At 63.7% G+C, this 57,671-nt stretch carries 46 protein-coding genes (2 of these 46 running past the window's edge); 33 read left to right on the plus strand and 13 right to left on the minus strand.

The features are described from left to right. Nucleotides 1-2,806: the 5' portion of an SEL1-like repeat protein gene (locus EY713_RS20545; RefSeq protein ID WP_165491207.1), read on the minus strand. It extends 557 nt beyond the left edge of the window; the window shows 2,806 of its 3,363 coding nt (coding positions 1-2,806); it begins with the start codon at nucleotides 2,804-2,806; its stop codon lies beyond the left edge, outside the window. Between the two features lie 212 nt (nucleotides 2,807-3,018). Between EY713_RS20545 and EY713_RS20550 the strand changes: the two genes are divergently transcribed. The 5 genes from EY713_RS20550 to EY713_RS20570 all read left to right on the plus strand — a co-directional run bounded on the left by EY713_RS20550 (nucleotide 3,019) and on the right by EY713_RS20570 (nucleotide 9,440). Next, complete coding sequence (locus EY713_RS20550) at nucleotides 3,019-3,441, plus strand: MerR family transcriptional regulator (protein WP_131118705.1); 423 nt, start codon at nucleotides 3,019-3,021, stop codon at nucleotides 3,439-3,441. 272 nt (nucleotides 3,442-3,713) lie between these two features. Next, on the plus strand, nucleotides 3,714-5,507 hold the full coding sequence (locus EY713_RS20555; RefSeq protein WP_131118707.1) for an acyl-CoA dehydrogenase C-terminal domain-containing protein: 1,794 nt from the start codon (nucleotides 3,714-3,716) through the stop codon (nucleotides 5,505-5,507). A gap of 105 nt (nucleotides 5,508-5,612) precedes the next feature. Next, nucleotides 5,613-6,008, plus strand: a complete 396-nt coding sequence (locus EY713_RS20560) for a GFA family protein (RefSeq protein WP_210215289.1) — start codon at nucleotides 5,613-5,615, stop codon at nucleotides 6,006-6,008. A 17-nt stretch (nucleotides 6,009-6,025) separates the two neighbouring features. Next, nucleotides 6,026-7,234 carry an acetyl-CoA C-acetyltransferase gene (locus tag EY713_RS20565; RefSeq protein ID WP_131118711.1) on the plus strand — a complete coding sequence of 403 codons (1,209 nt, stop codon included), beginning with the start codon at nucleotides 6,026-6,028 and terminating at the stop codon, nucleotides 7,232-7,234. Between the two features lie 4 nt (nucleotides 7,235-7,238). Then, the gene (locus EY713_RS20570) at nucleotides 7,239-9,440 is read left to right on the plus strand and encodes an FAD-dependent oxidoreductase (RefSeq protein WP_131118713.1); all 2,202 of its coding nucleotides are present in this window, start codon (nucleotides 7,239-7,241) and stop codon (nucleotides 9,438-9,440) included. 13 nt (nucleotides 9,441-9,453) lie between these two features. Here the strand turns inward: EY713_RS20570 and EY713_RS20575 are convergent, their stop codons facing one another. Further along, complete coding sequence (locus EY713_RS20575; protein WP_165491208.1) at nucleotides 9,454-9,867, minus strand: PACE efflux transporter; 414 nt, start codon at nucleotides 9,865-9,867, stop codon at nucleotides 9,454-9,456. Between the two features lie 56 nt (nucleotides 9,868-9,923). On the opposite strand from EY713_RS20575, the gene EY713_RS20580 reads away from it, so the two are divergent. From EY713_RS20580 to truA, 4 genes are all read left to right on the plus strand, one after another. Then, a complete protein-coding gene (locus EY713_RS20580) occupies nucleotides 9,924-10,547 on the plus strand; it encodes a 2-hydroxychromene-2-carboxylate isomerase (RefSeq protein WP_131118717.1) in 624 nt (207 codons plus the stop codon). Between the two features lie 456 nt (nucleotides 10,548-11,003). After that, nucleotides 11,004-11,603: a peptide deformylase gene (gene def / locus EY713_RS20585; RefSeq protein WP_131118719.1), complete on the plus strand. Its 600-nt coding sequence runs from the start codon at nucleotides 11,004-11,006 to the stop codon at nucleotides 11,601-11,603. Between the two features lie 4 nt (nucleotides 11,604-11,607). After that, nucleotides 11,608-12,549 (plus strand): methionyl-tRNA formyltransferase, encoded by a 942-nt coding sequence (gene fmt, locus EY713_RS20590; RefSeq protein ID WP_131118721.1) that lies wholly within the window; start codon nucleotides 11,608-11,610, stop codon nucleotides 12,547-12,549. 2 nt (nucleotides 12,550-12,551) lie between these two features. After that, nucleotides 12,552-13,295 (plus strand): tRNA pseudouridine(38-40) synthase TruA, encoded by a 744-nt coding sequence (gene truA / locus EY713_RS20595; RefSeq protein ID WP_131118723.1) that lies wholly within the window; start codon nucleotides 12,552-12,554, stop codon nucleotides 13,293-13,295. A gap of 15 nt (nucleotides 13,296-13,310) precedes the next feature. Here truA and EY713_RS20600 read toward each other — a convergent pair whose 3' ends face one another. Both EY713_RS20600 and EY713_RS20605 read right to left on the minus strand, forming a co-directional pair. Then, entirely contained in the window at nucleotides 13,311-14,282 is a 972-nt protein-coding gene (locus EY713_RS20600) for a carbohydrate kinase family protein (protein WP_165491209.1), read from the minus strand. 98 nt (nucleotides 14,283-14,380) lie between these two features. Beyond that, nucleotides 14,381-15,553, minus strand: a complete 1,173-nt coding sequence (locus EY713_RS20605; protein WP_131120028.1) for a fumarylacetoacetate hydrolase family protein — start codon at nucleotides 15,551-15,553, stop codon at nucleotides 14,381-14,383. A gap of 80 nt (nucleotides 15,554-15,633) precedes the next feature. Here EY713_RS20605 and EY713_RS20610 point away from each other — a divergent pair, with 80 nt between their 5' ends. Next, the gene (locus EY713_RS20610) at nucleotides 15,634-16,437 is read left to right on the plus strand and encodes a GntR family transcriptional regulator (protein ID WP_131118727.1); all 804 of its coding nucleotides are present in this window, start codon (nucleotides 15,634-15,636) and stop codon (nucleotides 16,435-16,437) included. Further along, nucleotides 16,434-17,969, plus strand: a complete 1,536-nt coding sequence (locus EY713_RS20615) for a UxaA family hydrolase (protein WP_131118729.1) — start codon at nucleotides 16,434-16,436, stop codon at nucleotides 17,967-17,969. The genes EY713_RS20610 and EY713_RS20615 overlap by 4 nt, the downstream gene beginning before the upstream one ends. A gap of 31 nt (nucleotides 17,970-18,000) precedes the next feature. Here EY713_RS20615 and EY713_RS20620 read toward each other — a convergent pair whose 3' ends face one another. The 3 genes from EY713_RS20620 to hmuQ all read right to left on the minus strand — a co-directional run bounded on the left by EY713_RS20620 (nucleotide 18,001) and on the right by hmuQ (nucleotide 20,467). After that, the gene (locus tag EY713_RS20620) at nucleotides 18,001-19,098 is read right to left on the minus strand and encodes a hypothetical protein (RefSeq protein ID WP_131118731.1); all 1,098 of its coding nucleotides are present in this window, start codon (nucleotides 19,096-19,098) and stop codon (nucleotides 18,001-18,003) included. 27 nt (nucleotides 19,099-19,125) lie between these two features. Then, nucleotides 19,126-20,031: a glutamate racemase gene (gene murI / locus EY713_RS20625; protein ID WP_131118733.1), complete on the minus strand. Its 906-nt coding sequence runs from the start codon at nucleotides 20,029-20,031 to the stop codon at nucleotides 19,126-19,128. A gap of 91 nt (nucleotides 20,032-20,122) precedes the next feature. Continuing rightward, entirely contained in the window at nucleotides 20,123-20,467 is a 345-nt protein-coding gene (gene hmuQ, locus EY713_RS20630; RefSeq protein WP_131118735.1) for a heme-degrading protein HmuQ, read from the minus strand. A 357-nt stretch (nucleotides 20,468-20,824) separates the two neighbouring features. On the opposite strand from hmuQ, the gene rpsD reads away from it, so the two are divergent. The 5 genes from rpsD (at nucleotide 20,825) to EY713_RS20655 (ending at nucleotide 27,246) form a co-directional block, all read left to right on the plus strand. Then, entirely contained in the window at nucleotides 20,825-21,442 is a 618-nt protein-coding gene (gene rpsD / locus EY713_RS20635; RefSeq protein ID WP_131118737.1) for a 30S ribosomal protein S4, read from the plus strand. Between the two features lie 195 nt (nucleotides 21,443-21,637). Beyond that, entirely contained in the window at nucleotides 21,638-22,729 is a 1,092-nt protein-coding gene (gene recA, locus EY713_RS20640; RefSeq protein WP_131118739.1) for a recombinase RecA, read from the plus strand. Between the two features lie 288 nt (nucleotides 22,730-23,017). Beyond that, nucleotides 23,018-25,699, plus strand: coding sequence for an alanine--tRNA ligase (gene alaS / locus EY713_RS20645; RefSeq protein ID WP_131118741.1), 2,682 nt, complete (start codon nucleotides 23,018-23,020; stop codon nucleotides 25,697-25,699). Beyond that, nucleotides 25,696-26,889 (plus strand): cyclic nucleotide-gated ion channel, encoded by a 1,194-nt coding sequence (locus tag EY713_RS20650; RefSeq protein WP_131118743.1) that lies wholly within the window; start codon nucleotides 25,696-25,698, stop codon nucleotides 26,887-26,889. Before alaS ends, EY713_RS20650 begins: the two co-directional genes overlap by 4 nt. Before the next feature lie 174 nt (nucleotides 26,890-27,063). Continuing rightward, nucleotides 27,064-27,246: a DUF1328 domain-containing protein gene (locus EY713_RS20655; RefSeq protein WP_131120030.1), complete on the plus strand. Its 183-nt coding sequence runs from the start codon at nucleotides 27,064-27,066 to the stop codon at nucleotides 27,244-27,246. Nucleotides 27,247-27,325: 79 nt separating this feature from the next. On the opposite strand, the gene EY713_RS20660 is transcribed toward EY713_RS20655, so the two are convergent. Continuing rightward, a complete protein-coding gene (locus EY713_RS20660; protein WP_131118745.1) occupies nucleotides 27,326-28,540 on the minus strand; it encodes an NADP-dependent isocitrate dehydrogenase in 1,215 nt (404 codons plus the stop codon). Nucleotides 28,541-28,758: 218 nt separating this feature from the next. Here EY713_RS20660 and EY713_RS20665 point away from each other — a divergent pair, with 218 nt between their 5' ends. Continuing rightward, nucleotides 28,759-29,586 carry an RNA methyltransferase gene (locus EY713_RS20665; protein WP_131118746.1) on the plus strand — a complete coding sequence of 276 codons (828 nt, stop codon included), beginning with the start codon at nucleotides 28,759-28,761 and terminating at the stop codon, nucleotides 29,584-29,586. A 19-nt stretch (nucleotides 29,587-29,605) separates the two neighbouring features. Here the strand turns inward: EY713_RS20665 and EY713_RS20670 are convergent, their stop codons facing one another. Next, entirely contained in the window at nucleotides 29,606-29,935 is a 330-nt protein-coding gene (locus EY713_RS20670) for a hypothetical protein (RefSeq protein ID WP_131118747.1), read from the minus strand. 62 nt (nucleotides 29,936-29,997) lie between these two features. Between EY713_RS20670 and EY713_RS20675 the strand changes: the two genes are divergently transcribed. Further along, nucleotides 29,998-30,549, plus strand: coding sequence for an RBBP9/YdeN family alpha/beta hydrolase (locus EY713_RS20675; RefSeq protein ID WP_131118749.1), 552 nt, complete (start codon nucleotides 29,998-30,000; stop codon nucleotides 30,547-30,549). A gap of 12 nt (nucleotides 30,550-30,561) precedes the next feature. On the opposite strand, the gene cckA is transcribed toward EY713_RS20675, so the two are convergent. Beyond that, nucleotides 30,562-33,102: a cell cycle histidine kinase CckA gene (cckA, locus tag EY713_RS20680; RefSeq protein WP_131118751.1), complete on the minus strand. Its 2,541-nt coding sequence runs from the start codon at nucleotides 33,100-33,102 to the stop codon at nucleotides 30,562-30,564. A gap of 104 nt (nucleotides 33,103-33,206) precedes the next feature. Further along, nucleotides 33,207-33,491, minus strand: coding sequence for a hypothetical protein (locus tag EY713_RS23260; RefSeq protein ID WP_245572816.1), 285 nt, complete (start codon nucleotides 33,489-33,491; stop codon nucleotides 33,207-33,209). Between the two features lie 6 nt (nucleotides 33,492-33,497). Between EY713_RS23260 and EY713_RS20685 the strand changes: the two genes are divergently transcribed. Then, entirely contained in the window at nucleotides 33,498-34,553 is a 1,056-nt protein-coding gene (locus EY713_RS20685) for a hypothetical protein (protein WP_245572817.1), read from the plus strand. Nucleotides 34,554-34,571: 18 nt separating this feature from the next. Here EY713_RS20685 and EY713_RS20690 read toward each other — a convergent pair whose 3' ends face one another. Then, nucleotides 34,572-35,258: a hypothetical protein gene (locus EY713_RS20690; RefSeq protein WP_131118754.1), complete on the minus strand. Its 687-nt coding sequence runs from the start codon at nucleotides 35,256-35,258 to the stop codon at nucleotides 34,572-34,574. A 271-nt stretch (nucleotides 35,259-35,529) separates the two neighbouring features. Between EY713_RS20690 and EY713_RS20695 the strand changes: the two genes are divergently transcribed. The 4 genes from EY713_RS20695 (at nucleotide 35,530) to EY713_RS20710 (ending at nucleotide 40,408) form a co-directional block, all read left to right on the plus strand. Further along, complete coding sequence (locus tag EY713_RS20695; RefSeq protein WP_131118756.1) at nucleotides 35,530-36,684, plus strand: iron-containing alcohol dehydrogenase; 1,155 nt, start codon at nucleotides 35,530-35,532, stop codon at nucleotides 36,682-36,684. Nucleotides 36,685-36,757: 73 nt separating this feature from the next. Next, complete coding sequence (locus tag EY713_RS20700) at nucleotides 36,758-38,260, plus strand: aldehyde dehydrogenase (RefSeq protein WP_131118758.1); 1,503 nt, start codon at nucleotides 36,758-36,760, stop codon at nucleotides 38,258-38,260. 50 nt (nucleotides 38,261-38,310) lie between these two features. Further along, nucleotides 38,311-39,450, plus strand: coding sequence for a mandelate racemase/muconate lactonizing enzyme family protein (locus tag EY713_RS20705; protein ID WP_131118760.1), 1,140 nt, complete (start codon nucleotides 38,311-38,313; stop codon nucleotides 39,448-39,450). Between the two features lie 4 nt (nucleotides 39,451-39,454). Then, on the plus strand, nucleotides 39,455-40,408 hold the full coding sequence (locus tag EY713_RS20710) for a LysR substrate-binding domain-containing protein (protein ID WP_165491210.1): 954 nt from the start codon (nucleotides 39,455-39,457) through the stop codon (nucleotides 40,406-40,408). A gap of 10 nt (nucleotides 40,409-40,418) precedes the next feature. Here EY713_RS20710 and EY713_RS20715 read toward each other — a convergent pair whose 3' ends face one another. After that, a complete protein-coding gene (locus EY713_RS20715) occupies nucleotides 40,419-42,332 on the minus strand; it encodes a putative bifunctional diguanylate cyclase/phosphodiesterase (RefSeq protein WP_131118764.1) in 1,914 nt (637 codons plus the stop codon). A 303-nt stretch (nucleotides 42,333-42,635) separates the two neighbouring features. Between EY713_RS20715 and EY713_RS20720 the strand changes: the two genes are divergently transcribed. The 10 genes from EY713_RS20720 to EY713_RS20765 all read left to right on the plus strand — a co-directional run. Then, on the plus strand, nucleotides 42,636-45,050 hold the full coding sequence (locus EY713_RS20720; RefSeq protein ID WP_131118766.1) for a GcvT family protein: 2,415 nt from the start codon (nucleotides 42,636-42,638) through the stop codon (nucleotides 45,048-45,050). A gap of 147 nt (nucleotides 45,051-45,197) precedes the next feature. Then, nucleotides 45,198-46,076, plus strand: coding sequence for a class I SAM-dependent methyltransferase (locus EY713_RS20725; protein WP_131118768.1), 879 nt, complete (start codon nucleotides 45,198-45,200; stop codon nucleotides 46,074-46,076). Between the two features lie 290 nt (nucleotides 46,077-46,366). Continuing rightward, the gene (locus EY713_RS20730; RefSeq protein WP_131118770.1) at nucleotides 46,367-47,380 is read left to right on the plus strand and encodes an extracellular solute-binding protein; all 1,014 of its coding nucleotides are present in this window, start codon (nucleotides 46,367-46,369) and stop codon (nucleotides 47,378-47,380) included. 6 nt (nucleotides 47,381-47,386) lie between these two features. Further along, nucleotides 47,387-48,973: an ABC transporter permease gene (locus tag EY713_RS20735; RefSeq protein WP_131118773.1), complete on the plus strand. Its 1,587-nt coding sequence runs from the start codon at nucleotides 47,387-47,389 to the stop codon at nucleotides 48,971-48,973. Further along, nucleotides 48,970-50,028: an ABC transporter ATP-binding protein gene (locus tag EY713_RS20740; RefSeq protein ID WP_131118774.1), complete on the plus strand. Its 1,059-nt coding sequence runs from the start codon at nucleotides 48,970-48,972 to the stop codon at nucleotides 50,026-50,028. Before EY713_RS20735 ends, EY713_RS20740 begins: the two co-directional genes overlap by 4 nt. Nucleotides 50,029-50,088: 60 nt before the next feature. Then, the gene (locus EY713_RS20745; RefSeq protein ID WP_245572818.1) at nucleotides 50,089-50,715 is read left to right on the plus strand and encodes an ABC transporter ATP-binding protein; all 627 of its coding nucleotides are present in this window, start codon (nucleotides 50,089-50,091) and stop codon (nucleotides 50,713-50,715) included. After that, on the plus strand, nucleotides 50,712-51,563 hold the full coding sequence (locus tag EY713_RS20750) for an ABC transporter permease (RefSeq protein ID WP_131118776.1): 852 nt from the start codon (nucleotides 50,712-50,714) through the stop codon (nucleotides 51,561-51,563). The genes EY713_RS20745 and EY713_RS20750 overlap by 4 nt, the downstream gene beginning before the upstream one ends. A 99-nt stretch (nucleotides 51,564-51,662) precedes the next feature. Continuing rightward, a complete protein-coding gene (locus EY713_RS20755; RefSeq protein WP_165491211.1) occupies nucleotides 51,663-55,082 on the plus strand; it encodes a glycosyltransferase family 4 protein in 3,420 nt (1,139 codons plus the stop codon). Nucleotides 55,083-55,110: 28 nt separating this feature from the next. Then, nucleotides 55,111-56,688: a glycosyltransferase family protein gene (locus tag EY713_RS20760; RefSeq protein WP_131118780.1), complete on the plus strand. Its 1,578-nt coding sequence runs from the start codon at nucleotides 55,111-55,113 to the stop codon at nucleotides 56,686-56,688. Nucleotides 56,689-56,983: 295 nt separating this feature from the next. Further along, nucleotides 56,984-57,671, plus strand: the 5' portion of a protein-coding gene (locus EY713_RS20765; protein ID WP_131118782.1) for a tetratricopeptide repeat protein. It continues 209 nt past the right edge of the window; only the first 688 of its 897 coding nucleotides appear in the window; it begins with the start codon at nucleotides 56,984-56,986; its stop codon lies beyond the right edge, outside the window.

Here is a 57,671-nt window from a genome sequence, read left to right on the forward strand (position 1 = left end):
GCGGCACGCCGAGCCCCTTTTCGTAGAGCGAGCCGAGCCGATAGGCCGCCGGGGCGAGCCCCTGAGTCGCCGCCTTTTCGAGCCACTCGGCCGCTTGTTTCGGATCGCGCGGCAGACCTCGTCCATCGGCCAAACGTAAGCCGAGTTCGAATTGCGCCGCCGCATTGCCGCTGCTCGCAAGGTCGCGCAAGCCCGAAGCTGTCGGGCTGGGCTGGGGGCCGGAGAGGGGCGGACGGCCCATGGCAAGAGTTGGAAGCGACTTGGCCGGAGCGACAACGGCGGTTTTAGGTTGGTCCGCTACGGCAGGCGCAGGCGGCACCAGCGCCACAGTCGCGGCGGGCCCTCCGACTGCGGCATCACCGGCCGCGCCGGCAAGCGCCTCGCGCTTCACCGCGGGTATCGCGCCCGTCGACGACGGTTGCGGTTCAGCCACGTTCGCTGCCGTTGCAGACCCGACCGTCGATGCGCCATCGGCCGGCACGGCGCTCAGGCGCGCGACTTGGATCGCGCCAAGCAAAAGCACCAAGCCGGCAAGGCTAAGCAGCATGGGCCGCCGATGCTTTGCCGAGAAGTCCTTCACCCGATCCATCAGGGACGTCGACGAGCCGAGACGCTGAGCTTGATGATCGCCCCGACGGGTCGCGGCCGTCGCGGCGCATGCTGCCGTATCCTGCGCGGCCGCGAGAGCGGCACGGCGAGCAGCGGCGATAAATTGTGATGGATCGGCCTTGACGTCGGGGGCTCGCGCCGCGTCGGTCGAGGCCTCCGCCGGACGCGATAACATCCGGGGATTGCCAACCGATCCGGGTTCGATCGGAACATCGGCATCGAGCGACGCCAGAGCGGCGCGTGGACGCTCTCCTGCCTGACGCACGCCCGGAGGCGGCACGCGAGAGGCATCATCCGTCGTGGCGCCCTGCCCGGCTTTGCCGACCTGAGATGCGGCCGAGACGGAAGTCTCCGCAACCCCTGGAAGAGCCAGGCGGTCGACAACTTTTTCGAGCGTTTCATTCAGGGTCGCCAGCATCGCATGCAGGCGCTGATCCGAGGTCTCGCGCGTTGCGCGGAAGTCGGAGAGTTCCTGCGACACCTGCTCGACGGCTGCTTCGGCGTTCGCATGGCCTTTGCCAAACGGCAGGGCGGAATCCAGCATGGCGGCGCGCAGTGTATCGCGGGCGGCAGTCCGGGCCGCGCCCTCGGCAGCGTTGATGGCCGCCTCGCGCGTTTCTTCGAGTTGCGAAAACAACTCGCCGAGCGAGCGTTCGACCGACACGATCGCGGTCAATCCCGCGTCGCTCTTATCGATCCGCTCGGCTAATTTTCCGACCTGCGCCTGGAGGTCGCCGAACACCTGGGCATCGGCCTGTGGCTCGCGAGCATCATCGAGCTTCTGCGCGAGTTGCTGTAGCATGCCCTCCAGCGCCGCGACATCTGGCACAGGCTGACGCAAGGTCTCGATCCGGCCGATTAACCCTTCGATCATCTGCTCCATCGCCGGTTGATCGAGCGGCGGCAGGGCGGTGCGGGACAGCAGCCGATCGTCCAGCGATCCCTGAACATGATCGAGCCGCTTCGAGAGGGTTTCGATGACGCTTGGCTTCACCTGACCGGCAATCGCCATGTCGATCTTGGCCGCGAGTGCCTCGAGCCGGCGTTCGATGAGGTCGAGCGTCGACCCTTCGGTTGACGAGCCAGGAGATTGAGCCCCGGAGCCGGAAGGCTCAGCCCGGAGGCGAGACGCCGCCAATTTCTGGGTCGGCATGAGCTTGGCGCGTCTGTCGCTGGACTGGTCCTGTCTCGTCGAGAGCGTGACGTGAGGTTGCGCGTCGATCTTGCGATCCGCTTGCTCCTCAGCGCGCTGCGGGCTGACCGGGGGGGCTGTCGGCTCATCTGCGGTCACGGCCGCCTGCCGGTCCAACATGATTTGCCGCTCGGAGATTTCGGCGATCGCCTGCGCCAAGGTTCGAAACGGCGGCGCATCCGAGAGGATCGGCGCTGGCGTCGAATCGGCCATCTTTGCCGTCTCGACGGCGGCGGCAGCTCGCGTCGCTGCCGGGCGGCTTGGCGGCATTACGACATCGGTGCCCGACGGGTCCTGTTTGCGATCGAGAGCCCGGAAAAGTGCGGTGAGTTTTGCCTCGACCCGCCGCAACTCCTCGGCGCCCGACTGTTCCGCAGCAGCCGAAGACCCGTCGTCCGAAGCCGCCTGTGTCGCGACCGCCTGAACGTCGATCGGTCGAGGGGCCACGATGGGCGCGCGTGTCGGCGCGGAGGCGTCGAGGGTCGATCCGAGGCGTCCGTTCAGCGGGCCGAAGGGTCGGGCGGTCTCAGGCATCGATCGACCGCGCGTGGGTGCTGCAGTCTTCGTCGGGCTGGGCTTGGCTGGAGCCGTCGCGCCGCCATTTGCTCCGAACCAGTCTCGCATACGCGTGCCCGACGTCATTTTTTGTCTTTCGGAAGCTCGAGGTGAAGACGGCGGCAAGGACGATCGGCTTGGTTCGGATGAGTCGCGGGTCTCGGAGGCGCCACGTGTCTCCCCGCTCAGGCGGGCCAATCGTTCAGTGACGGCATAGACCCGCTCTTCGGCATCGAGCTTTGCAACATCGACACCCAACATCTCGGCGCGCTCTGCGATGATGGCATCGAGCCATTCACCGACCGACAGTCCCTCTCGCTTGGCCGCACGGCGAGCCGCCTCGCGAATATCGAGGTTGCTGTCACCGCTGCTCCAAGGAACCGCCTTGTTCATCGTCGCGCCAATCAGGCCATCGGCCCAGTTCCGGTCAGTCGCATCGCAGTCGTTCACAACGCAAATCGTTGGTGGTTTGTGAACGCTACCCTGCCGTCCCCGAGTTTCGTTCAGCAGGGTAAACAGGAGGTTAAGACAACCTCCGATGCTGAACAGGACACAACCCATTCCCACCGATAACAACTATGGGTTGTAATTAGTCTGACCTAACGTTAGATTTCGGGAAATCGAGGCGTCGCAAGCGTCGCCCCATCTCACGGAACCCAGTGATGAGCCTTGCGAAATCGCCGCAGCGACCCAGTCCGGCACGACCCCGTTCAGAGGACGTCAAAATCGAGCGGATCAGTATCGGAGAGATGGCGCGTGCCTTCGACGTCAGCCTGCGGACGCTCCGTTTCTATGAGGATCGTGGCCTGCTTGTGCCACGCCGAGACGGTATGACGCGACTTTACGCCAACAGCGATAAGGCTCGCCTCGACATGATCCTGCAAGCCAAGCAGCTTGGTTTCACGCTCACCGAAATCCGTGACATGTTGGCCGGCGCGGAGCCCCGTACCGAGACCAATAGGCTACATCTCAAAAGCGAGCAGATCGTAGCGCAGATTGCTCACCTTGAACGCCAACGCAATGAGATCGATGGCGCCATATCGGTTCTGCGCGACGCGCAGGCCGACATCGACGGCCGGCCCTAGACCCAAAATCGCTACGGCCTCAGCACTCGGTCAAATAAGCGAGTGCGTTGCCTATCGCCCGCTCCATCCCTGGTTGCGAGCGAGCGTCGCTGTTTGACCGCGGTCTCGCGCTCTGGCCCCACCGCCACCATGTCGCGACCACAAACCACACGCATCTTGGCTGGCCGACACGAGAGCACGCTCCACATTGGAGAGAGCTGGCCGAGCCGCATGGTTTGGCAAGCTTTGACCGTGATACTCTCGACCGCAGTGGCCTGCCGAACGGATGAGTGATGCCGACCTATAAAGCCCCGATCGACGAAGTCATGTTTTTGCTGAACGACGTGTTTCGGATTGAACGCCACAACAATCTGCCAGGCTTTTCCGACGCCACGCCCGACGTTGTCGAGGCGATCCTGACCGAAGGCGCGAAGCTCAGCGAAGGCGTGTTGCTTCCGCTGAACCAGAGTGGCGACCGGGATGGCTGTGTCCGCAACGCCGATGCGTCGGTCACGACCCCGCACGGGTTTCGGGAGGCCTATAAGCTTTATGCCGAAGGCGGCTGGGTCGGAATTTCAGGTGATCCGGCCTATGGCGGCCAAGGCTTGCCCCAGGCGATCGGCGCCATCATCAACGAGTTCTGCACCTCCGCCAATATGGCGTTTACGATGTATCCAGGCCTGACAAAAAGCGCGTTTTCGGCGCTCCTGGCTCATGGAAGCGACAAGCAGAAGCAGACCTATGTCCCGAAGCTGATCGCCGGCGAGTGGCTCGGCACGATGAACTTGACCGAACCGCAATGCGGGACCGATCTCGGGCTCCTCCGCACCAAAGCGGTTCCACAGCCGGATGGGGCCTATGCCATTACGGGTCAAAAGATCTTCATATCGGCGGGCGAGCACGATCTGACGCCCAACATCATCCATCTCGTCTTGGCGCGAATCGAGGGCGCGCCGGCGGGCACGAAAGGCATCTCGCTCTTCATCGTTCCCAAGATGATAGTGAACCCGGATGGGTCACTCGGCGCGCGCAATAAGGTCTCCTGCGGCTCCATCGAACGTAAGATGGGCATTCACGGGAACGCCACCTGCGTGATGAACTACGATGGAGCGACGGGCTGGCTGGTCGGGGAACCCAACAAGGGCCTCAACGCCATGTTCGTGATGATGAACGAGGCCCGGCTCGGCGTCGCCAACCAGGGACTCGCTCAATCCGAGGTCGCCTACCAAAACGCCGCAGCCTATGCGAAGGAGCGGCTGCAGGGACGCTCGATCTCCGGCCGCAAGGCTGAAGACAAAGTGGCCGACCCGATCATCGTGCATCCCGACGTCCGCCGCATGCTGTTGACGATCCGCGCCTTTAACGAGGCGGCCCGCGCGCTCCTCATGTCGACCGCGATCGAGGTCGATCTCGCCCATCAGGGGGGCGATAAGGCCCTGGCGCAACGGGCCGAGGATCGGCTCGGTCTGATGACGCCGATCCTCAAGGGCGTGTTCACCGACCTTGGCTTCGACAATTGCGTGCTGGCCCAACAGGTGCTCGGCGGCCACGGCTATGTGGCCGAATGGGGCATGGAGCAGTTCGTGCGCGATGCGCGTATCGCGATGATCTACGAGGGCGCAAACGGAATCCAGGCCCTCGATCTTGTCGGTCGCAAGCTGCCGAAGGATGGAGGCCGTGCTTTCATGTCGTTCATGAGCGAGGTCGCGCAGACGCTTGAAAGCGTTAAGGATGATGCGGAGTTAACGTTTGACGTGAAGGCCATGAAGCAGGGTCTCGATCGGCTGCAACAGGCCACCCTATGGTTCATGCAGAACGCCATGGCCAAGCCCGACAATGCGGGTGCTGGATCGACCGACTACATGCATTTGTTCGGCCTCGTGGCACTCGGGCATATGTGGCTGCTCATGTGTAAGGCCGCTTTGGTTGCAAAAGCCGAGGGGCGTGGCGACCCGGCCCGCTGGGCGAGCAAACTTGCGGTCGGCCGGTTTTTCATGGAACGGATGCTTCCCGAGACCGGCACTCGTTTGGCGCGGATCACAGCCGGAGCCGATGCCGTGATGGCAATGCCGGCCGAGGCGTTCTAAACTGCGCCATCGGGAGGCGCGGGAATGACGCCGGATGTCGACCACAGGGAGACGGGACACGCATCAGGGGGATGCCAGTGCGGTTCCGTCCGCTATCGGGCTTCGATGCCGGTCGAATCCGCCAAAGTCTGCCACTGCCGCATGTGCCAACAGGCTGGCGGAGCCCCGTTCATGGCCTTCGTCTCAATTCCGACAACCCAGGTGATGTGGACCCGCGGCGAGCCAACCTGGTTTGCAAGTTCGAGTATCGCCTCACGCGGCTTTTGCCGAGCCTGCGGGACGCCGCTTGCCTATCGTCAGTCGGCTGCAACGATCGAGCTGACGATTGGATCGTTCGACGATCCGACCCTGATCGCCCCCACCTCACGACTCGGGCTCGAGGCGGTCCTGCCCTGGAGTGAGACGATCGGAACCTTACCGATCGAAGCAACGTCAGCGTGGCTGGCCGGAACCGCCCATGAGCCCGTCATCAACCACCAGCACCCCGATCACGACACCTGATCGTCCAAGGATTTCTCATGCCTGACGCCTTTATCTACGATCATGTGCGAACGCCGCGCGGGCGCGGCAAGCCGGATGGTGCGCTGCACGAGGTCTCGACGCTCGGCCTCGCAACTGCGGTGCTCGATGCGCTGAAAACGCGCAACGCGCTGAACACGGCCCTGGTCGACGATGTGATCCTCGGTTGCGTCGATCCCGTCGGCGAGGCAGGCGGCGACATCGCCCGCGCGGCGGCGTTGACGGCCGATTATGGCGCGCATGTTCCCGGCGTGCAGATCAACCGCTTCTGCGCGTCAGGGCTCGATGCCGTGAATTTCGGTGCGGCCCAAATTATGGCCGGGCAGCACGACATGGTCGTGGGCGGAGGCGTCGAGTCGATGAGCCGCGTCGGCATCGGGGCATCGGGCGGCGCATGGCCGGTCGATCCGCAGATTGCGATCAAAAGCTATTTTATGCCGCAAGGCGTCTCGGCTGATTTGATCGCGACCAAATACGGGCTATCGCGCGACGATGTCGATGCCTTCGCGGTCGAAAGCCAGAAGCGCGCCGCGCGGTCTTGGACCGAAGGGCGCTTTGGCGGGGCCGTCGTGCCGGTGCGCGACATTAACGGATTGACGCTGCTGGCGACCGACGAACACATGCGGCCGCAGACCGACATGCAGTCCCTGGCGGCGCTGAAACCCTCCTTTGCCATGATGGGGGACCAGGGCGGGTTCGATGCCGTCGCGATCCAGGCTCATCCGGAAATCGAGGCCGTCAACCACGTCCACCACGCGGGCAATTCATCGGGCATCGTGGACGGCGCGGCGGTCGTGCTGATCGGATCGGCCGACGCGGGCGAGAAAGCTGGCCTCCGGCCGCGCGCCCGCGTCCGCGCTTTCGCCAATATCGGCTCGGACCCGGCGTTGATGCTGACCGGGCCGATCGATGTGACCAAAAAGGTGCTGGCCCGCGCCGGCATGACGGTGGACGACATCGACCTCTTCGAGGTCAACGAGGCTTTTGCGGCGGTGGTGCTGCGCTATCAGCAGGCGTTCGACCTGTCGCTCGACAAGATCAACGTCAACGGGGGCGCCATCGCGCTCGGTCATCCGCTCGGCGCGACCGGCGCCATGCTGCTCGGTACCGTGCTCGACGAACTCGAACGCACCGGGAAGAGCACCGCGCTCATCACGCTGTGCATCGGGGCCGGCATGGGGACCGCAACGATCATCGAACGGGTTTAAGATCATGACGCTGCACGATTTTCGATTTGACGTCGACGACGCCGGCATCGCGCTGCTGACCTGGGACATGCCCGGCCGATCCATGAACGTCATCACCGAACGCGTGATGGACGAACTCGATAGCGTCATCGATCAGGTGGCCTCGAGCGAACACATCAAAGGATGCGTCGTCACCTCCGGCAAGGAAAGCTTCTCGGGTGGTGCCGATCTCACCATGCTGCAAGCGCTCGGGCGGCAGTATGACGAGAACGCCAAGGCCGGCGACCCGGAGGCCGCGATGCAGGCTTTCTTCGATGGCTCGCGGCGCTTATCCGTGCTGTTCCGTAAGCTCGAGACCTGCGGCAAACCCTGGGTGGCCGCCATCAACGGCCTCTGCCTAGGTGGCGCGTTCGAGCTAGCTTTGGCCTGTCACTATCGCGTCCTGGCCGAGACCGACAAGGCGCGGGTCGGCTTGCCGGAGATCAAGGTCGGCCTCTTCCCTGGGGCCGGCGGTACCCAGCGTGTGCCGCGCCTGATGCAGACCGGCGACGCGCTGCAGATGCTGTTTCGCGGCGAGCAGATCCGCCCGCAGGCTGCAAAAAGCATGGGTCTCGTCCACGTGCTATCACCCCTCGCGGATCTCGTCGATACTGCCAAAGCCTGGATCGCGGCCGGTGGCAAAGGCGTCGCACCCTGGGACGAGAAGGGCTTCAAGCCGCCGTCCGGCAAGGTCTATTCGCCCGTTGGCATGATGACGTGGCCGCCCGCCAACGCGATCTACCGTCGCGAGACGCAGGACAACTATCCGGCCGCCAAGGCCATCCTGCAAAGCGTCTATGAAGGCCTGCAGATGCCGATCGACATCGGCCTGCGGATCGAAAGCCGGCAGTTTGCCAAGATCCTGCGCTCTCGCGAGGCGGCCGTGATGATCCGCTCGCTGTTTCTGTCCATGGGCGAGCTCAACAAAGGGGCGCGCCGCCCGAAGGACGTGCCGCTCACATCCATCAAGAAGATTGGGGTCATCGGCGCCGGCTTCATGGGGGCCGGTATCGCTTATGTGTCGGCCAATGCAGGGCTCGAGGTCGTGTTGATCGACCAGAGCCAGGAGGCCGCCGACACGGGCAAGGCGCATTCCCACAAACTGGTGACCGATCAGATCGGCAAAGGGCGGGCCAAAACGGCGGATCGGGACGCTTTGCTGGCCCGTATCACGACCAGCGCCGATTATGAGTCTCTCGTGGGTTGCGATCTCGTGATCGAGGCCGTGTTCGAGGACAGAGCCGTCAAAGCCGAGGCGACGCGCAAAGCGCAGGCGGTCCTTGGGCCCGACGTGATCTTCGCGTCCAATACCTCGACGCTGCCGATCACATCCTTGGCGGAGGTCGCGCTCCGGCCCGAAAATGTCATCGGGGTCCACTTCTTCTCGCCGGTCGAGAAGATGCTGCTGGTCGAGGTCATCAAAGGAGCGAAGACGGGCGACCGGGCTATCGCGGCAGCCTTCGACTTCGTGCGCCTCCTGAAGAAGACGCCGATCCTGGTCAACGATGCGCGCGGTTTCTACGCCAACCGCTGCGTCTTCGCCTACCTGCTGGAAGGCCACAAGATGCTGCTCGAGGGCCTGCCGCCCGCCATTATCGAGAATGCGGCCAAGCAGGCCGGCATGCCGGTCGGGCCGCTGTCACTGACCGACGAGGTTGCGATCGACCTCTGCCGCAAGGTGCTGGTGGCGGCGCGGCAGGACCTTGGGAACTCCGCAGTCGACCAAGCCCAGATGGATCTTCTCGACACCTTGGTGGTGACCGAGGGACGGCTCGGCCGCAAGAACCGCAAGGGGTTCTACGATTATCCCGAGAAAGGCCCGAAGACGCTTTGGCCTGGCCTCCAAGCCTTGCGCCCGACCCGTCTCGATCCCGACGCCATCGACGTGACTGAGTTGAAGCAGCGGTTCCTGGTGGCGCAGGCCATTGAGGCGGCACGGGCCATGGAGGAGGGCATCGTGACAGATCCGCGCGAAGCGGATGTCGGCTCCATCGTCGGCTTTGGTTTCGCGCCGTTTACCGGCGGAACGCTGTCCTACATCGATGGCATGGGCGTGTCGCAATTCGTGCTGCTCTGCGACAAGCTCGCCAAAGCGCATGGCCCCCGCTTCGATCCGCCGGGCTTGCTGCTCGACATGGCGAAGGACCACGAAACCTTCTACGGCCGGTTCAACGCCAAGGCGGCTTGAGACGACGACCGTGTCAGGCTGAGGATGCCTCGATCCTCAGCATGACGCGGTCGAACACCCAATTATAGGCCATGGCGTAAACGATGAAGAATCCGATGCTGCCGAAATCGAGGATGAAGGCCTGCAGCAGCGTCGCGCCAGCAAAAAAATAGAACAGCGGGACCGCAAACAGCGTGATGATGAATTCGAGCCCGATCGCCTGCGCGGCGCGGGTCAGGAAGTTCCGCTGGCGGGTCGGAAACATTCGGTCGAAGAAGATCGTCCAACAATAGTTGCAGATGGTGGCGACGACCGACAAGGCGAGACTGACGGCACTCGCCTCGGCCATGGATCGGCCGGTCATCCAGGCGATCGCCGGCGAGACGCTCGCGATGGCGCCGATCTCGAACAGCAGGGTATGGACGATACGTTCCTTGATGGATCTCATGCGTGGTCTATGACCGCGTCCAGACACCATTTGCAACGCGCAATCGAGAACCGGCCATGTCGAAACGGCGAACGATCGAGTATTTTTTCACGCTGCATAGCCCATGGGCGTTTCTTGGCCACGCGCGGCTGCTCGATCTGGCGCGTCGGCACGATGCGGCTCTCGCCTATCGCCCCATGTCGCTCGGCGAGGTCTTTCCAGCATCGGGTGGTCTCCCGTTGGCTCAGCGACATCCAAACCGGCAAGCCTATCGCTCTATCGAGTTGCAGCGCTGGAAGGCCCGACTCGGGCTGTCGTTCAACATCAAGCCGGCGTTCTGGCCGATCGATATCACCCATGCGGACCGTGCCGTGGTGGCGCTCGTGGCGCTCGGACATGAACCGGAGCCCTTCGTGTCGCGTGCCTTCGTGGCCTTGTGGCAAGAGGATCGAGACCTCGCCGACCATAAGGTCATCGCCGGTCTTCTGGTTGACTGCGGGCACGATGCGGCAGTGGTTTTGGCGCAAGCCGGATCGGCCGCCAGTGGCGAGCAGTATCGCGCCAATGGCAACGAGGCTCTCGCGGTCGGGGTTTTCGGCTCGCCGACCTATATGCTCGATGGCGAACCCTTTTGGGGTCAGGACCGGCTCGAGAGTTTAGACGAGGCCCTGACGAGCGGACGGGCACCGATCCGCCCCTGACGGGGGTCGATCGGGACGCGTCGTGCCGATCAGCAGATCCGGGCGGCAGCGGAGTTTGCAACGGCTGGATAGGCCGACCAGCCGGGGCGCGTCTCGTCGATGCGTCCGGTCGGCAGTCCCTGACGTATTTCGAAAGCTTCGACGCAGCGGATCGCGCAAAAAGACTTTCCCGAGCAGCCACGGCGTTTGAAGCTTCGGCCGGTCAGACGCGTGCCGCACAGGTCGCAATGCTCGATCATGCGGTTCGCCTCGCCCTCGCTGAGATCACTCTGCGCGAAGTGTCGGTGAGAACTGCCTGCGGAATTGTTACGTCGATCCGCGACTCACAGACCTCTGCATCTCCATGGTAAATGTTAAACACGGTCGTGGTTGGCGAAGTCCCGTTCTGTGGACAAGCAGATTTGACCCTGAGCCCGCACCTCCTTATCTCAACGAAACTCTTCATCAAGGTTCGTCATGGCCGTTCTGCCCGTCGTCACTCTGCCCGATTCGAAACTGCGCCAGCCGTCCGCTCTGGTCACCACCGTGGACGCGTCGGTGCGGGCTCTGCTCGATGATATGATCGAGACGATGTACGACGCCCCGGGCATCGGTCTCGCCGCGGTGCAGATCGGCGTGATGCAGCGTCTCGTGGTGATCGATACGGCCAAGGAGGATGAACCGCGTCAGCCGCTGTTCCTGGTCAACCCCGAGATTACATGGCGTTCGGAGGAAACCTCTTCCTACGAAGAGGGCTGCCTATCGATCCCTGACGATTATTACGAAGTGACCCGCCCCGAGCGGGTCCGCGTCACCTCTCTCGATCGCAACGGCGAGCCGCAGCACATCGAGGCGGACGGCATTCTGGCGACGGTCCTCCAGCATGAAATCGATCATCTCGATGGCGTGCTGTTCATCGATCATATTTCCAAATTGAAACGCGATCGCGTCATCAAGAAATTCGAGAAGGCCGCCCGGATCGCGCGGGAAAACGGACGGCCGTTCAACCCGCGCGAGGGAGATCGCCCGGAAGCGCCCGAGCGCACCCCACCCCGCCGCAGCATGAACGCGACCTGAGCCGATGCGCCTGATCTTCATGGGAACACCCGAGTTCGCGGTTCCCACCTTGAGCGAAATCGTCGGTCAGGGGCATGAGGTCGTCGCGGTCTACACACGCGCGCCAGCGCAGGGCGGCCGCGGCATGGATCTGCGTCTTTCGCCCGTCCATGTCATGGCCCAGCGTTTTGGCCTGCCGGTGCTGACGCCGGCCTCGTTGAAGGGCGATGCGGAGGCTGACGTTTTCGCGAGTTTCGGGGCCGATGCCGCCGTCGTGGTGGCTTATGGATTGTTGTTGCCGCAGCGCATTCTCGACGCCCCTGCCCTCGGCTGCTTGAACCTGCACGGATCGATGCTGCCGCGGTGGCGGGGCGCGGCCCCCATCCAGCGCGCCGTGATGGCGGGCGACAGCATGACGGGCGTGATGGTCATGCGGATGGAAGCCGGGCTGGACACAGGCCCGGTCGGCATGGCCGAAACGCTCCCGATCGGGCCCGACATGACGGCCGGCGACCTGCACGACCATATGGCGCCCATCGGAGCAGACCTGATGGGGCGCGCCGTCGGCGCGCTGGGCCGGGGCAGCCTGCAGTTCAAAGCGCAGTCACCCGACGGCGTGACCTATGCGCGCAAGATCGATAAGGCCGAATGCCGCATCGACTGGGACCATCCGGCTCAGGTGGTCCACGACACGATCCGGGGCCTGTCCCCCTTCCCCGGTGCGTTTTTCGAGGCCGATCTCGGCAGCGGCACCGAGCGCGTAAAGGTTTTGCGCGCACGTGTCTCGGACGGGAGCGGCCCGGCCGGCACGCTGATCGCGGGCGGTCTCACGGTCGCCTGCGCCGCAGGAGCCGTGACGCTGCTGCAGGTGCAGCGCGCCGGGAAAGCGCCGCTTGATGCCGACACGTTCCTGCGTGGCACCCGCCTCGCCCCCGGCCTGCGACTCGCACCCTCCAGCCCAAGCTAACGATGCCGCGGTTCAAGCTGACGGTGGAATATGACGGCACCGCCTTCGTCGGTTGGCAGCGGCAAGCCAACGGACCGTCGATCCAGGGTGAGATCGAGCGCGCCGCCGAGGCTTTGTCGGGCGCGCCTGTCATGGTCAAGGGTGCCGGGCGCACCGATGCGGGGGTGCATGCGACCGGGCAGGTCGCACACCTCGATCTCAGCAAAGCCTACCGGAGCGACAGTGTTCGCGACGCGCTCAATGCGCATCTGCGGCCTCACCCGATCTCCGTTCTGAAAGCCGAGGAAGTCGGACCCGACTTCGATGCCCGCTCCTCCGCGACGCGGCGGCACTATCTCTATCGCATCGTCAATCGGCGGCCCCCGCTCGCTCTAAGCCACGATCGCGCTTGGCTGGTAAAGCGGAGGCTCGATGCGGGCGCCATGCACGAAGCCGGGCAAGCGCTCATCGGCCGACACGATTTCACCACTTTCCGCGATGCCGATTGTCAGGCCATCAGCCCCATCCGCACGCTCGATCGTATCGAGGTCAGCCAGGAGGGCGACCGGATCGATATCCGGGTTACGGCTCGCTCGTTCCTGCATCGTCAGGTCCGATCGATAGTGGGATCGCTCGAATTCGTCGGCGCAGGCAAATGGAGCACCGACGACTTACGAGCCGCCCTCGAAGCCCGGGATCGATCCCGCTGCGGCACCGTGGCGCCTGCCGCTGGCCTTTATCTGGCTCGAGTCGATTACACAGGGTGAAGCGGCGGCCGCCGCTTATGCCGGCATGGATCCGACGCCAGCCGGCGTGATGGCCCGCATCTCGTCGCGTGTCGGCGGATTGGCGCCCTTGCGCGTGCAGGTGATCGCAGCCGCCGCAATCGCGAAGCTCACCCATCCCTCGACGGCGTTCGACCGATAAGCCTGGGTGTCGGCGATAGCGCGTCGCCCGATTGCACCATCGTCGAACATCGCGGCCAGGAGCGCCGCCATGAAGCTGTCACCGGCCCCGACCGTATCGACGACCGTGATGGTCGGCGCGAGGCGTTCGACTGAATCACCGTCGAAAAACGCGATGGCGCCGGCTCCCCCGCGAGTCAACACCACCAGTCGTGGCCCGAACGTGGCCCAGGTCGCAGCCACCTCATGCGGCTCGCGGTTGGGGTACAACCAGAGCAGGTCCTCATCGCTCACCTTGACGACGGTGGACAGGCGCACCCGCGCCTCGACCGCCACAACCGTCTGCTCCGGCGGCGCAATCACCAGCGGGCGGATGTTCGGATCGTAGCTCGTGGTCGCGACGCCGGCCGCCTGGGCAAAGGCCTGCAGCGATGCCTTGCCGAGCGAGCCTTCGGTCGCCGAGAACGAGCCGATATGCAAATGGCCGACATGGCCGGGCCACTTGTCCGGGAAAGGCGAGGGGCCGTCGTAAGCCGTCGACCCCAGATAAAAAGCATAACGCGCGCCGGTGGCTTCCGTACCGCGTGTCACGAAGGCCAGCGGCGAGGGCTGAGGCGCCCGTACGACGAAACCGAGATCGACCGAACTGGCATTGAGACGCTCGACGATCGCCTCGCCCATCGAGTCGGTCGACACCCGCCCGGCATAGCCGGTCGACACGCCGAGCCGGCCGAGGCCGATCGCAGTGTTGAAGGGGGATCCGCCGAGCACCGCCTCGTAGCTCGATCCGGTCAGCGGGATGAGATCGACGAGCGCTTCGCCCGCCACGAGGATCAGATCGTCGCCCATTGGTGGTTCCTCTTGCTTGACGCGCATCGGCGGCGGTCGACCCGACGCCAATGAACCTCGCTTAAATCGAGTTGCGTCATGTCGCGCAAGAGCAGCGTCTAGATCAGCCCGCGCTTGGCGAGATGACGCATCAAATGGCTCGCCCCATAGGTCCAGGGCGCGCATTCGTGGCTATAGCGGATCCGGTTGGTCAAGCGTCCGAGCGCCGGGGTCGCGACCGTGACGACATCACCCACCTTGTGCGTAAAGCCCTTGCCCGGCTCCTCCCGGTCTTCGATCGGGGCGAAGAGCGTACCGAGAAACAGCACGGCCCCGTCCGGATATTGGTGATGCGGCCCGATCATCTGCTCGGCAAGATCGGCCGGATCGCGGCTGATCTTGTCCATCGAACTCGATCCTTCGAGCGTGTAGCCGTCGACGCCTTCGACCCGCAGCGTCACATACATCGACCGCACCGTATCGAGCGAAAAGCCACCGTCGAAGAAGCGGAGGAACGGGCCAAGCGCGCAGCTCGCATTATTATCCTTCGCCTTCCCGAGCAGCAGCGCCGACCGGCCTTCGACATCGCGAAGATTGACGTCGTTGCCAAGCGTCGCGCCGACGATCCGTCCATCCGACGCGACCACAAGCACGACCTCCGGCTCGGGGTTGTTCCAATGCGATTTCACATGGATGCCGGCATCGGCGCCGGTGCCGACGGCCGCCATAGCGGGCGCCTTGGTGAAGATCTCCGCATCCGGGCCGATGCCGACCTCGAGATATTGCGACCAAGCGTTCTGCGCGAGCAGAACTTCTTTGAGGTGCATGGCTTCGGCCGAGCCCGGCTTAAGCTTCGAGAAGTCCTCGCCGACCAGGCGGGTGATCTCGGTTCGGATCTCGGCAGCGGCGCTCATGTCACCCCTGGCCCGCTCCTCGATCACGCGTTCCAGCATCGACACCGCGAAGGTCACGCCAGCGGCTTTGATCGCGTGAAGGTCGATCGGCGCCAGAAGCCAAAGCCGTGTCGGGTCGCGATTATCTTCTCCGGTATTGGCCAGAACCTCCTCGAGCGTCGCGATCTTATCGCCCGAGGCGCCGCGCAACGCCTCCGCGGGCGAGGCGTCCTCGCAGAGATCCCGCATGGTCGGGAATGTCTTGCTGATATCGATCAACCCGCCCTCGCGGACCGCGACAACAGCCGGACCACCGAGATCGGGACGCCAGACGCGCGCCGCGAGCGCGCCAGCAAAACCATCCTCGGGGAGTGTCGTCGCAGGGGTCAGCGGATGCATCATTCCGTCTCGCGTTGGGGCCGATGCAGGCAAATTGCACAATTGCTTGACCTTCGCCAAGCGCGATCTTACCATCTGACATGCTAGCGAGCGACAAAGACGCGCATCTGTGTGACGCGGCCGCTGCAATCCTGCATAGGATGGGTCCCCGCCTCATGGACGCCTCGGCGCATCATCGATCGACCGCAGCCGTGCAGGCGCCCGAGCCCGCCACAGCCAAGCGATCGTCCAAGGCTGGTCATGTCTACCACGAGATCAAGGAAGCGATTCTGTCCGGGCTGCTCGAACCCGGATCACCGATCGACAAGGCCGAACTCTGCGAACGGCTCGGGATGTCACGTTTTCCCGTGACGACGGCGATCAATCGGCTTGCCTATGACAGGTTGGTGGTGATCGAACCGCAACATGGCTCGTTCGTTGCCAAGATCGCCTTGAGCGACGTACGGGAATGTATGCTGATCCGGACCGCGATCGAAGCCGAAATCGCCGCCGTGGCCGCCGAACGCGCGCCGCGGGCGCTCATCGACGATCTTAACCGCAACCTGCGCTACGAAGCGGCGGCGGCCGACGCGGATGACCGACCCGGGCTCTATGCTCTGGATGTCGCTTTTCACCGCAGCATTTGCGACAGCCTCGGGCTCGCCCAAGCCGGCATCATTCTCGACACGCTCCGGTCGCATCTCGAGCGCATCCGCCGCATCCTCATGACGCCGCCGGGCCGCATGGCCAGCACGGTCGAGGAACACCGGGCCATCGTGGACGGAATGTCGACCGGCGATCCGGACGCCGCCCGCCTCGCCATGCGCCGCCACCTCGCCCAAACCACCGCGCTGTTCGACAGTTTCGCGCAGCAGAACCCCACGCTTTTCTCGGATTTACCATGACGCTCCTCTCGACATCCCCCGCCCGCACGCTGCGCCTGCAGCCGCAGGACAACGTCGTCGTCGCGGTCGACACGCTCGATCCCGGTGCCCTCAATGGATCGGGCGTCGAGGCGCGCGTCCGGGTGCCGAAGGGTCACAAGATGGCGACCGGACCGATCCGCACGGGCGAACCGATCCTGAAGTTCGGGCAGATCATCGGCTTTGCGACGCAGGACATCATGCCGGGCGATTGGGTCCACGAGCATAATGTCGAGATGCACGACTTCGCGCGCGACTATCATTTTGCCGAAGGGGCCAAGACCGAATTGGTGCTGCCGATCGAGCAACAAGCGACGTTTCAGGGTTTTCGGCGCGTCAACGGCAAGGCCGGCACGCGCAATTATCTCGCGATCCTGACGAGCGTGAACTGCTCGGCTTCGGTGGCCCGATTCATGGCCAAGGAGGTGGAACGATCCGGCGTCCTCGACGATCATCCGGAGATCGACGGCATCATCGCGCTGGTGCATGGCACCGGCTGCGGCATCGCCTCCAAGGGTGAGGGGTTCGACGCGCTGAAGCGCACCCAATGGGGTTACGCCAGCAACCCGAATATCGCCGGCGTTCTGCTGGTCGGCCTGGGTTGCGAAGTGTTCCAGATCGGCCGGATGAAGAGCGAATACGGCCTGCGCGAAAGCGATGCCTTCCGCACCATGACGATCCAGGAAACCGGCGGCACACGCAAGACCGTCGAGGCCGGTGTCGCGGCACTGCGGGACATGATCCCGGCGGCCGCCAAGGCGCGGCGCGAGACGCTGCCGGCGTCCGAACTGGTTCTCGCCCTGCAATGCGGTGGGTCGGACGGCTATTCGGGAATTACGGCCAACCCGGCCCTTGGGTCGGCCGCCGATCTGCTGGTTCGGCACGGCGGCACCGCCATCTTGTCGGAAACGCCGGAGATCTATGGCGCGGAACATCTGCTGACACGCCGCGCCGCGACGCGCGAAGTGGGCGAAAAGCTCGTCTCGATGATCAAGTGGTGGGAGGATTATACCTCGCGCGCCGGTGGCGAAATGAACAACAATCCCTCGCCCGGCAACAAGCTCGGCGGGCTCACAACCATTCTCGAAAAGTCGCTCGGCGCGACCGCCAAGGGTGGCACCTCGACCCTGACGGGCGTCTATCATTACGCCGAGCCCGTCACGACCAAGGGGTTCGTCTTCATGGACACACCCGGCTACGATCCCGTCTCGGCGACCGGCCAGGTTGCTGGCGGCGCCAACATCCTCTGCTTCACAACGGGCCGCGGCTCGGCCTACGGCTGTAAGCCAACCCCCTCGATCAAGCTCGCGACCAATAGCGACATCTATGCCCGTATGACCGAGGACATGGATATCAATTGCGGCGACATCCTCGACGGCGTCAGCATCGAGGCCAAGGGCCAGGAGATCTTCGACAAAATTCTGGCGATCGCGTCCGGTGAACCCTCGAAATCCGAGGCTCTCGGCTATGGCGACGCTGAATTTGTGCCCTGGCAGATCGGCGCCACCATGTAGCTGCGGGTATCGACCTTAGCGCCCGAGGCGGTCAGTTGCTTGGGCCTCGTCCGACCAGAACCGCCGTCGGGCCGGGCTCGTCGTCGAATAAACGCTCGTAGAGTCGCTCGACCCCGATATCCAATAATTCGTTCAGGCGTGGTCCGAGATTGCGGAGATGCGGGTAGCCTACGACAAGTCGATCCATGATGGCGATGGCGCGATCGAGGTCGCCTGCAGCCTCGTAATATTCGCTGAGGCGATAAAGCGTGATCTGACGATCGGGTTCGAGAACCAGCGCATGGTCGAGAATGCGCTTGCCTTCCTCGAGGTCGCCGACCTGAACCAGCAATGCGCCGAGATGATCCAGAAAAGGCAAATATTGCGGCCTGAGATCGGCCGCCATACGAGCGAAGCGGACGCGATCGCGCGGCCTCCGGATGTTGTTCGAGATATTGTAGTAGAGATGCGCCGACCGCCGTCGCTCGGCTTTTAAGTGCTGCGCGAAGATTGCGGGATCAAAGGTTCCGGCTGCGATCTCGGGAAGCGCCGTCTGGAGCAAGCCGATTTCGGCTAGCATCGTGGTGCAGGGATGGCCGCCATTGACGACCGGCACGGCAATGACGCGCGTCTTGCCCTTGAACATCTCGACATGATGCCGATCAGGGTCGCGCGGATCGTAGAAGATGGTCGCGGCTTCGACGAAACAATCGTCCCATCGGTTCTCATGGCGGAAGTCGATCGCCTCCGCGTCGAAACGCCAGCGGGTCTCGAAGGGTGGCGTGTCGGGGTTGATCGAATATTGCGGCGACATGGCGATCGCATGCCCGGCCCCCACCTGGCGGCCGAACCGAATGGCCGCATATCCACCCATGCTCGAGCCGTAGGTGACGACCCGCCGGTAGCCGGTGACGGCGTTCCGGGCCGCATCGAACGCCTTGGCCGATGTTTCGTGCAGATACCAATTGTTGCGGCGCGACAGAATATGGACGGCATCGAAACCGCGATCGCGCAGGAATGACTCGCCGAAAGCCGGCCGGTCCAGCGAACCGACATCGGAATACGAATCAAACGTGACGAAACACACCGTCGACCCGAACGGGCATGCGGCGCGGACCAGCAAATCGTCGTCACGGTAGAGGTCAACCATGTCGGTCTGTCAGCATGCGCCGCCGCGTCAGCCGGTTGCCATCGACCGAAGGGGCGGGAACGCTTTGCCACCACGGCCGTCCAGACCGCGCCGGTCGAGAAATGCGAGCAAAGTGTCGCCCGGAACCCGACCGCTGGTGAAAAGCGCCGGGATGGCCCTGCTGGACTGGGGCTGCGGATCGGGCGAGGGATGCGAGCTCTCCCCTTGGGTCAGCACCTGGACGACGCGGCGCGCAATGGCGGGGGCTGGATCGATCCAAGTGACGGGCCAGGGCGCAAGCCGCTTCATCGTGTCGAGCAGGAGCGGGAAATGCGTGCAAGCCAGCACGACCACGTCGGTCCGGCGTCCGCCTTGATCGACGAAAACCGGCACAATCTCCGCCGACACAGCCGCGTCGGACAGCGTTTCGCCTCGCATCGAAGCCTCGACCAAGCTCGCGAGGTGGACCGAGCCGACAAGATCGACGGCGCAGTCGGCCGCGAAGCTGCGGACGAGATCGCGTGTATAGTCGCGCGCCACCGTGCCCGGCGTCGCCAGAACGCTGATCCGCCGCGACCGAGATTGGGCGGCAGCCGGCTTGATGGCCGGAACGGTGCCGACGACATTGACAGCCGGCCAGCGCGCCCGCAACGGCTCCAACACGACCGTCGAGGCCGTGTTGCAGGCGATCACCACGACATCCGGCGCATGGATGTCGATCAGATAGCCCACAACATCGACGACGCGGGCCACGAGGGCAGCCTCTGGCATCTGGCCGTAGGGAAACACCGCATCATCGGCCGCGAACACGACGTCGGCTCCGGGAAGCGCTTTGACGATCTCGGCCAGAACCGTGAGGCCGCCGAGACCCGAATCGAACACGAGAACCCGTGGCGCTTTGCGTGAAACACCACTCGCATCGGCTGCGGCGCTCAAGACGTCGCTGTCGGTCATCGGAACCGCGGGCTGAGTGGCGAGTGAGGCATCATCCTCACCGATGTGCCATGCCGGATGCGGCGCATCAACCCGGCGCTGTCCGGGCCGCTCAGCCAAGCGCTTCGGTCATCCCGGCAGCGGTGCGCTTGATCGTCTGGATCACCTCGAAGCCTTCGAATTCGGGATGGCCGATATACATCGGCTTATTCTGGCCCGCACCGCGATGCGAGGCGCGGAACGCCTCGGAGTTGGTCCAGGCCACGAACTGCTCCCGGTCGGCCCAAATCGTGTGTGAGGAATACAGAATATGATCCTCGCGGTCCGGCCCCTTGAGCATGTGGAACTCGACGAAGCCTGGAACGGTATCGAGGTTCGATTCGCGCGACAGCCATAGATCCTCGAACACCTGCTCCTGGCCTTTGAGGACCTTGAACCGGTTCATGGCGATAAACATGCGACGTCTCCGTGCTGATGGGTTGCTGGCGCTCGACCCTGATCCTCTATAGGGCATGTCGACGCCATCGCCGATGCGGCATCGGTGGCGATCCTGATCCGCATTTGCGGCGTATCGGCCATCGCTTCGTTGACTTCAGCGTCAAAACGCCCTAACGACGCTTCTCCGCCGACAGCGTCCACGCGACCTGACGGCCGGTAGCTACGAGGTTTCCGGGATTATCCCGCCTCCGGCGACGCACCCGCGGTTTTTCACTCGACGCAGTGTAAGGCCTGTCGGCTTCCGCGTCTCGTTTTCGGACGAGACACGGCAGCACAGGAGGGCGCGTTCCTCAATCCACTCACGCGAGGAATTGCGATGACGAAGCGCGCAGAATCGAAGTATAAAATTGACCGCCGCCTTGGCCAGAACATCTGGGGCCGTCCGAAGAGCCCGGTCAATCGCCGCGAATACGGCCCTGGCCAGCATGGCCAGCGCCGCAAGGGCAAGCCGACCGATTTCGGCACCCAGCTCAAGGCCAAGCAGAAGATGAAAGGCTATTACGGCAACATTTCCGAGAAGCAATTCCGGAAATATTACGCCGAAGCCATTCGTCAAAAAGGCGATTCGAGCCAGAACCTCGTCGGCCTTCTCGAGCGTCGCCTCGATGCGGTTGTGTACCGCTGCAAGTTCGTCCCGACCGTCTTCGCGGCACGTCAATTCGTCAACCACGGTCACGTCCGGGTTAACGGTCGTCGCGTCAACATCTCGTCCTATCAGGTCAAGGTCGGCGATCTGATCGAGGTCAAGGATGCGTCCAAGCAGCTCGCCGTCGTGCTCGAAGCCGTGCAGCTCGCAGAACGCGACGTGCCGGATTATTACGAAATCGACCACACCAAGATGACCGCCAAGATGACCCGCGTGCCCGGCCTGACCGAGGTTCCCTACCCGGTTCAGATGGAACCGAACCTCGTGATCGAGTTCTATTCGCGCTAAAATCCGGTAGGGTTCGTCCGTACCAGATCAAGCCGGTCCGCCTCGAGCGGACCGGCTTTTTTGTTTGTATAGCGCCGCTCCAAGCCTGACGTTCGGGTTGCTCTAAGAACAAAAGAAGAACTTGTAAAAGGGAACAAACCACGTACATTGATCCTGTTGCGGCGTCCCGGCGCGCATGTCAAAAGGATTGCACTCATGAGCCAAGCGAATCTTCGCCTCGTGGAAGGAACCTCCGTGGACAAGACTAAGGCGCTCGAAGCAGCGCTCTCGCAGATCGAACGAGCTTTCGGCAAAGGTTCGATCATGCGGCTTGGCAAGAACCAGAAAGCCGTGGAAATCGAGACCATCCCGACCGGCTCACTCGGTTTGGACATAGCGCTTGGCGTCGGCGGTCTGCCGCGCGGACGCGTGATCGAGATCTACGGTCCGGAATCTTCCGGAAAGACGACGCTGACGCTCCATGTGATCGCCGAGGCGCAGAAGCGCGGGGGTGTCTGTGCCTTCGTCGATGCGGAACATGCGCTCGACCCGGTCTATGCCCGCAAGCTCGGCGTCAATCTCGAAGATTTGCTGATCTCACAGCCCGATACGGGCGAGCAGGCTCTCGAGATCACCGATACGCTGGTGCGGTCGGGAGCGGTCGATGTTCTCGTGGTCGATTCGGTGGCGGCGCTGACGCCCCGCGCCGAGATCGAAGGCGAGATGGGCGACGTGCAGCCCGGCCTGCAGGCTCGTCTAATGAGCCAGGCTCTTCGCAAGCTGACGGCTTCGATCTCGCGGTCGAACACGATGGTGATCTTCATCAATCAGATCCGCATGAAGATCGGCGTGATGTATGGCTCGCCAGAGACGACGACGGGCGGCAATGCCCTGAAGTTCTACGCATCCGTACGTCTCGACATTCGCCGGATCGGTGCCATCAAGGATCGCGACGAGGTGATCGGCAACCAGACCCGCGTCAAGGTGGTCAAGAATAAGGTGGCTCCGCCATTCAAAGAGGTCGAATTCGACATCATGTATGGTGAAGGCATCTCCAAGGTCGGCGAATTGGTCGATCTTGGCGTGAAGGCCGGTGTCGTCGAGAAATCCGGGGCCTGGTTCTCGTGGGACAGCCAGCGACTCGGCCAAGGTCGCGAAAACGCAAAAGCATTCCTCAAAGCGAACCCCGATGCGGCGCGGACGATCGAGCAGGCGATCCGCGAGAATTCCGGGCTGATCGCCGAGAAGATCCTAGGCGCTCCGGAAGCCGACAACGACGATGACGATGTGTCGGCCGCCGAAGCCTGATCCTGTCTGACGTCCTGCATTCACTGGAGCGTCGATCAACCGGTCACGACATGTCGCGACCGGTTTTCTTTTGCCTCGGAAACGTCTTAGAACGTCTCCTGGGCCGGCAGTTTGCCGGATCGCGGGCACCGCCGACTCGTCGGGATCGAAAATCCAGCGAGACGGGCCGACATGCCCAACCTTCCGAGTGGATCGAGGCGGCAGTTGCCACCTCCGTCAGCAGTTTTAGTCCTGAACAGATCGGCGCCCCGCCGAGGCTGTTCTCGTGAGAGCGTCGAGTCATACGGCATGAGCAGCGTCAACGACATCCGGTCGACCTTCCTCGATTTCTATCATGCGAACGGTCACGAGGTCGTCCCCTCCAGCCCCCTCGTGCCACGCAACGACCCGACGCTGATGTTCACCAATGCGGGCATGGTGCAATTCAAGAACGTTTTCACCGGCATCGAAAAGCGGCCCTACTGTCGCGCCACGACGGCACAGAAATGCGTCCGGGCTGGAGGCAAGCACAACGATCTCGACAATGTCGGCTACACGGCCCGGCATCACACCTTTTTCGAAATGCTCGGCAATTTCTCGTTCGGCGACTATTTCAAGCCGCAGGCGATCGAACTCGCCTGGACCTTGATCACCAAACATTTCGCTCTCGATCGCGACAAACTGCTGGTCACGGTCTACCACGATGACGACGAAGCCTTCGATCTATGGAAGAAGATCGCGGGTTTCCACGACGACCGCATCATCCGGATCGCCTCGTCGGATAATTTCTGGGCGATGGGCGACACCGGCCCATGCGGACCATGTTCCGAAATCTTCTACGACCAGGGCGAAAGCCTGTTTGGCGGCCCTCCTGGGAGCGCCGATCAGGACGGCGACCGGTTCCTAGAATTCTGGAACCTCGTGTTCATGCAATTCGAGCAAGTCGGCCCGGGCGAGCGTCTGGCGCTGCCGCGTCCCTCGATCGACACCGGCATGGGCCTCGAGCGGATCGCCGCCATTCTTCAAGGCGTCAAATCGAACTACGACACCGATCTGATGCGAAGCCTCATCATGGCCGTCGCCTCCGCGACCGGCGTCGACCCGGACGGCCCGCAGCAGGCGAGCCATCGGATTATCGCCGACCATCTTCGTGCCACGTCATTCCTGATCGCCGATGGCGTCGACCCCTCGAACGAGGGGCGCGGCTACGTGCTTCGGCGCATCATGCGTCGCGCCATGCGGCATGCTCAGTTGCTTGGCGCGCGCGACCCGCTGATGTGGCGGCTCGTCCCGGCTCTGGTTCGCGAGATGGGTCAGGCCTATCCCGAACTCGTGCAAGGCGAAGCGCGGATCGCCGAAATCCTGCAACTGGAAGAGACGCGGTTCAGGACCACATTGGCGCGTGGTTTGACGATCCTCGACGAGGAAACCAAGTCGCTGGCGCCAGGCGCGGTCCTGTCGGGAGATGTCGCGTTCAAGCTTTACGACACGTTCGGTTTTCCGCTGGACCTGACGCAAGACGCTCTGCGTGGCCGCGACATGACGGTGGACGAGGCGGCTTTCGCGACCGCGATGGAGCGTCAACGGGCCGATGCCCGCAAGGCGTGGACCGGCTCAGGCGAAGCCGCCACCGAAACGGTGTGGTTCGGTCTGCGTGAGCGAACCGGGGCGACGGAATTCCTCGGCTATTCGACCGAACGCGCCGAAGGCATCGTGACTGGCATCGTGGGAGGCGGCACCGAGGTGCGGTCCCTGTCGACCGGCGAGAGTGGCTACCTTATTCTCAACCAGACCCCCTTCTATGCCGAATCCGGCGGGCAGGTTGGCGATACGGGAACGATGCTCGGAGCCGGGCTCCGCCTGCGGGTCACCGACACGACCAAGAAGCTTGGTGACCTCTTCGTTCATGCGGTCACGGTCGAGGAGGGCGAGGTGACGATCGGCGTGCCGCTCGATCTCGTGGTCGACCATACCCGCCGCAGAGCGATCCGCGCCAACCACTCGGCCACCCATCTTCTGCACGAAGCGCTTCGGCTCGTGCTGGGTCCGCATGTCGCCCAAAAGGGATCGCTGGTCGATCCCGACCGGCTGCGGTTCGACTTTTCACACCAGAAGCCGATCACGGATGCCGAACTGATCGCCGTCGAGGATATCGCCAATCGGATCGTGCTGCAGAACGAACCGGTCGTGACCCGCCTGATGGGGATCGAGGATGCGCGATCGAGCGGCGCGCGCGCCTTGTTCGGCGAGAAATATGGCGACGAGGTCCGGGTCGTGTCGATGGGCCGAAGCGAAGCCACCGATGGCGACGCCGCACTGGCCTATTCGATCGAACTCTGCGGCGGCACGCATGCGGCGCGCACAGGCGACATCGGTCTCATCAGCGTGGTGGGTGAGAGCTCGGTCGCCTCCGGCGTTCGCCGGCTCGAGGCGCGCACCGGCGAGGCCGCACGTCATCATCTGAACCGGGAAGCGGCTCGGACACGCGCTTTGGCCGATCTCTTAAAGGCCAGCCCCGAGCAGGCCGCCGAGCGTCTCCATGCCTTGATCGAGGATCGCCGCAAGCTGGACCGCGAGTTGGCGGAGGCTCGGAAGCGGCTTGCGATGGGTGGTCCAGCCTCGGGCGACGCCAAAAATGGGATGCGGTCAGTTGCCGGTGTGACCCTGATGGCGCGCGCCATCACGGGCGTCGACATGAAGGATCTGAAGGGCTTGGCCGACGAAGCCAAGACCGCGATCGGATCGGGAGTTGTCGCAATCGTCGGCGTGTCGGACGACGGGAAGGCCAGTATCGTGGTCGCCGTGACGCCAGACCTGACGGACCGGCTGAGTGCGGTCGACCTCGTTCGCGCCGCCTCCGAAAAGCTTGGCGGTAAGGGCGGTGGGGGTCGACCCGACATGGCACAGGCCGGTGGTCCGGACGGCCATGCCGCAGAGGCCGCCTTGCAGGCGGTGTCGGACGCGATGGCGCATCGTATCGCCGCCGAGTGAGCGTTGCCACGCCCCGAACGGCTTGGTTTCGGGCGCGGCTCGATCTACATGCGCTGTTCGATGAAGCGGACACGCAGAATTGGCCCGCGACGATCGTACGCCGGGGGCTGATCGGCCTCGTGCTGATCAGCGTTGCCAGCATCGTGCTGGAAACCGTGCCGGATCTCGCTGCAGCTTATGGCGCGTGGTTTCTCGGGATCGAAGATGTCGCGGTCGCGATCTTTTCGATCGAATATATCCTGCGCCTGTGGAGCGCACCCGAAGAGCCGAACTATTCCGGATCTGGTGAATGGGCGGCCCGCTGGGCCTTCGCCCGCTCGCTTCCAGCACTCATCGACCTAATCTCGATCCTGCCGACCATTGCCGGTCTCATCCTGTCGGCCCACCTGAAAATCTTCCTGCTGCTCCGACTGCTGCGGTTCTTCAAGCTCGCGCGCTATTCGCCGGGCATGCGCTCGCTCGCCAAGGTGCTCGAGGCCGAACGCAAGGCGCTTCTGGCGTCGGCGATCATTCTTCTCGGCTTCGTCATCCTCGCGGCCGCCGCCATGTATAGCGCCGAACACGACGCCCAGCCCGACAAACTCGGCTCGATCCCGGCCGCGATGTGGTGGGCGATCGTCACCCTGACGACCGTGGGTTATGGAGACGTCTACCCGATCACGGTGGTGGGCCGGCTGGTCGCCAGCGTCACCATGGTGTTCGGGCTGATGATGTTGGCTCTGCCGGTCGGCATCGTGGCGACCGCCTTTGCCGAAGAAATCCATCGTCGCGAGTTCGTCGTCACCTGGGGCATGATCGCGCGCATTCCGCTTTTCGCGACCTTGTCGGCCAGCGAAATCGGTGAGATCACCCGTTTCCTGAATGCCAGGATGGTGTCGAAGGGAACAGCCGTCGTTCGCCAAGGCGAGGACGCTCGGTCCATGTTTCTTATCGCCAGCGGTGAGGTCGAAGTGGAGTTGCCGAATGGTCCGGTGAGGCTCGGCGAGGGACACTTCTTCGGCGAACGAGCCTTGCTTGAAAACTCCAAGCGCTCAGCGACCGTCCGCGCCACCGAGACGACGCGGCTGCTGGTGCTGGAAGCGTCTGATCTCCGCGTCATGATGGACCGCAACCCGGCGATCGCGCAGCGGATTCGTGGCGTCGCGGAACAGCGGCAGGCCGACAATGCCAAAAACGAGGATGCTGACTAAACGCGCGCGCCGGTCGCAGGCGAACGAATGTGCGCCGATGTCGGAACTGAAGCGAAAGCTTGGCATTCCTTTCCAGCAGCCGGCGGTGTCCGCGAGGCACGACCGGTGGATGCAGCACCTCAACCAAGCCGCGGCGGGCGCGAACGGTTTGGGCGAGTCGAGGGAGACCGTAAAATGAATTTTGGAAATCTATTGCACTGGGCGATCATTTTTTTGGTCGTCGCACTTGTGGCTGGCATCTTCGGCTTTGGCGGCTTGGCCGGCACCGCCATGGAAGGTGCGCGTCTGTTGTTCTGGGTCGCGATCGTTTTGCTGGTGATCTCGCTGATCTTCGGCTTCATGCGACGAGGCGTATGACCGCACGCGCATCGGTCTAAAAACAAAGCCCGGCTCTCACGAGCCGGGCTTTTCATCGGATCGACCAGCCCGACAGGGTTCAGGCCGCCATGGCAACTTTCAGGTTGCTGTCGATCTTGTCCAGGAAGCCGCTTGTCGAAAGCCATTTTTGGTCGGGACCGACCAGCAATGCCAGATCCTTGGTCATGAAGCCGGCCTCGACCGTGTCGATGCAGACCTTTTCGAGCGTCGTCGCGAAACGAGAGAGCTCGGCATTGCCATCGAGCTTGGCCCGATGCTCCAAACCGCGGGTCCAGGCGAAGATCGAGGCGATCGAATTGGTCGAGGTCTCCCGGCCTTTCTGATGCTCGCGATAGTGGCGGGTCACGGTCCCGTGGGCGGCTTCCGCCTCCACGGTCTTGCCATCGGGCGTCATCAGAACCGAGGTCATCAACCCGAGCGATCCGAAGCCCTGCGCCACCGTGTCGGACTGCACATCGCCATCGTAGTTCTTGCAGGCCCAAACATAGCCGCCCGACCACTTCATCGCCGAGGCGACCATGTCGTCAATCAGGCGGTGCTCGTAGGTGATCCCGAGTGTCGCGAATTTCGACTTGAACTCAGCTTCATAGACCTCCTGGAAGATGTCTTTGAAGCGCCCGTCATAGACCTTGAGAATCGTATTCTTGGTCGACAGATAGACCGGATATTTCCGCATGAGCCCGTAATTGAGCGAGGCGCGGGCGAAGTCGCGGATCGAATCGTCCAGGTTATACATCGACAGCGAGACGCCGGCGCCGGGGAACTTGAAAACTTCCTTCTCGATGACCTGGCCATCATCGCCCTCGAAACGGATCGTCAGGCGCCCCTTGCCTGGCACGATGAAATCCGTGGCGCGATATTGGTCGCCGTAGGCGTGGCGCCCGATCACGATCGGCTGCGTCCAGCCCGGCACCAGTCGCGGCACGTTCCTGGCGATGATCGGCTCGCGGAAGATCACGCCGCCGAGGATGTTGCGGATGGTGCCGTTCGGCGATCGCCACATCTCTTTCAGCTTGAATTCCGCGACGCGCGCCTCGTCCGGCGTGATGGTGGCGCATTTCACGCCGGCGCCGTGCCGCTTGATGGCCTCGGCTGCATCGACCGTCACCTTGTCGGAGGTTTCGTCGCGGTGCTGGACCGAAAGATCGTAATAATCGAGGTCGATATCGAGATAGGGATGGATCAGCTTGTCGCGAATGGTGTGCCAGATGATACGGGTCATCTCGTCGCCGTCGAGTTCGACGAGCGGGTTTGCAACCTTGATCTTATTCATGCGACGCGCCTCATGTGACGGTTGGCCTTGATGCCGTTGCGGCCGGGTCGGGCGGAATTTCCATCCCGACGCAGCAGCCGTATCCGGCGTGGATGATCCTCGTGCAGATCTCGCGTCAGCGGACGTGCCCTCGAAACAGCGTTTCGCTATAACATCGGCCGCGGACGCGACCAAGCATGCAGCCGCGACGTCGTCGTGGATTGCTGGAAGGCAGAAGAATGGTCGGGGCCGGAACGGATCGAACCAAACCCATGGTGGAGGGCGGCCCCGCCATCATCCTGGTACGCCCGCAATTGGCCGTGAATATCGGCACGGCCGCGCGCGCCATGGCGAATTTCGGCCTGTCGGATCTTCGGCTGGTCGCGCCGCGCGCAGGGTGGCCCCCGGCCGAGGAATACCGCGCCATGGCCGAAGCTGCGGCAGCCGGAGCGACGCCGTTGCTCGACCAAGCCAAGCTCTACGACACGGTCCAGGACGCGGTCGCGGATCTCAATTGTCTGTGGGCCACGACGGCGCGGGAGCGCGGCCAAGGCAAGCGTCTTGTCGAGCCCGACATCGCGATGGCGGAGGTGGCTGACGGGCACATCAATCGGCAGGAGCGTCACGGCATTCTGTTCGGCCCCGAGCGCACGGGCCTCAATAACGACGAGGTCGCCCTAGCCGACGTCATCGTGACCTTCCCGGTCAGCCCCACCTATGGCTCGTTGAATCTCGCTCAGGCGGTTTTGCTGATGGGTTACGAGTGGCGGAAAGCGCAAGATCGGCCCGCACCCGCGGCCCCAATCGAGCGTTCTCCGCGTGCGCCGCGCGATCAGGTCATCGCGTTCTTCAACTATCTCGAAACCGAGTTGACCGAGGCAGGTTACTTCCGCCCCGATGACAAGCAACCGGTCATGCGCCGCAACCTGCGAAACATCCTGCATCGGCTGGCCATGACGGAGCAGGACGTGCGGACACTCCGTGGCGCGGTCGTCCGTCTGGTGAGCGGACGTCGAGTCGATACACCGCGAACGATCAAGCGGGCTCCGGGGGCTGACCCTGAATGAACGACGATCGAACGACGGCTCAACAACCTTTGCAGATCGTCATTTTCTTATCGTTCTTTTTTTCTTCCCGCATATCGGATTGGGTCGTCCCACCGACGGATGGCTTTCCGGCGCCCATCCGCTTCTTCTGTGGGGACACGGTTCCGCCGGACGGGGCAGACTGAACTGTGTTCCCGCCACTCGATGATTGCGACGGCGTCGACGGACTGGTGGTCTGGGCTTCAGCCACCATCTGATAAGGGCAAAGTGACATCAGCGACGCAACGACCAATAAAGGCACCATCCGCATGACCAGTCTCCTTTTTTGAGGCATCAACGGGCCGTCACTGAAATAGGTTGCTTCTTCCACCTACGCTCCAACATGCCTCGCCCGCTGGCTTTGGCATGTCTGCTTTTCGAGGGCCAAGATCAATGCGAAGCCGTGATGCCAGTATTCTGATGGTCCCGGGATTGGGCAACTCCGGTCCGGATCATTGGCAGACGCGCTGGCAAACCAAACTGCCGACCGCGCGTCGGGTCGATCAGGCATCATGGGACGCGCCGGAGCGATTTCTTTGGGCCGAGGCGGTCCATGCCGCCATCGTGGCCAGCGACCGACCGGTCATCATCATCGCCCACAGCCTCGGCGTGATCGCCACAGTCGATGCGCTGACCAGCCGCGACGTGCAGAATGTCGCAGGCGCCTTTCTGGTGGCGCCTCCCGAGGAGGAGCGCCTGCTGGCCCTCCCCCAGGTCGATCCAGCGTTCGCTCTCTTTCCGAGCGCACCGCTCCCCTGCCCCTCGGTTCTGGTCGCGAGCCGCAACGATCCTTATGCGTCCTTGGCGTCGAGCGAGAACCTCGCGCTCGACTGGGGCTCGAAGATGATTGATGCCGGCGAGGCCGGTCATATCAACTCCGAATCCGGCCACGGCCCCTGGCCGGAGGGGCTCATGGCTTTTGCGGGCTTCCTCAACAAGTTGTGAGGATCGAGGGCGTCAGGTCGACATGGTTGTCTTGACGGCCTCGACGAGTTGCTTGAGCGAGAACGGCTTCGGCAGGAAGCCGAACGCCTCGCCTTCGGGAAGGTTCTTGGCAAACGCCTCTTCCGCATAGCCGGACACGAAGATGACCTTGGCGGTGACACCGCGCTTGCGGAGTTCGCCGAACATGGTCGGTCCGTCCATTTCGGGCATCACGACGTCGGAGACGATGAGATCGATAGGCGTGCTGGTTTCCTCGACGACCTGCAAGGCTTCCGCGCCCGAACCGGCCTCGATCACCGTATAGCCGCGCGACGTGAGCGCCCGTGCTCCGAAGGCGCGGACGGCTTCTTCGTCCTCCACCAGCAGAATGGTGCCGCGGCCGGTCATATCGGTTGCGGTCGCTTTCACGACCTCCTTCTTCACCGTGTCGTCGACAGGGTCGGCTTTGTGTTGGGGCAGCAGGATCCGGAAGGTGGTGCCCTCGCCGACGATGCTGTCGCAGAACACGTAGCCGCCGGTCTGCTTGATGATTCCATAGACCATCGACAGCCCGAGGCCGGTTCCCTTACCGACCTCCTTGGTGGTGAAGAAGGGCTCGAAAATCTTGGGCAGCACCTCAGGCGGAATGCCGGTGCCGTTGTCGCTGATCTCAACCAGCACGTAAGGCGCCGGAGAGAGAGACTTTTCGTTGAAGGCGGCGCATTCCTCGATCGGCACGTTGCGGGTGCGGACCAGGATCTTGCCGCCGCCCGGCATCGCGTCGCGCGCGTTCACCACGAGATTGATCACGACCTGCTCGAATTGGTTGAGATCGGCCTTTACCAGCCACAGGTCGCGGCCGTGTTTAACGTCAATCTCGATCTTTTCGCCGACGAGGCGGCGCATCAGGTTTTGCAATTCGGCCAGCACGTCGCCGAGTTGCAGAACCTCGGGCCGGAGGGTCTGGCGACGCGAGAAGGCCAGCAATTGCCGCACGAGTCCGGCAGCGCGATTGGCGTTCTGCTTGATCTGCATGATGTCCTGGAAAGACGGATCAGTCGGACGATGGTTCGCCAGCAGCAGATCGGAATAGCCGAGGATCGCGGTCAACACATTGTTGAAATCATGCGCGACGCCGCCGGCGAGTTGGCCGATCGCCTGCATCTTCTGGGCTTGGACGAAGCTTTCCTGCAGGGTTCGCTGCTCGGTCGTCTCGAGCGCGAAAACGTTGGCGGTTCCCCCGGCCGACCCGCCATCCTGCGCTGGATCATGGCCTTGGCTCTCGCCGGCCGACAGGAACAACCGCACGGAGCGCTCGCCCGGGCCGGTCAGACTGGCGTCGACCGGTGCGATTTCACCCGTCCCGGCAGCCGCGAGAGCGACGGCGGATTGCAGCGACGGACGATCGGTTTCGCCGATGGCAGCGTAGAGCGATGCCGTGTAATCGCCCTTCCCGGACCGCAGCGCGTCGCCGAAGAGGCGCGCAAAGGCAGCGTTGGATCGCGTGATGGTGCCCCGCGCGTCGAGCGAGGCGATCGCCATCGGGGTCGAGTTGAAGAAACGCGCGAACCGCACCTCGGCGGCCCGCAAATCCTCGGCCGGCTCCTCGCCCGGCGCGCGATTGATCACCAGTGTCCGAGACGGGCCGGCGGCGCCATCCTCGGCGAAGGCGATCCGGTGCAGGATGCGAACCGGCAGGCTGCGTCCGCTTCGGCTTTTCAGATCGAAATCGAATTGCTCGGTTTTGACGTCGCCGGGTCCGCCGGCCACCATGGTCAACATGGCCGCCCCGTCGCCCGCGACGATGTCGGAGACGCAGAGACCGCCCGATCCAACCTGGGCGAGATCATAGTCGAGCCAGGTCGCCAGCGTGGCGTTCATGTAGGAGATGCGACCATCCGGATCCGCCGAGAAGAAGCCGGCCGGCGCATGATCGAGATAGTCGATCGCGTGTTGGAGTTCCTGGAAGACGTTCTCGTGTCGTTCACGCTCTCGCGTCACGTCGGCCACGGTCCACAGCACGCCCGGCTTGTTGCCCGGCCGCGTGATCGGGCGCACGCGCACCCGATACCAGCCGACCGCGCCCTCGCCGGTTAGGGCCGGAGAGAGCCGCATTTCCTCGGTGAGGCGCTTGCCGTCACGCGCCGCTTGCGCCAAACGATAGACGGCCTCGGAGACTTCCGGCGGGCCGGAGAACAAGCGCGCAACGGTGCGGAGGTCGGCGGCGTCGCTCGCACCCGACAGAAGCATGTAGGTCTCGTTGGCGTAGACGATCCGGTTTTCGCCCTCGGTCACCAGCAAGCCTTCGGCATTGGTATCCGCGATCAGCTTGGTAATGTCATTGGGAGCCGCATGTCCGGCGACTTGCAGGAAGCCGACCGCGTAGAAAAACAGCGCCATCAGGCCGATGAGAGCCAACAAGGCCAGGAGGCCCAACGTGAGACGACCAGCCTGATCCTGGGGGAGAATCGAGTAGGACGCCGCGGCGGCCACAAGGAACAGAGCCAAGATGACGACGAGGACCGGGCTTCCGGTGCGCTCGGTGCGGTCCACGGCGGCGGGAACGTCACTCATGGAACCAACCCGACCGAAGGGAGCCCCCGAACCATGCACCGGGAGCGCGAGGCGACCGCGTTAACCATTGATTAACCTTGTTGGAGCGCCGAAGCCGGTTTGTGTTACAATTCAACACTAGCGGCGTTTGGTGTCGAGAGGCAGACGATCTTATGCAGTCTTTTGGCGCGTTTTTCACGGATAACAAAGGAGCCGCCATTGCGGTCGTCCTCGTCGCGATCGTTGTTATCATCCTGATCCTGATATTTCTTTACCGGCTTCTGTTTGGACGTCGGTTGCACATGGCGGGGGGCGGTCGCACCCGCCAGCCTCGCCTCGGCGTGGTCGACGCCTTCGATCTCGATCGACAAAGGCAGTTGGTTCTGGTCCGACGGGATAATGTCGAGCATCTGCTGATGATCGGCGGCCCGAACGATATCGTGATCGAAACCTCGATCGTCCGAGGTCAGCCCGGCGTCTCGCTTCCGGGCGGTCGCGAGAAGGAGTCGGGTTCGACGTCGCCTCTCGCTCCGATGGGAACCGGGCTGCAACAGCCGCCTTTGTTCAATGCAACCGCGCCGGGCGCACCCGGCATTCCAACTCAAAGCCAAGCGCCCAGCTTTGAGGCGCAGATGTCCAACGCGTCCGATATCGATCAAGCCGGCCGCGCCGAACCAAGCCTCTCGTCGCGCGACCTGCGGCCCGAACAGGCTCCGCCGCAACCGCCGATGCCTGCACCGTCCCGCGCACCGAGCATCGACGCTGGCCAAGTCGAGCGCCAGCAGAACCGACCAGAGCTTGCGACCGGCCCGAAGTCGGTTCCTCCCAGCCCGAGCGAGATCCTGCAGCAGGCTGTCAGCCGATCGGCCGCACAGCCGGTCCGAACGCCCGCTTTCCCGCCCCGCCCCACCTCATCGGCGCCGATCGCCGCCCCGCCCAGCGCGTCGGCTCCGATCGACGCGGCTCCCACGCCGACGTCCGCCGAGCCGTCCGGCACGGCCACGCCGCCAGCCGCTCCGGCGACTCGCCCCGCTTTCGCGGCGTTTCGTCCGGCGCCCGGTGCCGCGCCGAGGCCGCTCTCAACCGGCCCTCGTCCTGCCTCGACGACACCGCTATCGCGCGGGACGTCGGCTGCCTCGTTGCGGCGCGACCCGCCGCCGCCGGCCACCCCCGTCGGGCCGGTCGATGCCGCCGACATGCCGAACGCCCCCGCGATTCAGCCGAACCCACCGCCAATGCCGCGCGCGCCGCAAGCACCCGAACCCGTGCAGGTGGCCCCACCGACACCACAGCCGGCTCCCGCTCCAGCCGTTCTTCCCCCCGCACCGTCGGTTCCGGTCGCCGTCCCGCCTGTCGCGGCGGAGCAACCCCGGCAGGCCCCTCTGCCGACAACGCTGGACACCCTCGAGTCGCTCGAGGAGGAAATGGCGAAGCTGCTTGGCCGTCCGAGCAATCAGTCCGACAAGGGCTGAGCCGGTTTCACGGTGGCATCATCGCGGCGGCGGCATCCAATCTTGCCAATGCTGGCCGATGGCGCGGATGACGAACCACACGATCACGCAAAGCGCGATCAGACCGAGATAATCGATCACGACTCCGACCAGCCAGGATAACCATCGCCGGCGCGGCCGCCTCTGTCGCGGCCGAGGGCTGGATGGCTCGGCAGTCAATGGGGGCGTCGCGTCCAATTGGGGCGACAGGCCTTCGTTATGGGGCATCGGGCCTTCGTTCGGCCGGGGCGGCATCGCGGCCGACGCGAGTGCTTTTTCTCGATCGACGAGCCGCCTCGCCATATAATCCATAATGGCCTCGACAGTGGCGTCGACACCGTCACTGGTCGCCAGAATGACACGCCCGTGCCGGGTATCCTGCACGAAGCGGTAGTGTCGCTTGTCGTGCCCCATGTCGACGAAAGCGATCATATCGATGAAAAGCCGCGGACGGAGTCCTTGCGTCAGGCCCACATCGAAGAGATCGACGTCCGCCGGAAATTGCGCAAGGACGGGTTCGAGCGCGTCGAGCAGGAGTTCCAGCCGCGCCAGTTCGGCCCCACGCAGGTCGGAGACGACGTCGGCTCGCTCCGCCTCTTCGACGCGCGCACGTCGCACCGCTGCCCGAAAGTCGGGACTGGGGTGGCTCGTCCCATCGTCATCGTCATTCGGGGTTCGCAGTGCCATGAAGGCATCCTGGTGAAACGGTTCTGTTGAACCGCGACGGTGCTGGCGACTCGAACAACCGTCAATGCGTCATTCACCACGATCATGCCGACCAATTCGGGCGGAATTCCTCGGCGGCGTGATGAGCCTCTCCTGATCGCAGCGAATTTTGAGGCTACCGCATCTTCAAATCGTTGTTGGGGCCGCCTCGGCGGTCGGCCATCCTGCGGCTCGACATTCCCCGGCGTAACCGCCTCATCGGTGCGCCCCAAACCCCGCAATCGAGCCGATCATGAGCGTCCACCAGCTTGCCCAAGTGCCTGCGATGACGATCGGAGCGGGAGCGCGAAAGCAGATCGGCGATTTGGCCGCGAGCTTGGTGGCACCAGGATCGCCCGTGCTGCTCGTCGCCGATCCGGGTCTTGCCGCGACCGGCATGACGGCCGAACTCGAAGGTCTTCTGGTGGCGGCCGGTTTCCCGGTCATCGTCTTTTCCGACATCAAAAGCGATCCGACGATCGCGCAGGCTGACGCGGCCGCCAAGGTCGCGCGGTCGAGCGGCGCCAAATTGATGGTGGCACTCGGCGGCGGCTCGGCGCTGGATCTTGGCAAAGCCGTCGCGGTCATCGCGGGCGCCGATGCGCCGGCCGAAACCTACGCGCTCTGCGCGGCGCCGCTTCCGGCAGGCCGCCTCAAGATCATCTGCATGCCGACGACCTCGGGCACCGGGTCGGAGACGACACGGACCGCGATCCTGTCGGCGCCGGACGGCGCCAAACTCTGGTTCTGGGGTGACGAACTCAAGGCCGACCACGCGATCCTCGACCCTGAACTCACCGTCAGCCTGCCGGCCCAACTGACGGCAGCGACCGGCATCGATGCCCTCGTCCATGCCGTCGAGGCGGCGACCAACCGCAACGCGCATGCGGGGAACGATCTTTACGCCCACGAGGCGATCCGGCTCGTTGCGATCCATCTCGAAACCGCCGTCAAGGATCCGACCAATCTCGTGGCCCGCGAGGGCGTTCAGCGTGCTGCGGCCCTGGCCGGCACCGCCATCGACAATTGCGGCACCGCCATCGCGCATGCGATCGGCCATGCGATGGCGTCGCTGCGTCCCATGCATCACGGTCGCGCGGTCGGTGTTGCCATGCTGGCCTCCCTGCCCTGGGTCGTCTCGAACGATCCCGACGGGCGCTTCGCCGCCTGCGCGGCCGCGATGGGGGCGGAGCCCACCGCGCAAGGCTTCATCGATGCTTACGGGGATCTGGTGCGGCGCACGGGATTGCGGATCGCGGTCAGCGACGACTTCACCGGGATCACGCCCGAAGCGCTGGCGGCCCAGATGGTGCGGCCCGAGAATGCACCGATGATCCGGTCGACGGTTCGCGAGAGTTCCCCGGCGGATCTGCTCGCGATCGCCCAAGCCGTGCTGGCTCTCCGCTAAGCCCATTATTCGCGTCGCGTCGCACGGGAGCGTGAGCCAGCACGGGCGCGCTCGAGGACATAAGGACACCATCATGCTCGATCGCCCCACCTCGAAATCCGGCTGGGAGGCCCGCGCCCGCGCACTCCGCATCGAGGGTCGCGCATTCATCGACGGCGCCTATGTGGCGTCCTTGTCGGGCAAGACATTTGAACGGCGCTCGCCCATCGATGGCCGGGTGATCGCCTCCGTGGCGGATTGCGACCAAGCAGACGTCGATCGCGCCGTCGCGGCGGCACGCCGGTCATTCGAGACGGGAGTCTGGCGCGATCAGCCGCCTGCCGCCAAGAAGAAGGTGATGCTGCGCTTTGCCGAACTGATCCGCGAGAACCTGGATCTGCTGGCGCTGCTGGAGACGCTCGACGTCGGCAAGGTGATCGGCAATTCGCTCGCGGTCGACGTGCCGTCCTGCGCCGATTGCGTGCAATATTATGCCGAACTCGCCGACAAGATGATGGATGAGGTCGCCCCCGTCGGGCCGAAGGATCTCGCGATCCTGCGCCGCGAACCGCTCGGTGTCGTCGCCGCGATCGTGCCGTGGAACTACCCGCTCATCATCTCGGCCTGGAAGCTGGCGCCGGCTCTCGTGGCTGGTAACTCGGTTGTGCTGAAGCCGGCCGAGCAGTCGCCGCTCAGTGCGATCATGCTGGCTGGTTTGGCCAAGCAGGCCGGCCTTCCCGACGGCGTGTTCAACGTCGTTCCTGGCTTCGGCGAAAGCGCCGGCAAGCCGCTTGGGCTCCACCCCGATGTTGACATGGTGACGTTCACCGGATCGACCGAGGTCGGCAAGCTGATGCTGCGCTACGCCGCCGACAGCAACATGAAACGGGTGTCGCTCGAATGCGGCGGCAAGAGCCCGCATGTGGTGTTGGCCGACGCCGATCTCGATGCGGCCGCTTCCGGCATTGCCTGGGGCATCTTCTATAATCAGGGCGAAACCTGCCATGCGGGGTCGCGCGTGCTGGTGCATCGCTCCGTCCACAAGGCCCTGGTCGAGAAGATCCAAACCGTGCAGCGCGAGCAGATCGGGCTTGGCGATCCGCTCGACCCAGCGGCCCAGATGGGCGCGTTGATCGAGGAAAAGCACATGGAACGTGTGCTCGGCTACGTCGATCTGGCCCGCAGCGAAGGCGCGACCGTCACCTGCGGCGGAACCCGGGTCAGGCGTGAGACCGGCGGCTATTACGTCGATGCGACGATCCTCGACGACGCCCGCAGCGACATGCGGATCGCGCAGGAGGAAATCTTTGGTCCTGTGCTGGTCGTCATCCCCTTCGACACCGAGGCCGAAGCGCTGCACGGCGCCAACGACTCGATTTATGGTCTGGCGGCCGCCGTCTGGACGCAGAACATGAACGCGGCGCATCGTTTCTCGTCCGCCATCAAGGCCGGAACGGTGTGGATCAACGCCTTCGACAAATCCTCGCTGGCGACGCCCTTCGGCGGGTTCAAACAGTCCGGCTTCGGCCGCGATCGCTCCGTCCATGCGGTCGAAAAATACATGGACTTCAAGACGGTTTGGACCGCCTATAGCTGAGCGATATCCATGCGATCCGTCCCGACCGTCCCATTTGTTGCGTGAGGCTCATGTCCCCTGACGACTCTCTTGCCGATGCGGTCAAGATCACGGCCATCGAGATCAGTCACCATCGGTTGCCTCTCGATCCGCCGTTCAATGCGAGCTGGGACACGCAACCTCGCACAGCCTTCGACGCCACTATCGTCAGGGTCCACACCGACGCGGGATTGACCGGCATCGCCTCGGGCGACGCGATGCTGGGCTTCGCGGGACACGAGCATCTGTTCGTCGGCCAGGACGCGCTCGCGATCGAACGCCATTGGCGGGTTCTGAACAACATCCAGTTCCACTGGGGGCGCCCCTGGCCGCTCGATCTCGCCTTGTGGGATCTGGCCGGCAAGATCACGGGCCAACCCGTATGGCGGTTGCTCGGCGGCCTGTCCGGCAGCGTCCGGCTCTATGCGTCCTCCGGCACCCTTCGGTCGCCCGAGGCGCTCGCCGATGCGGCTGAAAGCTATCTCGGCCAGGGCTTTCCTGCCTTGAAAATCAGGTTTCACCGCGGTGACTGGCGCAAGGACGTCAAGGCTCTCGAGGCCGTTCGGGCCCGCGTCGGTGACAAGCTCGACCTGATGGTGGATTGCAACCAGGGTTGGCGCATGTCCTGGGACGCTTATCCGTCCTGGACCCTCAAAGATGCGGTTCCGGTGGCGCGCGAACTCGAGCGGCTCGGCGTTTATTGGATGGAAGAGCCGCTGCATCGCGGCGATCGCGAGGGAATGCGCCGCCTGCGCGATACGGTCGATATCCGCATCGCCGGCGGCGAGATGACGCGCGAACTCTACGAATTCCGCGATCTCATCGCCGATGGCGCGCTCGATATCCTGCAACCCGACGCGGCGCTGGTCGGCGGCATCACCGGACTGCGCCGCATCGCGTATATGGCGCAAGAGCATAATCTGACGTTCACGCCGCATACGTGGACGAATGGCATGGGCGTGGTCGCCAATGCGCATCTAACCGCGGGCGTTGCCGACGCCCCTTGGCTCGAATTCCCCTATGATCCGCCCGAATGGAGCCTTGAGCGGCGCGACTTTATGATGGCTGAGCCGCTCCGCGCCAACAGCGATGGCACCGTGCAGCTCTCGGAGCGGCCCGGCATGGGGTATGAGCCGGCAGAAGATCTTCTCGCCAAGACCAGGATCGGTTGACGGCGTGAAGGCGCGTCCTGGCAGCAAGCGCAACATGGATCGGCAGTGGCTGCCGTTGAACGCGCTACGCGCGTTTGAGGCGGCAGGCCAGCATCTCAGCTTCACCTCGGCCGCCAACAGTCTGACCGTGGCGCAGAGCGCGGTCAGCCGTCACGTGATCGTGCTCGAGAAGTTCCTCGGAACGGCGCTTTTCGAGCGGCGGCCGCAGCAACTCGCTCTGACCGACGCCGGGCGTCATCTGCTCCCGGTCGTCACCAAAAGTTTCGACCGCATCGATCAGGCGCTCGGCGAGATCGTGGCCGAGCGCGGCACGCCGAAGCGTGGTTTGCGTGTCTCGTTGCCACCGACCTTCGCGCATCAGTTGGCCATCCCGATCTTGCGGGATTTCCGCGCCGAGCGACCCGAACTCGCTCTCGAGATCGTGTCGAAGCCGGCCGGCGAAGCGGAGGGCGAAGTCGATCTCGCGATCGTCTATTCGGAGCCGCGCGTCACCGACAACATCCTCGATTTATTGTGGATGGAGCGGCTGACGATCCTTTGCAGCCCCGCCATGTTGCCATCCGGAACGCCGGACATCGCCGACTTCGTGGCCGGTGGCGATCTGCTCCACGTGAAGCTCGACGACCGACCGCGTCATCACATGTGGGAGTTGTTCACCCGCTCGATCGGTCGGCCGGATCTGCCGGTCGGACGCGGCCTCGTGTTCGATACGGCGCAACTCGCGGCCCAATATGCTCTCTCGGGCGACGGTCTCGCGCTCGTCGATCCCTTGTTGTTCCGTGACGAGATCGCGGCGGGCCGGCTCGTGCAGCCCTTCGATCTCCGGCTCGCGAATGGCTATGGCTATTATCTCACGACATCGCCCGAGGACCTCGACAACGAAGCCGTGGCGCTGTTTCGATCCTGGCTGATCCGCCGCTTTTCGGCTCTCGAAAACGCAGCCTCTCCGCCGGCCTGACCAACTCGTCTCATATGACCGGCGCGCCGATCGCATGGATGGCGTTCGCTTGTGCCCAGAGCCGAGCGTGACAGGTCTCACCATCCAGGGGCCGATCGAAGTAGTAGCCCTGCCCCTCGACATAACCCATGGCGCGGATCAGCACCGCATGAGCTTCCGTTTCGATCCCCTCCGCCGTGGTGGTCAGACCGAGCTTGTTGGCTAGTGCGCCGATCGACTCGACGATCAGGCAGGCTTCCGGGTTGGTCGTGAGATCACGCACGAAGGATTGATCGATCTTGATCTTGTCGATTGGGAAGCGCTGAAGGTAGCCGAGCGAGGAATATCCCGTGCCGAAATCGTCAAGAGCGATGCGAAGCCCAAGATTCTTCAGCTCCGCCAGAATCCGCAAGACATGCTCGTTGTCGCGTAACAAAATTGACTCGGTGATCTCCAGTTCGACCCGGCTTGCGGGGAGTTCCGAAGCCGCGAGAGCGCTCCCGACATGGGCGATGAGATCGATGCCGTCGAACTGCCTTGGGGACAGATTGATCGACACTTTGACGGTCGCGGGCCACGTCCGCGCCGCGAGGCAAGCCCGCGCGAGGACCCAGCGACCGAGATCCGTGATGAGTCCGATCTCCTCGGCGATGGGAATGAATTGCGAGGGCGGAACGGCGCCGAGCACCGGGTGGGACCAGCGCAGCAACGCTTCGCAATTCACGATTCGCTGCGTGGCGAGATCGATGATTGGCTGGAAGTGAAGATCGAATTGGTTGAGCTTCAACGCAAGCCGAAGATCAACCTCGAGAGCTTTACGGGTCAGCAGGTCGCGTTCGAAGCAAGGATCGAACAAGCGGTATGTGGCGCGACCGGACGCCTTGGCGGCGTAAAGCGCAAGGTCGGCATATTTCATCAGCATCTCGGGGTCATGCTGGTCGATGGTGGCGGCCACAATCCCGATGCTGAGGCTGATGGGGATCAGTTTGCCGTCATAGGCGAAAGGCTGCGTGCAGACTTCGCGGACGCGTTCCGCGATCGGCGCAGATTCGACGCTCGGATTGTCGATCCGCAACAAAATTGCAAATTCGTCACCACCGAGACGCGCTACTAAGACGGCTTCGGGCAGGATGGCGGTCAGCCGCCGTGCCAAGACTTGCAGGAGGGCATCGCCGCCCGCGTGTCCAAGCGCGTCGTTGATGTCCTTGAAGAGATCGATATCGAGCAACATCAGAACGGAACGTGCCACGCCCTCGGATTGCGACGTCATCTCGGAGAGGATCTCGCCGAACATCAGTCGGTTCGGTAATCCGGTCAGATGATCCGTATGGGCCAGATGATGGACATTGCGATTACGCCGGACCAGCAGCGCGATCAGCATGATGCCGCAACAGATCAGGATGATGGTCAGCACCAAACCGGCCCAGTAGACCCGGGCTAGATCGAGGCGACGACGATCGACGCTTTCGACCGAAATTTGGTTGGCGGTCCCGATCAGGCCAACGATCGGTTGGTTGAGCGGCGACAGGAGGTCCAGCACACGGGTCGCATTTTTCTCGTCCAACGCATCGACCAGCGGGACCGTCAAAGCAATCGCAGACGCCAGGCTCTCGATCGTCAATCGAAGGTCGGCGCGTCGCGCAGCGAGAAGAGCGACGCCCCCTTGCTTGAGGATCGACAAGCGATTCTGAACGATGGCCAGCCTCAACTGAACGGCATCCTTCGCGGCATCGCTGGGCGTCAACGCGAATCGGCCGACCGCCGCTTCGAACTGCAGAAACTCGGACGCTGTCTGGGTGACGTCGAAAACCGTGTTGTACCGCGCCGAATCGATCAGCGATTGCTGCCGCTCCGAGGTGAGCACGCTGGTGTAGATAGCCACCAGCGCCATCAAAGCCGTGGTGACGGCGAAACTCCACTCCCACCCGGTCAAGCGTTTCAGCATCGAATGCCCCGGCGTGACTGGTTCGCTCAAACGAGACCAGGACTGCGACCGATCTTTGGATTAAAATACACGTCTGACGTTGACGGGGATCATTCGACGAAAGACGACTCAAGAGAGCGCCCGTTGCCGTAAACTTTATCTAAAGACCGGAACACAACCGGCAGCCTTTCTTTCTTGATGGTGCGATCCAAAAATCAGTGGCGTTTCGCCGTGGTTTTCACGCTAGATTTAAAGGCTCGAGACGTCGGACCATCGAGCGGCCGCCACCGGCCTGCAAAGCTTTCACAGCCAGGAAATGTTCGCATGAAAACCCACGCCAAAGTCGTCGTGATCGGGGGCGGGGTCGTCGGTGCCAGCGTGCTCTACCACCTCACCAAAGCGGGCTGGCGCGACGTCGTCCTGCTCGAGCGGGCGGAGCTCACGTCGGGCTCGACATGGCATGCGGCCGGCGGGATGCATACGGTCAACGGCGATCCGAACGTCGCCAAGCTGCAGCAATATACGATCGAACTCTACAAGGAGATCGAAGCCATCTCGGGCCAATCCTGCGGGGTGCATCTCACCGGCGGCATCATGCTGGCCGGTACGCAGTCGCGGCTCGATTGGCTGAAGCTCGCCCAAGCGCGCGGCCGCTACCTCGGCATGGATCTCGAAATGCTGTCGGTCGACGAGGCCGAAAAGCTGTTTCCCCTGATGGACAAGAGCCACTTCGTCGGCGGCATGTACGACCCCATGGAAGGGCATTGCGACCCGACCGGCGTGACCACGGCCTACGCAAAGTCAGCACAGATTGGTGGCGCCACCATCGAGCGGCAGACCCGCGTGACGGATCTACAGCCGCGACCGGACGGAACCTGGGACGTCATCACCGAGCAAGGCAACATCCACGCCGAACATGTCGTCAATGCGGGCGGCCTGTGGGCGCGCGAGGTCGGCCGCATGGTGGGGCTGGAACTGCCCCTGCTGGCGATGGAGCATCATTATCTGATCACCGACGACATGCCCGAACTCGTTGGCCAGAAAGAGCAATTGCATTGCATCGACTTCGAGGGCGAAATCTACGTCCGTCAGGAGCGGGGCGGCATGCTGCTTGGCACCTATGAAAAGGCCGGTGTGCCGTGGTCCGAACGTGAAACGCCGTGGGACTTCGGCCAGAACCTCCTGCCGAATGACCTTGACCGTATCGCTCCCGAACTCGAGGTCGGGTTCGAACATTTTCCGGCCATCGGCCGTGTCGGCATCCGCCGCATCATCAACGGGCCGTTCACCTTCGCGCCCGACGGCAATCCGCTCGTCGGCCCGGTCAAAGGCCTGAAGAACTTCTGGGTGGCCTGCGCCTGCATGGCCGGCTTCAGCCAGGGCGGTGGCGTGGGCTTGGCTTTGGCCAACTGGATGGTCGACGGCGACCCCGGCTACGACATCTGGGGCATGGATGTGTCGCGCTACGGCGACTGGGCCACGATGGCTTATACCAACGCGAAGGTGCGCGAGAATTATTCGCGGCGATTCCGCATCCGTTTCCCGAACGAGGAGCTTCCGGCCGCCCGTCCGCTTCGCACGACACCGATTTACGATCGGCTCGACGACGCAAACGCGGTCTTCGGCGAATATTGCGGGCTGGAACATCCGCTCTGGTTCGCACCGACCAAAGCCGAAGCGGTCGAGACGTTCACGTTCCATCGCTCCGAGTCGCATGCTCATGTGGCGGCCGAGTGCAAAGCCGTGCGTGAGGGCGTCGGCCTGCTGGAAACCTCGAACTACGGCAAGTTCGAGGTCAGCGGACCCAACGCCGGCGCATTTCTCAGCCGCGTCATGGCCAACGCGCTCCCGGCGATCGGGCGCATGGTGCTGACCCCCATGCTGAACGAGCGCGGCAAGCTGATCGGCGATTTCACGGTCGGGCGCTATGCCGCCGACAGGTTCTTCGTGGTCGGCACCTATGCGGCCGAAAGCTACTACATGCGCTGGTTCGAGCAGCACTTGCCGGAGACGGGCGTCACGCTGCGACCTTGCGCCATGGAATATACCGGCCTTTCAATCGCCGGACCGCAATCTCGCTCCTTGTTGCAGACACTCGTGCACGACGATCTCTCGACCGCCGCTTTCCCGTTCATGACCTTCCGCAAAATGGATGTTGGCATGATTCCGGCTCTGGTCGGCCGCGTCAGCTTCACGGGGGATCTCGGCTACGAGATCTGGGTGACGTCCGATTACCAACGCGCGCTCTACGATCTCTTGGTCAAATCCGGCGAGCCCTTCGGCCTCAAGCCCTTCGGCGGACGCGCGCTCCACTCGATGCGGCTCGAAAAAGGCTTCGGCACCTGGGCGCGGGAGTTCCGCCCGATCTATGGGCCGGACGAAGCCGGGATGGGACGGTTCGTGTCGATGAAAAAGAACGACTTCATCGGGCGGGACGCCGTCGCAACGTCCCGCGCGAGCGGCGATGCGCCTTTGCGCCTTCTCGGGTTCACGGTCGATGCCGCCACGGCGGATGCGATCGGCGACGAGCCGATCTGGCACGACGGCAAGGTGGTCGGCTGGGTCACGTCCGGCGGCTTCGGCCATAGCGTCGGGAAGTCGCTGGCGCTCGGCTATGTTCCGGCTCGCCTCGCAAGCGCGACGGAGGGTTTCGAGATCGAAATCATCGGCGATCGTCGTCGCGCCACCCGGCTCGACGGCCCGGCTTTCGATCCGACAGGCGCGCGGATGCGTGCCTAACGGGATCAACGCGCGGCCGCGTGCGTAACCGGGATGCCCGCGCTTATCTCCTGATCGATGACAGTCTCAGCACATGCGTCGTCAGGCCCACAAACTCTGGTCGACAGCGCCGGTAGACTTTTCCATGATGGGCGAAAGGAGCCCACCATGGTACCCGCGACCACCCACATCGTTTCACGCTCGGCCGTTTCCGGGCTCGCCGCAGTCGCCGTCGCGCTCCTCGGAGCTGTTGCGACGCAAGGCTTCGGGGTGACCGTCGCCTCGGCGCAAGCCGCGCCCCCTTCTCTGCCATCTCTCATCGCCGGACCACAGCGCTCGCCCGCGAATGTCGCCCGCGACCCCTATCGCCATCCGCTGGACGACTTGACCTTCTTTGGCGTGCAGCCGACCAGCACCGTCATCGAAATTCTTCCCGGTGGGGTCGGCTATTGGACCGAGATCCTCGCGCCTTACCTCAAGGATCATGGGCGTTACATCGCTGCTAACCCGGCCAACGACGCAACATCCGACGAGGCGAAGCGCGAAAACGCCGCCTTTACGGCGAAGGTCGCGGCCGACCCGACCGACTATGCCAAAATCGAGCCGGCCGAGTTCGTGCCGGGATCGCGCCCTCTCGGGCCGGACGGTTCGGCCGACATGGTCCTCACGTTCCGCAACATCCATAATTGGATGGCGAACGGCACGGTCGATGCGGCCTTCGCGAGTTTTTTTCGCGTGTTGAAGCCGGGTGGTGTTCTCGGCGTCGAAGAGCATCGCGCCAATCCCGATCAGCCGCAGGATCCGCAGGCCAAATCCGGCTATGTGCGGCAGGATTATGCGATTGCGCTGGCCGAAAAAGCGGGTTTTCGGCTGGCAGCGTCGTCGGAAGCCAACGCTAACCCGAAAGACACCAAGGATTACCCGGCGGGTGTCTGGACGCTGCCCCCCACCTACAGGCTCAAGGATCAGGATCGTGCCAAATATGCCGCGATCGGGGAAAGCGACCGCTTTCTGTTGAAATTCGTCAAACCACTGAGCGCGCCCTGAACTCTCGGGCGCACCACGTGGGGTTGCGACGATCACCTGCTCGCGTCTCTAATCTGCATATTGGCTTGTAAGGCTGGATTAACTTGAACCAAGATCGACGTTACTCTCGCTTTGCAGTTTGAAGTCATTCAAAACTGTAGTTTACAACGAATCTAAGAAGTAAAAAGAATTTGCCAGCGAGGACGGACCGTCCTATTTCACCCGAACTGGCTCGACAGTCTCGGCCCCTCACGCAGGGTTCTGCGTGACGTGCGGATCGTAGGCTTCAGGGCTCCGTTCAGGGAAACACCATGACCGTCCGACATTCTCTCCGGCTCGCCCTGCTGGCCTGCGCCGCATCCTTGGTTTTTGCTCCTGCGGCTCGCGCGGCCGACAGCCAGACGCTGACGATCTATAACGGGCAAGACGAGGGTCCGGTCGAAGCTGCGGCCGCCGCGTTTGAGAAGAAAACCGGTATCAAGGTCGAGATGCGGAAGGGCGGAAGCCCGGCCTTCGCCAATCAGATCATTCAGGAGGGCGCGCGCTCGCCGGCCGACGTCTTCTATTCGGAATATACGTCCCCGCTCGCGATCTTGAAGGACAAGAACCTGCTGGCCGAAGTGCCGGCCGAGACGCTTGCCGCAATCCCGGCCCGCTTCAACGATGCAGGCAAGATGTGGCTGGGCGTGACGGCTCGCAATCAAGCCATGCTGTATAATAAGACTATGATCTCGGAGGATAAGCTCCCCGAGAGCGTGCTCGACTTCGCCAAGCCGGAGTGGAGCGGCAAGGTGGCGTTCAACCCGAAGAGCGCCGCGTTTCTCGAAGAAGTCACGGCTGTGATCCAGGCGAAGGGTGAGCCGACCGCGAAGGCGTGGCTCACCGCTCTCAAGACCGGCGCGAAGGCTTACCCGAGCAACACCGCAATCGTCGTGGCGGTCGATCGCGGCGAGGTCGAAACCGCGATCGTCGGCGACAATTACTGGTTCGCGGTCGCCGAGGAGCGCGGGGCCGACAAGATGAACGCGCGTGTCCATTATGTCGGCCACAAGGACCCCGGCTCGCTCGTCACCGTTTCGGCGGCCGCCATCCTGAAATCGGCCCCTCACCCCGATGCGGCCCAAAAGTTTCTGGCGTTTTTGGCCAGCGCCGACGGCCAGACCGCCGTGGCGGCCGCAGCGGCCGATTACCCGCTCCGTCCGGGCATCGTCTCACCCTATAAGCTGACGCCGCTCGCAGACCTCGACATGTCGCCGATCACGCCATCCGACATTGGCACCGCGCATGTCGCTCTGGAGCTTGAACGGTCGGTCGGGTTGAACTGACGCACGATGTCGATCGCGCTCCGACGCAAGGCTGACACAACCCGCTCCTGGCCCTCGTGGCGGCGATCGTTCTCGACGCCGCCGCTGTGGCTGGTGGTGCCGGTTGGGCTTGTGGGTCTCGCGACACTGCTGCCGCTTGCGTTCGTCTTGGCGCAGGCCGGCCAGGCGGGGTGGTCACAGAGCGTCGATCTGCTGTTTCGCCCCTACACGGGTGGGCTCCTGCTCGCCACGCTGCAATTATTGGGCGGCGTCACAGCCGGTAGCCTCCTTCTTGGGGTCGGTCTGGCCTGGCTCGTGGAGCGCAGCGACGTGCCGGGCGCGCGCGTTTGGGGGATTGCGCTACCGCTGTCGCTGGCGGTGCCGTCCTTCGTGACGAGCTTCACCTGGGTGTCGCTTAGCGCGCGCTTCGAGGGCATGAACAGCGCCATCGCGATCCTGTCGCTCGCCGAATTTCCACTTATCTACCTGCCGGTGGCGGCAGCCCTTCGCGGCATGGACCAGAGCCTTGACGATGTCGCCTGCTCGCTCGGCCACTCGCCCTGGCGGCGCTTCACCGGCGTCACCCTCCCCCAATTGCGGCCTGCCATCTCGGGTGCGGCGCTGCTCGTCATGCTGCATATGCTGGTCGAGTTCGGGCCCCTCGCACTGCTGCGCGTCGATACGTTCACGACCGCGATCTATGCGGCCTTCGAGCTCGAATTCAACAGCGCCTCCGCCGCCGTGCTGTCGGCCGTGCTGCTGGTTCTCTGCGGATTGATCGTTCTGGCCGAGATGCGGCTGCGCGGAACGTTGCGGTTCGCCCGCATCGGCTCCGGCGCGTCACGACGGCCGACGCCGATTCGTCTCGGGCTTTGGCGTTTTCCCGCGATGGCGTTTCTGGCGACCGTGGTGGCGCTGGCGCTGGGCGTTCCGCTCGTGTCGCTCGGATATTGGATGCTGGTTGGGTCATCCACCGCTTTTCCGGTGGGACGCATCGCTCATGCGCTTTTCGGCACGCTGCAGCTTGCCGGGGTCGGGAGCCTTGTCACGACGGCAGCGGGGCTCGCTCTCGTGTTCACGGCCATGCGGTTTCGCGGCGCCATCTCGCGTTTGGCGGAGCGCCTGCCCTTCGTGATCCATGCTTTGCCGGGCGTGGTCGTGGCCCTGGCGCTGGTGTTCTTCACCTTGAGCGTCGTCCCGGCGCTCTATCAGACCATGGCGGTGCTGATCCTCGCCTATGCGCTGCTGTCGCTACCGCTGGCTCAAAGCGCCATCCGTGCGGTGCTGGAGCAGTTTCCCGCCTCGATCGAAGATGCGGCCCGCTCGTGCGGACGTGGACCCTGGGCTGTCTTCGTCCGCGTGACGCTGCCCAATATCGCAACCGGGCTCGGGGCCGCCCTGATCCTCGTCTTCCTCAGTCTATTGCGGGAATTGACCGCGACCCTGATCCTCTCTCCGACCGGCACCGACACGCTGTCGATGGAGGTTTGGTCCCATACGTCCAAGATGGAATATGGCGCCGCGGCTCCTTACGCGCTGCTGCTCGTCCTGCTGTCCGGCATTCCGGCCTACCTCTTCGGACGGCGCCTGCGCCGGGGCGGCACGAGCCGATGAGCCGAGCCGGTCTCGCGGTTCGAGGCGTCCACAAAGCCTTCGGCGACGCGCCGGTCTTGCGTGGGATCGACCTGTCGGTCGACCCCGGCACGCTCGTGGCCATCCTCGGCCCGTCGGGTTGTGGGAAAACCACCCTATTGCGCCTCCTTGCCGGCTTCGATCGCGCCGATGCGGGCTCGATCGCGCTCAACGATCAGATCCTTGCCGATGACCGGGCCTTCATACCCTCGCATCTGCGCGGCATCGGCTACGTTCCGCAGGAAGGCTCGTTGTTCCCGAATCTGTCCGTCGCCGACAACATCGGTTTCGGCTTGCCGCGATCGGGCGCTCGCGCGGAACGGCTCGCCGCGATGACAAGCCTGATCGGCATGGCGGGTTTCGAGGGCCGCATGCCGCACGAACTTTCGGGCGGCCAGCAGCAACGTGTGGCGCTGGCCCGCGCGCTCGCGCTGCAACCGACGCTGGTGCTGCTCGACGAACCCTTCAATGCGCTCGACGCTAACCTACGCCGCACCCTCTGTGCCGACGTCCGCCGCATCCTGAAAGAGAGCAATGCGACGGGCATTCTCGTGACTCATGATCGCGACGAAGCCTTCGCGATGGCCGACACTGTCGTGGTGATGCGGAACGGCGTGATCGCTCAAACCGGAACGCCGCGAGAGCTTTACGATCATCCCGTCGATCTCGACCTCGCCCGATTGGTCGGCACGGCGGTTTGTATCCCGGCGACACTCAAGGGCGGCGTGGCGCAAACCTGTCTCGGCGCCCTGCCGGTCATGAATTCCAGCGCCTGCGCCGAAGGTCGCGTGCTCGCCATGCTGCGTCCGGAGCAGATCAGGCCGGCCGCTGCGGGACATGACGGCGTCGACGTCGCGGTGCGTGGTTCGAGTTTCCTCGGGCCGCTGATCTGGCTTGATCTATTATGTCGAAACGAGGGGCTATCGGTTCCGCTGATGGCCTGCTGGCCGGCCGCCGAAGCTGACGCGATCGGATCGTCGGTCCGCGTGGTGGTCAACGGCGCCGCGATGGTGTTTCCGGTCAAATACCCGCTTTAGGCTCGGGCGGATCGTTGACAAGGCTGCCGGATCGCGGCTCTTTCCGCGACATGGCGAAACATGACGCTCTCCCAACGGATCATGGCTGAGGGCCTTCTGATTGGCGACCTGATCGGCGCCGTCAGAGGCCCGTTCACGCTTGCGGTGCCGAATGGGTTCTGCGTCGCCGTGACCGGACCGTCCGGCATCGGAAAAAGCCTCCTGCTCAGGATGATTGCGGATCTCGATCCCAACACCGGCATCGTGACGCTGGATAGGGTAAACCGGGCCACGATGTCCGCACCCGCGTGGCGGCGCAAGGTGACCTATGTGGCAGCGGAATCCGGGTGGTGGGAGGATCGCGTCGGCGACCATATGGCCGACTTGTCGGCCGCCAAGCAGGCCTTTCCGGCGTTTGGTCTCGACGCTGCGCTGGTCGATGCGCCCGTCGCGCGTCTCTCGACCGGCGAGCGTCAGCGCGCCGCTCTCGTCAGGGCCGTGATCCAGAATCCCGCAATGCTGCTGCTCGACGAACCGACCTCCGCGCTGGACCCGGCCTCGACGCTGCTGGTCGAGGCCGAGTTGCTGCGGTTGAAACAGGCCGGAATCGGGTTGCTGCTCGTGTCGCACAATGCCGAACAGGCGCACCGCCTCGCCGATCGGCACCTCGTCATGAGCCGCGACGGCCTCGCGGCGCTCGCGCCATGACGCCGATCTCGCTCACCCCGCTCGATCTCGCGATCGCATCGCTCTTGGTGCTGGCCAGCGCCGGTTTATCGATGCTCCTCACCCTCGGCGTGCATCGCCCCTTGCTGATCGCCTCCACCCGCATGGTCGTGCAATTGGTCCTGGTCGGTTTCGTGCTGCGACAGATCTTTGCGATCTCGTCGGGGTGGCTGACGGCGCTGGCGGTCGGGGTCATGTTGGCGGCCGCGAGCCGCGAAGTCGGCGCCCGATCGCCCCGGCGCCTGAGCGGGCTCTGGCATTATGCGGTCGGCACCGCGTCGGTCGTGATCGCAACCGTGACGGTCGCGGTCATCGCGCTCACGACGGCGCTTCGGCCGACGCCCTGGTACGACGCCCACCACGTGATCCCGCTCGTCGGCATCATCGTCGGCAATGTCATGAATGCCGCGAGCCTCGCGCTCAATTCGGTTTTCTCGACCGTGACGCGCGAGAGAGCCGCGATCGAAGCCCGATTGGCGCTCGGGGCGACGCGGGCGCAAGCCTTCGAGACCATCGTTCGGCAAGCCGTGCTGGCCGGCATCATCCCGACCATCAACCAGATGGCAGCCGCCGGCATCATCACCCTACCGGGGATCATGACCGGCCAGGTCCTGGCCGGCATGGACCCGCTCGAGGCCGCCAAATACCAGATCCTGCTGATGTTCGTTTTGGCAGGTGGCGGCTTTCTTGGGAGCCTGATCGCGGTCGAGGTTGCGGTCCGTCGCCTGAGCGACAAGCGACAACGCCTGCGGCTCGACCGACTTGACTCTAAGATCGAGGCTCGCGTTGCAAGCCGCGACGCCCGCACCAAGAAAAAAGGCTCAGAATAGGCCATTTTGTCGCGGATGACGTTGCGGCAGACTGGCCCTCAAGCTATCAGCTTGCATAGCGGAACGGTCAAGTTCACGCTTGCTTGCTGTCGAGGTCGTTTGGTCGCCATCGCGTTCATCTCGTACGAGATTTACCCAACGACCCCCGGCGGCGTCGGCGCGTTTGTGACCGCGACCACCCGCATGTTGCTGCGGAACGGGCATGACGTCGCGCTGATCCTGGATCTCTCGACCGCCGAGTTTCGGGCCTGGACGCAGTCACATAGCAAGCGCGTGATCGACGGCTCCGGCACGTTGCAGAGTTACCAAGCCGACGATCTCTGCGCCGACATCGAGCTCGCCCGCGAGAATTTTCCCTCCGAGGCGCATTGGAAGAGCTATCGGTTCGCTTGGTGCCTGAAGAAGGTGCACCTCAAGCAGCATCTCGATTTTGCTGAGTTCATCGACTACTGCGGCGCCGCCTATTACAGTCTGATCGAGCGCGCCCATCATCCGGACGCTTTTCCGGGCCGGATCGCGATCCGGCTTCACAACACGATCGAAGTGATCGCCCGCCGAACCGAATCCTCCTTCGAGGATTTCCGGCTCGCCGATTTTGCGCTCGAACGCGCGGCGCTTGCCATGGTCGATGTGGTTCTGTCATCCGGACAGGCCTATTTCGACGAGGAAATCGCGACCCTCTACACCATCGATCGGCGCCGTCTGCACCTCTCGCCATTGGTCTGCGAGGTTCGCGAGCCGGTCGTCCGGCGCGAGCAGGCACGCGACGTCCTCTTCGTCGGGCGCCTGTCGACCTTTAAGGGGCTCGATCGCTTCCTGCATGCAGCGGTTGCGATTTTGTCGGACGCTGCGGTGAGCGACACGGTCGGTGACTTCATCGTCATCGGCCCGTCGGAAACGGTCTCGTCGGGGCAGAGCGAGGCGGCTCTGCTGGCCATTGCGGCAGGTCATCTCGGCGAGCGGATCAAGATTCTCGGACGTCTCGGTCACGACCAGATCCGGCGCCATTATGAAACAGCATCCTGTGCGGTCTTCGCCAACCGGATGGAAAGCTTCTGCTATGCGGCGCACGAAGCGCATCTCGCCGGTGTCCCCCTCGTTCTCACAGAGATCCCAACCTTCCGGGATTTTTTCGTCGACGCAGAAACCGCGCTGCTTGTGGATGGATCGGTGTCCTCGCTCGTCCGCGCCATCCTGCGCCTCGCGACCGATCGTGAGCTCAACCACAGGCTCTCGATAAGCCGCGCCGCGACGGTGACGCGCTATACGCAGGATCACTACCCCCGTCACACGGCCATCGCGCCGTTCGAGCCTGCATTGTCTCAGACCGGCGAAACCTGCAGCGATCTTTCGGTCGTGGTGGTGCACGAAACCGCCAAGGACACCGACGCGACCGCCGCCGATATCGCTGCTCTGTTGGCGGCGCTGCCCGGCGTCCATGCGGTTCAACTCAGGCCTGGCGAAACCGGATCGCGGGTGCCGATCTTCGGCGACTTCTATGCGCTGTCGGACCGAGACGGCGCCGGCCTCGTCGTGCAGACCGTGGCGCTGCGGAGCCATGTGGTCTTCGTCTATCCAAACCGCCTGCCGGACGCAGCATTCCTGCGCGCCGCCCTCGGCATCCTGACGGCAATGCCGATCGTCGGTGCGGTTTGCCCGGCCCGCACCGACAGCGACGGAACAGTCAAAGCCGCTCGTCTTCCCATCGCGCTTGAGGCAGCCGAAGGCGAGAGTGTCGCACTGATCGGCGCGGTCTTCCGCACGGGCAGACCAGCCTGCCTTGTTGATCTTGTGACCGATCCCGGCCCCACCAGCGAACTCGCGATCCTCTGGTCGATCCAGGCCAAGGGCTCTCTCGTGGTCGATTGGCCGGCAACGCGCGTCTCGAGGGCCCTGCACCCAGAGCGACTGTTCCAACCGGCGGACTGGCAGAGCTTTCTACGCCGTCACGCTTGGACCTCCGACACGGTCGCGGCCGCGGCCCAAATGAGCACCACCAAGGCTCTGGCCGCCATGGTCCGAACATTGACCCCCGCCGAGGTCGCATCGATGCGGATCAGCGCCGCCTTGCAGCAGTCGCTCGACCATGCGGACTGGCTTTACGTGCTCCCAAACCTCGCGAGCCCGTCGACCGCTGCGGCGCGTCCAGCCGATGACGCGAAGCGGGGTTACACGACCTTGGTCCAAATCTTTCCTGGCTCATCCGCCGCCACCGTGCCTTGGCGCGACTGCACCTTCGAGGGACCCTGGGAAGATGTGATATCGCTCGATCACCCGGCGGGCTTGCGTCGCTCCAAAGCCGGATCCTGCCTCATTCACGGCTTCGCGCGCGGACGGCTAATGGTCCTGGTCGGGCCGGATCAGGACCAAGCGGTGTTGGTCCAACATGGTCGTGCCGTGTTGGTGGACTTCCGCCGATCGCATTATCACGACGTGCTTCTCGACATCGAGGCGCTGCTGTCACTCGACACCCATCGGCTGGTTCACGCTATCGACGTCCTGAACCCGCCTCGGTCGACATCTGATCCGACGCAGGACCGCAGCGAGGGCGCTCTGGCGGTCGTGGTTCTGGCAGGCGACGCACGGTTGCCCCTCGCCCGAGCGCTGGCGCGCGCCCTCGGCGTTGCCCGACCGCTCGTGACGGTGGAGCCCGACGTCAATCCTGATCGTGCCGCCCGCGCGCTCGTCGAACAGGCTTCCGTCGCCGGAATTCAAACCTATGTGCTGGTCGACGGCCCCGATACGCGGCACCTCGTTGGCAAGATTTTGAACGCGGCGCCGCGCCTCTCCTGCATCCTGCTCGCGACCAGTGGCATCGGATGGCAACACGATGGGTACAGCGGCTTCAAGGCTCTTGCCCAATTTAAGCAGAGCTTCGGCACGCGGCTGACGATCCGGATCGCCAGCGATGGTTTAAGTGGTCTCTTCCAGGCGAGGGGGATCGCGGTCGACGAGATCGCACTCCCGCCGCTGACGCCGCAGCCCGCGTGGCCGGTGTCGGTTGGCCCGATCGATCTCGTGATCGGGGCCGGCAGTGGCGAAGTCCCGTCACTCGGCCATGTCGCGGCCGCGCTGATGGTGCTGCACCCCGACACTCTTGCCCGGATCGGCGACATTTTGCTTCCCGGCCAGGACGCTCAACTCGGCATCGTCCTGCGGCGCTTCGGGCTGGGGCACCGCCTGCAGCGTTACGACGGCCTCGGGGCTGCGATCCGGTCGCGGCAAGATCGCCGTTTTATCTATCTGGCGCCCTTCCCCGACAGCATCCTCGATGGCTTCGCCTATCTGGCGCTGGAGACAGGCGGCCTTGTCCTGGTGGGAGCCGACGCGGTCGACCTCGATGGCTTTCCGCGGCGTGAGGCTCTCCAAATCGTCTATTGGGAGCAGGCGGACGAGTTGGCTGGCCGGCTCACCACGCTGGTCGACGGCTATACCGATGTCAGGACCGCCATGGCGGAGTGGGTGTGGCCAGGACAGGTCTCGACGGCTATGCCGACGCGCGAGGCATCCGTCTCGTGATCCTCCTCCATCATCGTTCGGTTGCATCATGAAGACATGGCTTGCAAGGCTGCTGCGCGGACCGCCTCCCTCGCGGCTGACAGCCAATCGGGAGGCCGATCCGGTGACGGCGCCACTCGCCATGCCCGCGGCGAGGCCAGACCTGCTGGTCATCCAAGCTCTCGGACAGCGGCATCCGAGCGGCCGTGGCGGCGAGGTCATTCTGGTCAATCTGCTGGCCCGCGACGCCGAATGGCCGATCGCGCTCGACACCATTCCGCTGACCGATGGCGGCGAACGGGTGACCGACGTGCTGGTGGGCACGCATGAGCAAGTTGGGGCCGGGATCAAAATCGGGCCAAACGAGAGCCTGGCTTTGACGCTTCGGGAGGGCGGCAGCATTCGTCTGCTGACGCATCCCTGGTCTGGAGCGGTGCGGCTCATTTGGCAGGGGCGAGAGCAAGAGATCGATCTTTACGCAGCCAAGACCGCCACGATCGACATCGACCTGCCCGGCCCAGCCGATGCCGCCACGACCACGATCCTGCGACCCGACCCGAAGGTCGCCCAAGCGGCACTCGAGGCGACGCTTGAAGGCCTCGGCTCTGCATTGCGCCTGACTCTGGAGCGTCTATCGGCTGCAGGGTCGGCACACAGCCGGGTCGTCGCCGTGTCGACGCCGCGCTGGCGGGGCGTGACGGCCGCCACGACTGCGCTTTTTCAAGCGACATTCCCCATGCCGTATGGGATCGAGGGACATCCCGATGACCTCACGGACCAGGATATCGAAACTTACGCCCGTGTTCTGGCGGCCTTGCCGATCGATCAGATCGTCATCTCGGGTGGCGACCGATTTTTTCTGAAATTGATCGATGCGGTCGAAGCCATCAATCCGCGGATCACCTTCACGCTGCTATGGCATTCGAGTTACCTGCAGATGGGCGAACCCCATGATCTGGCGCTGCTCACGCTTTGGCTCGATGCGGCGCGGGACCGACGTATCCGCCGCATCGGCGTCGTCAAACGCGGCATGGAGGCCTTTTTTCAGCGGTTCGGGATCGAGGCCGTCTTCGTCCAGAATGCCGTGCCATTCACGACATCAGACGTCGTTCCGACCCGCAACACGCAACGCGTCGGCCTATGGCTGTCGGGGTCGTCGGAATACCGGAAGGTCCCCTACAACACGCTTTGCGCGTTGAGCCTGATCGACGGGATCGAGCTGACGGGCTCGGGTTTTGATCCACGCGCCATGATGCTGGCACGCGAGTTGCGCCTGAGGGCGCCCGAGATCAGCCCGACGCCGCTGCCCCATGTCATGATGCTGAGACACATGCGGCGAACCGCCTTGACGCTTTACGTTACGGTGTCGGAATGCATGCCGATGGTACCGCTCGAGAGCATCGCGGCGGGGGTTCCGTGCCTGATCGGGCCGAGTTGCCACCTTTTCGCCGACGATCCGGTCCTGCGGGAGCTCTATGTGGTCGAGCGGCCCGGCTCACCGGATCACATTGCCGGACGCATCCGCGACGCGCTCAAAGCGTGGCCGGCGAGCTTCGAACCTCTCATGCGCTACATGGCCGATTATAATCGGACATCGGTCGAGACGGTCGATCGTCTGATCGCGTGATTCTGCCGGCAAAACAAACGCTTGATGAGGATGACCGTAGCGCCGCGATCGTGGCTTCAATTTAGCCACGATCTTGCCAAGCTCAGGCTTATGACGTAGGGAAAATGAAGTAGACATCGGGTTAGAAATTTATCTTTTTTACCTGACGTAGGGTAATTTTTTGATCGGCCTAGTTCGCTGATCGACCTCGATCTTGGAACTGTTGGCTTCGAGACATGAAAGTCCGTCAAACCGAGCACATCGGCGTCCATCTGACCTGCCGACCGAGATCGACGTTCACGATGGTGGACCCGGGATGAGTTTGCTCTTCGCCCTTCACAGCAAGATCGGTTGGGTGCCGGATACACGTGCGCTACGGATCAAGGCTGATGCGGCGCAGGCCTCCGGCAATCTGCGACATGCCGTTCGTCGCTATCGTAAACTGGTCCAGCATGGCGACCGGTCGTCGCGCTTCCCCCTGGGCATCTGCCTGCAGCAGTTGCGCGCCTATCGACAGGCGATGATCGAATTCGAAACCGTGCTGATCGACCATCCCTCACATGTGGATTGCATCGAACGGATCGCCTTCTGTGCGGAAAAGCTCGGCGATCGCGACAAAGCCACCGCACTGTATCGCGAGGCGAGCGCTCGCTCCGCCGACCACCGGCGTCGTCTCTCGTCGGCACTGACCCGTGTCGACCACGATTATCGGAAGCTTGTGGCCGATGCGGATCGCTTGCGAGACGGCGGCCATTTCGAGGCCGCCGCCGAACGCTATTCGTTCGCGCTGCGCCGCAACCCCTACGACATCGACATCCTCATTCAATATGGCCATACCGCGAAAGAGTCGCATTGGCTGTTCGAGGCCCTGAACGCCTATCGGATGGCCGCAGAGCTCGACGTGGACCGAACCACCGACGTCGCGCTGCATCTCGCCGATCTCGAACGCCGCCTGGTCGGGCGGCGCACCGCGAAGAGTGAAGCCATGCCGCCCGAACTGGCGG

Source organism: Lichenihabitans psoromatis, assembly GCF_004323635.1.
Lineage (GTDB): Bacteria > Pseudomonadota > Alphaproteobacteria > Rhizobiales > Beijerinckiaceae > Lichenihabitans > Lichenihabitans psoromatis.

What these genes read in the sequence shown, in the direction of transcription:
- EY713_RS20550 (WP_131118705.1), top strand. Translation starts at nt 3,019, where the DNA reads ATGAGCCTTGCGAAATCGCCGCAGCGACCCAGTCCGGCACGACCCCGT.
- EY713_RS20690 (WP_131118754.1), bottom strand. Translation starts at nt 35,258, where the DNA reads ATGGCACTGCGAACCCCGAATGACGATGACGATGGGACGAGCCACCCC.
- hmuQ (WP_131118735.1), bottom strand. Translation starts at nt 20,467, where the DNA reads ATGTTTATCGCCATGAACCGGTTCAAGGTCCTCAAAGGCCAGGAGCAG.
- EY713_RS20715 (WP_131118764.1), bottom strand. Translation starts at nt 42,332, where the DNA reads ATGCTGAAACGCTTGACCGGGTGGGAGTGGAGTTTCGCCGTCACCACG.
- EY713_RS20610 (WP_131118727.1), top strand. Translation starts at nt 15,634, where the DNA reads ATGCTAGCGAGCGACAAAGACGCGCATCTGTGTGACGCGGCCGCTGCA.
- EY713_RS20705 (WP_131118760.1), top strand. Translation starts at nt 38,311, where the DNA reads ATGTCCCCTGACGACTCTCTTGCCGATGCGGTCAAGATCACGGCCATC.
- EY713_RS20665 (WP_131118746.1), top strand. Translation starts at nt 28,759, where the DNA reads ATGGTCGGGGCCGGAACGGATCGAACCAAACCCATGGTGGAGGGCGGC.
- EY713_RS20730 (WP_131118770.1), top strand. Translation starts at nt 46,367, where the DNA reads ATGACCGTCCGACATTCTCTCCGGCTCGCCCTGCTGGCCTGCGCCGCA.
- EY713_RS20660 (WP_131118745.1), bottom strand. Translation starts at nt 28,540, where the DNA reads ATGAATAAGATCAAGGTTGCAAACCCGCTCGTCGAACTCGACGGCGAC.
- EY713_RS20605 (WP_131120028.1), bottom strand. Translation starts at nt 15,553, where the DNA reads ATGCATCCGCTGACCCCTGCGACGACACTCCCCGAGGATGGTTTTGCT.
- truA (WP_131118723.1), top strand. Translation starts at nt 12,552, where the DNA reads ATGCCGCGGTTCAAGCTGACGGTGGAATATGACGGCACCGCCTTCGTC.
- EY713_RS20685 (WP_245572817.1), top strand. Translation starts at nt 33,498, where the DNA reads ATGATCGGCGGCCCGAACGATATCGTGATCGAAACCTCGATCGTCCGA.
- EY713_RS20580 (WP_131118717.1), top strand. Translation starts at nt 9,924, where the DNA reads ATGTCGAAACGGCGAACGATCGAGTATTTTTTCACGCTGCATAGCCCA.
- EY713_RS20750 (WP_131118776.1), top strand. Translation starts at nt 50,712, where the DNA reads ATGACGCCGATCTCGCTCACCCCGCTCGATCTCGCGATCGCATCGCTC.
- murI (WP_131118733.1), bottom strand. Translation starts at nt 20,031, where the DNA reads ATGACCGACAGCGACGTCTTGAGCGCCGCAGCCGATGCGAGTGGTGTT.
- EY713_RS20565 (WP_131118711.1), top strand. Translation starts at nt 6,026, where the DNA reads ATGCCTGACGCCTTTATCTACGATCATGTGCGAACGCCGCGCGGGCGC.
- recA (WP_131118739.1), top strand. Translation starts at nt 21,638, where the DNA reads ATGAGCCAAGCGAATCTTCGCCTCGTGGAAGGAACCTCCGTGGACAAG.
- EY713_RS20600 (WP_165491209.1), bottom strand. Translation starts at nt 14,282, where the DNA reads ATGGGCGACGATCTGATCCTCGTGGCGGGCGAAGCGCTCGTCGATCTC.
- cckA (WP_131118751.1), bottom strand. Translation starts at nt 33,102, where the DNA reads ATGAGTGACGTTCCCGCCGCCGTGGACCGCACCGAGCGCACCGGAAGC.
- EY713_RS20560 (WP_210215289.1), top strand. Translation starts at nt 5,613, where the DNA reads ATGCCGGTCGAATCCGCCAAAGTCTGCCACTGCCGCATGTGCCAACAG.
- EY713_RS20740 (WP_131118774.1), top strand. Translation starts at nt 48,970, where the DNA reads ATGAGCCGAGCCGGTCTCGCGGTTCGAGGCGTCCACAAAGCCTTCGGC.
- EY713_RS20760 (WP_131118780.1), top strand. Translation starts at nt 55,111, where the DNA reads ATGAAGACATGGCTTGCAAGGCTGCTGCGCGGACCGCCTCCCTCGCGG.
- EY713_RS20695 (WP_131118756.1), top strand. Translation starts at nt 35,530, where the DNA reads ATGAGCGTCCACCAGCTTGCCCAAGTGCCTGCGATGACGATCGGAGCG.
- EY713_RS20570 (WP_131118713.1), top strand. Translation starts at nt 7,239, where the DNA reads ATGACGCTGCACGATTTTCGATTTGACGTCGACGACGCCGGCATCGCG.
- EY713_RS20555 (WP_131118707.1), top strand. Translation starts at nt 3,714, where the DNA reads ATGCCGACCTATAAAGCCCCGATCGACGAAGTCATGTTTTTGCTGAAC.
- EY713_RS20655 (WP_131120030.1), top strand. Translation starts at nt 27,064, where the DNA reads ATGAATTTTGGAAATCTATTGCACTGGGCGATCATTTTTTTGGTCGTC.
- EY713_RS20615 (WP_131118729.1), top strand. Translation starts at nt 16,434, where the DNA reads ATGACGCTCCTCTCGACATCCCCCGCCCGCACGCTGCGCCTGCAGCCG.
- EY713_RS20735 (WP_131118773.1), top strand. Translation starts at nt 47,387, where the DNA reads ATGTCGATCGCGCTCCGACGCAAGGCTGACACAACCCGCTCCTGGCCC.
- EY713_RS23260 (WP_245572816.1), bottom strand. Translation starts at nt 33,491, where the DNA reads ATGCTCGACATTATCCCGTCGGACCAGAACCAACTGCCTTTGTCGATC.
- EY713_RS20675 (WP_131118749.1), top strand. Translation starts at nt 29,998, where the DNA reads ATGCGAAGCCGTGATGCCAGTATTCTGATGGTCCCGGGATTGGGCAAC.
- def (WP_131118719.1), top strand. Translation starts at nt 11,004, where the DNA reads ATGGCCGTTCTGCCCGTCGTCACTCTGCCCGATTCGAAACTGCGCCAG.
- EY713_RS20575 (WP_165491208.1), bottom strand. Translation starts at nt 9,867, where the DNA reads ATGAGATCCATCAAGGAACGTATCGTCCATACCCTGCTGTTCGAGATC.
- fmt (WP_131118721.1), top strand. Translation starts at nt 11,608, where the DNA reads ATGCGCCTGATCTTCATGGGAACACCCGAGTTCGCGGTTCCCACCTTG.
- EY713_RS20745 (WP_245572818.1), top strand. Translation starts at nt 50,089, where the DNA reads ATGACGCTCTCCCAACGGATCATGGCTGAGGGCCTTCTGATTGGCGAC.
- rpsD (WP_131118737.1), top strand. Translation starts at nt 20,825, where the DNA reads ATGACGAAGCGCGCAGAATCGAAGTATAAAATTGACCGCCGCCTTGGC.
- EY713_RS20620 (WP_131118731.1), bottom strand. Translation starts at nt 19,098, where the DNA reads ATGGTTGACCTCTACCGTGACGACGATTTGCTGGTCCGCGCCGCATGC.
- EY713_RS20725 (WP_131118768.1), top strand. Translation starts at nt 45,198, where the DNA reads ATGGTACCCGCGACCACCCACATCGTTTCACGCTCGGCCGTTTCCGGG.
- EY713_RS20700 (WP_131118758.1), top strand. Translation starts at nt 36,758, where the DNA reads ATGCTCGATCGCCCCACCTCGAAATCCGGCTGGGAGGCCCGCGCCCGC.
- EY713_RS20720 (WP_131118766.1), top strand. Translation starts at nt 42,636, where the DNA reads ATGAAAACCCACGCCAAAGTCGTCGTGATCGGGGGCGGGGTCGTCGGT.
- alaS (WP_131118741.1), top strand. Translation starts at nt 23,018, where the DNA reads ATGAGCAGCGTCAACGACATCCGGTCGACCTTCCTCGATTTCTATCAT.